At 47.3% G+C, this 57,671-nt stretch carries 49 protein-coding genes (1 of these 49 cut by a window edge); 33 read left to right on the top strand and 16 right to left on the bottom strand.

Annotated features, from left to right (window positions below):
• The 5 genes from pepF to EYB58_RS00585 all read left to right on the top strand — a co-directional run.
• Positions 1-757: the 3' end of an oligoendopeptidase F gene (gene pepF, locus EYB58_RS00565; protein WP_111959469.1), read on the top strand. The gene continues 1,055 nt to the left of window position 1, outside the view; only the last 757 of its 1,812 coding nucleotides appear in the window; the start codon falls outside the window, past its left edge; the stop codon is at positions 755-757.
• Complete coding sequence (gene tsaA, locus EYB58_RS00570; protein ID WP_111959471.1) at positions 742-1,509, top strand: tRNA (N6-threonylcarbamoyladenosine(37)-N6)-methyltransferase TrmO; 768 nt, start codon at positions 742-744, stop codon at positions 1,507-1,509. Before pepF ends, tsaA begins: the two co-directional genes overlap by 16 nt.
• A gap of 58 nt (positions 1,510-1,567) precedes the next feature.
• Positions 1,568-2,398, top strand: a complete 831-nt coding sequence (locus EYB58_RS00575) for a DUF4405 domain-containing protein (protein ID WP_111959473.1) — start codon at positions 1,568-1,570, stop codon at positions 2,396-2,398.
• A 273-nt stretch (positions 2,399-2,671) separates the two neighbouring features.
• A complete protein-coding gene (locus EYB58_RS00580) occupies positions 2,672-4,552 on the top strand; it encodes a TonB-dependent receptor plug domain-containing protein (RefSeq protein WP_111959475.1) in 1,881 nt (626 codons plus the stop codon).
• 61 nt (positions 4,553-4,613) lie between these two features.
• Complete coding sequence (locus EYB58_RS00585; RefSeq protein ID WP_163354538.1) at positions 4,614-5,777, top strand: ABC transporter substrate-binding protein; 1,164 nt, start codon at positions 4,614-4,616, stop codon at positions 5,775-5,777.
• A gap of 38 nt (positions 5,778-5,815) precedes the next feature.
• Here the strand turns inward: EYB58_RS00585 and EYB58_RS00590 are convergent, their stop codons facing one another.
• Positions 5,816-6,658, bottom strand: a complete 843-nt coding sequence (locus tag EYB58_RS00590) for an FRG domain-containing protein (protein WP_111959479.1) — start codon at positions 6,656-6,658, stop codon at positions 5,816-5,818.
• Positions 6,659-6,730: 72 nt separating this feature from the next.
• Positions 6,731-7,207 (bottom strand): 2-thiouracil desulfurase family protein, encoded by a 477-nt coding sequence (locus EYB58_RS00595; protein WP_111959481.1) that lies wholly within the window; start codon positions 7,205-7,207, stop codon positions 6,731-6,733.
• Positions 7,208-7,478: 271 nt separating this feature from the next.
• On the opposite strand from EYB58_RS00595, the gene EYB58_RS00600 reads away from it, so the two are divergent.
• The gene (locus EYB58_RS00600; protein ID WP_111959483.1) at positions 7,479-9,293 is read left to right on the top strand and encodes an acyl-CoA dehydrogenase; all 1,815 of its coding nucleotides are present in this window, start codon (positions 7,479-7,481) and stop codon (positions 9,291-9,293) included.
• An 84-nt stretch (positions 9,294-9,377) separates the two neighbouring features.
• On the opposite strand, the gene EYB58_RS00605 is transcribed toward EYB58_RS00600, so the two are convergent.
• A complete protein-coding gene (locus tag EYB58_RS00605) occupies positions 9,378-10,706 on the bottom strand; it encodes an alpha/beta hydrolase (protein WP_111959485.1) in 1,329 nt (442 codons plus the stop codon).
• A gap of 462 nt (positions 10,707-11,168) precedes the next feature.
• On the opposite strand from EYB58_RS00605, the gene EYB58_RS00610 reads away from it, so the two are divergent.
• The 3 genes from EYB58_RS00610 to EYB58_RS00620 all read left to right on the top strand — a co-directional run bounded on the left by EYB58_RS00610 (position 11,169) and on the right by EYB58_RS00620 (position 14,648).
• Positions 11,169-11,669, top strand: a complete 501-nt coding sequence (locus tag EYB58_RS00610) for a rubrerythrin family protein (RefSeq protein ID WP_111959489.1) — start codon at positions 11,169-11,171, stop codon at positions 11,667-11,669.
• Between the two features lie 177 nt (positions 11,670-11,846).
• Positions 11,847-14,126, top strand: coding sequence for a phosphoenolpyruvate--protein phosphotransferase (gene ptsP, locus EYB58_RS00615; RefSeq protein WP_111959497.1), 2,280 nt, complete (start codon positions 11,847-11,849; stop codon positions 14,124-14,126).
• Between the two features lie 324 nt (positions 14,127-14,450).
• Positions 14,451-14,648 carry a ferredoxin gene (locus tag EYB58_RS00620; protein ID WP_111959491.1) on the top strand — a complete coding sequence of 66 codons (198 nt, stop codon included), beginning with the start codon at positions 14,451-14,453 and terminating at the stop codon, positions 14,646-14,648.
• Between the two features lie 364 nt (positions 14,649-15,012).
• On the opposite strand, the gene EYB58_RS00625 is transcribed toward EYB58_RS00620, so the two are convergent.
• Positions 15,013-15,693 carry a transglutaminase-like domain-containing protein gene (locus EYB58_RS00625; RefSeq protein ID WP_170299744.1) on the bottom strand — a complete coding sequence of 227 codons (681 nt, stop codon included), beginning with the start codon at positions 15,691-15,693 and terminating at the stop codon, positions 15,013-15,015.
• Between the two features lie 369 nt (positions 15,694-16,062).
• Between EYB58_RS00625 and EYB58_RS00630 the strand changes: the two genes are divergently transcribed.
• The 7 genes from EYB58_RS00630 (at position 16,063) to uvsE (ending at position 21,652) form a co-directional block, all read left to right on the top strand.
• Entirely contained in the window at positions 16,063-16,410 is a 348-nt protein-coding gene (locus EYB58_RS00630) for a hypothetical protein (protein WP_111954096.1), read from the top strand.
• A gap of 232 nt (positions 16,411-16,642) precedes the next feature.
• Entirely contained in the window at positions 16,643-17,341 is a 699-nt protein-coding gene (locus tag EYB58_RS00635) for a DVU0298 family protein (protein ID WP_111954098.1), read from the top strand.
• A 48-nt stretch (positions 17,342-17,389) separates the two neighbouring features.
• On the top strand, positions 17,390-17,620 hold the full coding sequence (locus EYB58_RS00640; protein WP_111954100.1) for a hypothetical protein: 231 nt from the start codon (positions 17,390-17,392) through the stop codon (positions 17,618-17,620).
• On the top strand, positions 17,620-17,817 hold the full coding sequence (locus tag EYB58_RS00645) for a ferredoxin (protein ID WP_111954102.1): 198 nt from the start codon (positions 17,620-17,622) through the stop codon (positions 17,815-17,817). Before EYB58_RS00640 ends, EYB58_RS00645 begins: the two co-directional genes overlap by 1 nt.
• A 440-nt stretch (positions 17,818-18,257) precedes the next feature.
• A complete protein-coding gene (locus EYB58_RS00650; protein ID WP_111954104.1) occupies positions 18,258-19,640 on the top strand; it encodes a sigma-54 interaction domain-containing protein in 1,383 nt (460 codons plus the stop codon).
• A 426-nt stretch (positions 19,641-20,066) separates the two neighbouring features.
• A complete protein-coding gene (locus EYB58_RS00660) occupies positions 20,067-20,594 on the top strand; it encodes a ferritin (RefSeq protein ID WP_111954106.1) in 528 nt (175 codons plus the stop codon).
• A gap of 131 nt (positions 20,595-20,725) precedes the next feature.
• A complete protein-coding gene (gene uvsE / locus EYB58_RS00665; RefSeq protein ID WP_111954108.1) occupies positions 20,726-21,652 on the top strand; it encodes a UV DNA damage repair endonuclease UvsE in 927 nt (308 codons plus the stop codon).
• A 148-nt stretch (positions 21,653-21,800) separates the two neighbouring features.
• Here the strand turns inward: uvsE and EYB58_RS00670 are convergent, their stop codons facing one another.
• Positions 21,801-21,986, bottom strand: a complete 186-nt coding sequence (locus tag EYB58_RS00670) for a hypothetical protein (protein WP_111954110.1) — start codon at positions 21,984-21,986, stop codon at positions 21,801-21,803.
• Between the two features lie 391 nt (positions 21,987-22,377).
• On the opposite strand from EYB58_RS00670, the gene EYB58_RS23720 reads away from it, so the two are divergent.
• Positions 22,378-24,225: a methyl-accepting chemotaxis protein gene (locus EYB58_RS23720; RefSeq protein WP_111954112.1), complete on the top strand. Its 1,848-nt coding sequence runs from the start codon at positions 22,378-22,380 to the stop codon at positions 24,223-24,225.
• Positions 24,226-24,268: 43 nt separating this feature from the next.
• Here EYB58_RS23720 and EYB58_RS00680 read toward each other — a convergent pair whose 3' ends face one another.
• From EYB58_RS00680 to EYB58_RS00690, 3 genes are read right to left on the bottom strand one after another with little or no spacing between them, the layout of a single operon-like run.
• A complete protein-coding gene (locus EYB58_RS00680; protein WP_111954114.1) occupies positions 24,269-27,532 on the bottom strand; it encodes an efflux RND transporter permease subunit in 3,264 nt (1,087 codons plus the stop codon).
• A 9-nt stretch (positions 27,533-27,541) separates the two neighbouring features.
• On the bottom strand, positions 27,542-28,558 hold the full coding sequence (locus EYB58_RS00685) for an efflux RND transporter periplasmic adaptor subunit (protein WP_111954116.1): 1,017 nt from the start codon (positions 28,556-28,558) through the stop codon (positions 27,542-27,544).
• Between the two features lie 30 nt (positions 28,559-28,588).
• Positions 28,589-29,863, bottom strand: coding sequence for a TolC family protein (locus EYB58_RS00690; protein WP_242637507.1), 1,275 nt, complete (start codon positions 29,861-29,863; stop codon positions 28,589-28,591).
• A 487-nt stretch (positions 29,864-30,350) separates the two neighbouring features.
• Here EYB58_RS00690 and EYB58_RS00695 point away from each other — a divergent pair, with 487 nt between their 5' ends.
• The 3 genes from EYB58_RS00695 to EYB58_RS00705 all read left to right on the top strand — a co-directional run bounded on the left by EYB58_RS00695 (position 30,351) and on the right by EYB58_RS00705 (position 32,946).
• The gene (locus EYB58_RS00695) at positions 30,351-31,334 is read left to right on the top strand and encodes a DUF2333 family protein (protein ID WP_111954118.1); all 984 of its coding nucleotides are present in this window, start codon (positions 30,351-30,353) and stop codon (positions 31,332-31,334) included.
• A gap of 104 nt (positions 31,335-31,438) precedes the next feature.
• Complete coding sequence (locus tag EYB58_RS00700) at positions 31,439-31,597, top strand: YqaE/Pmp3 family membrane protein (RefSeq protein ID WP_111954120.1); 159 nt, start codon at positions 31,439-31,441, stop codon at positions 31,595-31,597.
• 137 nt (positions 31,598-31,734) lie between these two features.
• Positions 31,735-32,946, top strand: coding sequence for a hypothetical protein (locus EYB58_RS00705; protein ID WP_111954122.1), 1,212 nt, complete (start codon positions 31,735-31,737; stop codon positions 32,944-32,946).
• Positions 32,947-33,082: 136 nt separating this feature from the next.
• Here the strand turns inward: EYB58_RS00705 and clpB are convergent, their stop codons facing one another.
• Positions 33,083-35,692, bottom strand: a complete 2,610-nt coding sequence (gene clpB, locus EYB58_RS00710) for an ATP-dependent chaperone ClpB (protein WP_111954124.1) — start codon at positions 35,690-35,692, stop codon at positions 33,083-33,085.
• Positions 35,693-35,849: 157 nt separating this feature from the next.
• Here clpB and EYB58_RS00715 point away from each other — a divergent pair, with 157 nt between their 5' ends.
• Entirely contained in the window at positions 35,850-37,865 is a 2,016-nt protein-coding gene (locus EYB58_RS00715) for a molybdopterin-containing oxidoreductase family protein (protein WP_111954126.1), read from the top strand.
• A gap of 46 nt (positions 37,866-37,911) precedes the next feature.
• Positions 37,912-38,832 carry an HD-GYP domain-containing protein gene (locus EYB58_RS00720; protein ID WP_111954128.1) on the top strand — a complete coding sequence of 307 codons (921 nt, stop codon included), beginning with the start codon at positions 37,912-37,914 and terminating at the stop codon, positions 38,830-38,832.
• Here EYB58_RS00720 and EYB58_RS00725 read toward each other — a convergent pair.
• Entirely contained in the window at positions 38,804-39,916 is a 1,113-nt protein-coding gene (locus EYB58_RS00725; RefSeq protein WP_111954130.1) for a tRNA-queuosine alpha-mannosyltransferase domain-containing protein, read from the bottom strand. The two genes, EYB58_RS00720 and EYB58_RS00725, sit on opposite strands and share 29 nt — an antisense overlap.
• A 126-nt stretch (positions 39,917-40,042) precedes the next feature.
• Between EYB58_RS00725 and EYB58_RS00730 the strand changes: the two genes are divergently transcribed.
• The 4 genes from EYB58_RS00730 to EYB58_RS00745 all read left to right on the top strand — a co-directional run bounded on the left by EYB58_RS00730 (position 40,043) and on the right by EYB58_RS00745 (position 42,518).
• A complete protein-coding gene (locus EYB58_RS00730) occupies positions 40,043-40,300 on the top strand; it encodes an acetate--CoA ligase family protein (protein WP_111954132.1) in 258 nt (85 codons plus the stop codon).
• An 83-nt stretch (positions 40,301-40,383) separates the two neighbouring features.
• Positions 40,384-41,238 carry a histidinol-phosphatase gene (locus EYB58_RS00735; protein ID WP_111954134.1) on the top strand — a complete coding sequence of 285 codons (855 nt, stop codon included), beginning with the start codon at positions 40,384-40,386 and terminating at the stop codon, positions 41,236-41,238.
• 45 nt (positions 41,239-41,283) lie between these two features.
• Positions 41,284-41,730, top strand: a complete 447-nt coding sequence (dtd, locus tag EYB58_RS00740) for a D-aminoacyl-tRNA deacylase (RefSeq protein ID WP_111954136.1) — start codon at positions 41,284-41,286, stop codon at positions 41,728-41,730.
• A gap of 29 nt (positions 41,731-41,759) precedes the next feature.
• Positions 41,760-42,518 carry an RNA methyltransferase gene (locus tag EYB58_RS00745; protein WP_111954321.1) on the top strand — a complete coding sequence of 253 codons (759 nt, stop codon included), beginning with the start codon at positions 41,760-41,762 and terminating at the stop codon, positions 42,516-42,518.
• 151 nt (positions 42,519-42,669) lie between these two features.
• On the opposite strand, the gene EYB58_RS00750 is transcribed toward EYB58_RS00745, so the two are convergent.
• Positions 42,670-42,819, bottom strand: a complete 150-nt coding sequence (locus EYB58_RS00750) for a hypothetical protein (RefSeq protein WP_111954138.1) — start codon at positions 42,817-42,819, stop codon at positions 42,670-42,672.
• On the bottom strand, positions 42,816-43,325 hold the full coding sequence (locus tag EYB58_RS00755; RefSeq protein ID WP_111954140.1) for an OmpA family protein: 510 nt from the start codon (positions 43,323-43,325) through the stop codon (positions 42,816-42,818). The genes EYB58_RS00750 and EYB58_RS00755 overlap by 4 nt, the downstream gene beginning before the upstream one ends.
• Before the next feature lie 368 nt (positions 43,326-43,693).
• On the opposite strand from EYB58_RS00755, the gene EYB58_RS00760 reads away from it, so the two are divergent.
• From EYB58_RS00760 to EYB58_RS00780, 5 genes are all read left to right on the top strand, one after another.
• Positions 43,694-44,170: a DUF3124 domain-containing protein gene (locus EYB58_RS00760; protein WP_111954142.1), complete on the top strand. Its 477-nt coding sequence runs from the start codon at positions 43,694-43,696 to the stop codon at positions 44,168-44,170.
• A 447-nt stretch (positions 44,171-44,617) separates the two neighbouring features.
• Positions 44,618-46,615 (top strand): SpoIIE family protein phosphatase, encoded by a 1,998-nt coding sequence (locus tag EYB58_RS00765; protein ID WP_111954144.1) that lies wholly within the window; start codon positions 44,618-44,620, stop codon positions 46,613-46,615.
• A 15-nt stretch (positions 46,616-46,630) separates the two neighbouring features.
• Entirely contained in the window at positions 46,631-47,722 is a 1,092-nt protein-coding gene (locus EYB58_RS00770; protein WP_111954146.1) for an alanine racemase, read from the top strand.
• Positions 47,719-50,229 (top strand): MFS transporter, encoded by a 2,511-nt coding sequence (locus EYB58_RS00775; RefSeq protein ID WP_111954148.1) that lies wholly within the window; start codon positions 47,719-47,721, stop codon positions 50,227-50,229. The genes EYB58_RS00770 and EYB58_RS00775 overlap by 4 nt, the downstream gene beginning before the upstream one ends.
• 12 nt (positions 50,230-50,241) lie before the next feature.
• Complete coding sequence (locus tag EYB58_RS00780; protein WP_111954150.1) at positions 50,242-51,810, top strand: hypothetical protein; 1,569 nt, start codon at positions 50,242-50,244, stop codon at positions 51,808-51,810.
• Between the two features lies 1 nt (position 51,811).
• On the opposite strand, the gene EYB58_RS00785 is transcribed toward EYB58_RS00780, so the two are convergent.
• On the bottom strand, positions 51,812-52,975 hold the full coding sequence (locus EYB58_RS00785; RefSeq protein ID WP_111954152.1) for an ABC transporter substrate-binding protein: 1,164 nt from the start codon (positions 52,973-52,975) through the stop codon (positions 51,812-51,814).
• Between the two features lie 496 nt (positions 52,976-53,471).
• Positions 53,472-53,702 carry a KH domain-containing protein gene (locus EYB58_RS00790; RefSeq protein ID WP_111954156.1) on the bottom strand — a complete coding sequence of 77 codons (231 nt, stop codon included), beginning with the start codon at positions 53,700-53,702 and terminating at the stop codon, positions 53,472-53,474.
• Between the two features lie 372 nt (positions 53,703-54,074).
• Between EYB58_RS00790 and EYB58_RS00795 the strand changes: the two genes are divergently transcribed.
• Positions 54,075-54,500 carry an iron-sulfur cluster assembly scaffold protein gene (locus EYB58_RS00795; protein WP_111954323.1) on the top strand — a complete coding sequence of 142 codons (426 nt, stop codon included), beginning with the start codon at positions 54,075-54,077 and terminating at the stop codon, positions 54,498-54,500.
• Positions 54,403-55,179, top strand: coding sequence for a hypothetical protein (locus EYB58_RS00800; protein WP_242637508.1), 777 nt, complete (start codon positions 54,403-54,405; stop codon positions 55,177-55,179). Before EYB58_RS00795 ends, EYB58_RS00800 begins: the two co-directional genes overlap by 98 nt.
• Before the next feature lie 89 nt (positions 55,180-55,268).
• On the opposite strand, the gene EYB58_RS00805 is transcribed toward EYB58_RS00800, so the two are convergent.
• Both EYB58_RS00805 and EYB58_RS00810 read right to left on the bottom strand, forming a co-directional pair.
• Positions 55,269-57,104, bottom strand: a complete 1,836-nt coding sequence (locus tag EYB58_RS00805) for a M48 family metallopeptidase (protein ID WP_111954158.1) — start codon at positions 57,102-57,104, stop codon at positions 55,269-55,271.
• 5 nt (positions 57,105-57,109) lie between these two features.
• Entirely contained in the window at positions 57,110-57,664 is a 555-nt protein-coding gene (locus tag EYB58_RS00810) for an NUDIX hydrolase (protein ID WP_111954160.1), read from the bottom strand.
• Positions 57,665-57,671 lie beyond the last annotated feature (7 nt).

Raw genomic sequence — 57,671 nt, forward strand, 5'->3', positions numbered from 1 at the left:
ATACGAAAACAAAGGCAAGCGAAGCGGGGCCTACTCTTCGGGATGTTACGATTCCAACCCCTATATCTTGCTCAACTATGATCCCAATTCCATTAACAGCCTCTTCACGCTGATTCACGAGGCCGGGCATTCCATGCACACCTTTCTTGCCAACAAAGCCCAGCCCTACCCCACCCACGGCTACACGATTTTTGTGGCAGAGGTGGCCTCAACCCTTAATGAGGCACTTTTGGCCCGGCATCTTCTGGAAAAATACAGGGATGACCCCAGAATGAAAGCCTACATACTGAACCGGGAAATCGACAATATCCGGGGCACATTTTTCCGCCAGACCATGTTTGCCGAATTTGAACATATCATCCATGGGTTGGCTGGTGGAAACCAGGCCCTGACCATTGACACCTTCACATCCGTATACAAAAATCTTTTATCCGTATATTTCGGCGATAAAATGGTCATTGACGAAGCCCTTACCCTGGAATGCCTGCGCATCCCCCATTTTTATTCTTCCTTTTATGTTTATAAATATGCCACGGGCCTAGCGGCAGCGCTTGCCATTGCCCAGCGGATAACAGACAAGGGCAAGCCTGCTGTGAATGATTACCTTGCCTTTCTCAAGCTTGGGGGCTCCATGTTTCCCATTGATGAACTCAGGGTGGCGGGTGTGGACATGGCAACCATTTCCCCTGTGCAAGCGGCGGCATCCCATTTTGAATCACGAATCAGCGAACTGGAAACCCTGTGGCAGTCCATTTAGCACCCACCATAGAACCCATTGGAGTGATCCATAGCTGTTTCAAGGAAAAATTCGGCATCCCCCGGCAGCCCAACCTTGCGGACAAGGCACCGGGAATGCTGAAATTTTTTCCTGAATTTGCAAGGCCCGAGGCTGTCAGAGGTCTTGAACAATTTTCCCATATCTGGATAATTTTCGTTTTTCACAGGGCCGTGAAAAAGGATGGGAAATGGTCTGCCATGGTGCGCCCTCCCCGCCTTGGGGGAAATAAAAAGGTGGGCGTATTTGCCTCGCGTTCCCCTTTCCGGCCCAACCCCATTGGTATGTCCTGTGTCCGGCTTGAAGATATTGAAGCTACGGCCAAAGGACCGGTCCTTCATCTGACCGGCGTGGATCTTCTGGATCAGACACCTGTTCTGGATATCAAACCCTATCTGCCCTATTCAGATCGACTGGACACTGCCCGGGACGGTTTTGCACCGGCACCGGACAATAAGACGTGCCAAGTCAATTTTTCCAGCACAGCCGCGACCCAGATCCGGGAAAGGGAAAAAACCATCCCCAATCTGCTGCCCATCATTACCCAGGTGCTGGAAAATGATCCCCGGCCCGCTTATAGCAATGCCCAGTTTTCCAGTAGAAAAGGAGACACCGGGGCTGATGGGCTGGATAAAGAGCGTGTATATGGAATTCGGCTGTTTGACTTTGATCTCAAATGGCAGGCAGCAGGAAATAAAATCCGGGTGCTTTGCCTGGACCCGGCCTCAGATTAAGGACTCTCCCTAAGGGACTCAAAAAAAATAATCGAAACACGAACAGGAGAAAAACTTTATGAAACTACGAAAAATCACCTCGTTGACCATGTTTTTATCTTTTCTGCTGCTGATCGTGACCAGCATTGTCCTCTATGTTGTTCCCCATGGACGGATTGCCTACTGGTCTGACTGGCGCTTTATGGGATTAACCAAAACCCTTTGGGGCGATGTTCATATCAACCTTGGCGTTTTGTTTCTCGTCTCAGGCCTTTTGCACCTGTACTACAACTGGAAACTCATAGTTACATATATGAAAAACAAGGCAAAAGAGCTTAAAATTTTTACCCCGGATTTTAATATGGCCCTTGCCCTCACGCTGATTTTCACTTTTGGGACCCTGCTTCATATTCCGCCCATGAGCACCATTCTTGATTTCAGTGCATCTTTCAAGGATGCCGGTACCCGAAAATACGGAGAACCCCCTTACGGGCACGCGGAGCTCTCCTCTTTGAAGATGTTTGCCAAACGCACGGATCTTGATCTTGACGTTATCAAACAGCAGCTTCAAAAGTCAGATATGGCATTTGATGACGAATCCTGGACCCTGCTTGACATTGCCCGGGCAAACAACTGCACCCCCAAAGATGTATATGTGGCCATGTTGCCACCCAAGACAACAGTCGATACCAAAACTTTTCCTGACCAACCCTTTCCCGGCATTGGAAGAATGCGTTTAAAGGATTTATGTACCCAGTACGACCTGGATACGGAAAAAATCATCAACGGTCTTGGTGCCAGACAGATTAACGCCGAGCCGAATCAAACCATCAAGGAAATAGCCCAAGCCAAAGGCATGGAACCCCAGACACTGTTTGAAGTCATTCACGAGGTGGTCACATCATTATAAAATAATACGATCATTCCTGAATATAGAAGGGGCAGAACCGGAAACTCGGTTCTGCCCCTTTTGTTTTTTTAAGGGATCTTCTCAAACCAGCTATCTAACTAAATTAACAGTGAATTTTGAAACAGAAGGCAGTACTGGAAACGAATGGAGAAAAAGTTTGAGAATAAGAACTTATTGGCTTTTTTAAATACTTATTAATTCAACTAACTTTTTACATTGACAATAAAATTATCAGACAATATAAACTCCCTAAACAAACGAAAAGGAGAAAAAGTGAAAACCACAATGCAGATTATGGGATTGTTTATTCTACTGTTTCCATTACCGCTCTGGGCTGAAGTAAATATCAGTCCAACGGTGGTAACCGCCACCATATCGGAAAAAACCCTGGAAGAAGCCCCGGGATCCGTTCAGGTTATAACGGCCCTGGAAATCGAAGAGATGGGGGCAACTTCCGTGAACGAAGTTCTGGAACAGGCCATGGGTCTGATGGTGTCCACGGATTCCGGACGGGCCAAGGTTGCAAATATCAGAGGCACTGGAAATAAAAGAAGCCTGGTGCTCATTGACGGCCGGCGCCTGGCAGCTGGATACAAAGATTTTACCAGCACAGATCAGATACCGGTGACTATGATCCAGAGGATCGAGATTGTACGGGGACCCAGCTGCGCCATATACGGCAGTGATGCCATAGGAGGCGTAGTTAACATCATCACCAAGAAGGCACCGGATAAGACATCAGGCGAAGTGCTCACCCGGTACAAAAGCCATCTGGACAAGGATTCCGACGGCGGTATGGGATCTGCCTGGGTTGGCTCCAAGCTGGGAAAAACGTCTTTTATACTGTCGGGTTCCACCCAGAGCATCGGCGGCTGGAATGACGACGGCCACAGCCCTGATGATGGTGACGATAAGGATCTGAATTCTACAGCAGGACGGATCGCCTATGCACTGACCGATGCATCAGATCTAAGCGCTGGATTTGAATATTTTGATCTGGAACGCCAAGGGGAACGGTATTACCAGGGCCAGAGCCGTGAACGAAATGCCGAAGACCAGCGGCTCAATTATTTTATTCAGTACGATAATCAAATCGCCCAGGACGGGAATATATTGGTCCGGGCCTACCGCTCCGAGCATGAAAATAAAATGCAATTTTCGCCCATAGCGCCCGTAACCAGCGAAGAGGATTCCGAACGCTGGCTGAATCAGGTAGAGGCAAGGTACACCGGCCCGATTATGGGCAGCCATCTTCTATCAATTGGCGCCGAATTCCGGCAGGAAGGACGGGAAGACAGCACAGGTGCGGATAACGACCTTGATAATACCAGTATTTTCATCCAGGATGAGTTTGAAATTTTCTCTTCGTTATATATTACAGCCGGCCTGCGCTATGACGATCATTCCGAATTCGGCGGCCAGTTTTCTCCCAAGGCATCTCTGGTCTACGGCATTCTTTACGACCTCAGGCTCAAAGCCTCCATTGGAAAAGGATTTAGAGCACCCTCCATATCAGAACTGTTTGTGACCTCCTACCACAACAAAGCGAAATATGTGTACAATCCCAACCCGGATCTGGAACCCGAAGAGTCTGTGTCCTATGAAATCGGTCTTGAGGGTGACAAAGGCCCTTTTTCGGGAGGGATCACTGCGTTTAGGAATGATATCGACAATCTGATTGATGCCAAGTTCATAACCACCACGGGTTCAGGAAATAATAAAATAACCTATTACCAATATCAGAATATTGCCGAAGCCCACACCCAGGGAATTGAAGCCCGGGCAGATATAAGACTTCCCTGGCACTTGAGCACCGGCGCCTGCGTCACCTGGCTGGACACGGAAAATAAAGAGACCGGAGAAGAGCTTGATGGCAGCCCGGATATAAAAGGCATTTTCAGGCTGGCCTATTATCATCCTGGCTACAAATTTCGTGCCGCCACCCGCATCAACTATATCGGCGATCAGCATGTATCGGATGACGAAGACAAAAGCGGATATGTCACTGTGAATCTTTATTTCTCAAAGGATTTTCCAAACCAGATCCGGATTTTCGCCGGCATTGATAATCTTTTGAATGAAAAAAAAGCATATGACGGCGTGACCTATGTAGAACCGGCCAATGCCTATGCAGGACTCAGCATCCGGTTTTAGGTCAAGCATTACTTAGACTATAACAGATAATTCTTATCACTGCTGTAAGGAGAAAATGATCATGCCCCAAAAAATGGCGAAACTGTTTATTATCACCTCTTTGTTTTTTCTTTTGTTCTGCTTTATTGAAGGAGTGAGGCTTCCTTTTGTAGTTGCCAGCGGTATTTTAATTTTGATCTCTATTTTACTGTTCAGCCTGAACATACTGCGAACCATGCTGACCAAAGGTGAAAGCAGAACCCCGGCCAGGGCGCTAAACAAGCCGGTCCATAAAAAACTTGCCACGGCCACAGCCATTCTGGCCGCAGGCATATTCCTGTTCAATACTGCACCCTGCATGGCATCTGCCACACAGATACCCGAAAAAGCCGATATCATCATCATCGGGGACCGGCTTGTGGATATTGCCTACAATCTTGGAGTACTGCCTGCAGCAATGTCAGTGCGCTGTTCTTTATGGCCGCTGTGCGACACCTTGAAAACATCCTGCCAGGTCCTGGGCTGTCCCAACTGTCTGCAAAAGAAAAAAGCCAAACCATTGATCAGTTTTGCCAAAGCCCACCAGATAAAAAAAGTGATCATTGAAAAAGGCAATCCCTTCTGTGCCCTGGTTCCGGAACTGCACCCGGAAAAAATAGCGGGTATGCTTGAAAACCAGGGATTATCCGTAACGGTTGTTGAATATTCCCATGACCTGGCCAAAACCGTCAACCAGATGGCCGCCATTTTAGGTAAAGCGGATAAAGCGCAAATGCTTCTGGACAACTATGAAAAGAACCTGGCAAAAGTCATGAAAAATATAGAAAAAAAGAACTTTGCAAAACGGGTGGTGATTCTTAACGGCGTGTTCCAGGCATCCTCAGGCAAATCCTTTCTACGGGTGGAAAGCCCGGGCGGGTATGCTGATCAATTTCTTTTGTCTGCACTGAAAAGTATAAATGTAGGCCATGAAATGGTCAAATCGGGAAAGAAACCGGCCAAGGGGCATTATTCCATCCGCAAGCTCAACCGTTTAATTGTAACCGCACCCGATGCCATCATCATCACGGGTGACGGGTTTGCCGTCCAAAAGGCCATAGCCCAGGCACTTGTTCAGAGCCCGGGACTGGCAAACATTCCGGCAATAAAAAACCAGGCGATCTACAATCTGCCCGGTTTTATCCAGTCCAGTCTTATTGAATATCCTTCCATTCTTTCCCAATGGGCATTTGTGCTTGAACGTTGAGCGCGTCATAACATCTGCATGGTATTCAAAGACAAGGATCATATTTTAGGACTGTAATGGCGTTTCAACCAGGATCCCAACCCGTCAAGGCCGGGAAACAGCACTCGCTCCGTGATATTGCACAGATCCAGTTTATCCCGGCATTCCCACTTAAGGCTCCCCGGAATAATGATGCGCTGGAAAAGATCAGCGTGAAGGTTCAGCCAGTCATCAATGACGCGGCGGGGATTGGGCATGACTGAAAACAGTGCATACTGGTTCACAATTCGCTCGTCAATGGATGGCGGCTCAAAAAAAAGCAGGAACTCTTCGGACCGCCCCAGGGCATCAAACTGGGTTAACGTCTCAACATACTGATGAAACGTTTTTTCCCCGACGCGGCAGTCCGGACTTTCCTGGCCGATACTGGTGAGCAGCTCCACGGTAAAAGCCTGGGCGCCTTCTGCGGCCAGTTGTCCTTTAAGCTCTGACGGCAAGCGGTCATGGACCTGTTTATAATTTATCCGCCAGATCACCCCGTCCAGGTCAAACCGCTCAAGGTTGGCCAGGGCAAAATGAAGGGCAATATAGGGTGAATAGGTCCAGTCCATGAGGCGGGTAGGCAGTCCGTGGTGCTGGGCCACAGCCAGAAGATGCCAGAAGGAATCGGGGTCTTCCCGTCCCTGGGCCCGGGAATATTTACGAAAATTACGCAGCAGATGTTTTTCAAGGGACCAGAACGGCCCACCCAGGCGCATCAAAGAGGTTTCAAGGCGGTAGGATGCATCGGACAGGCCCCGGTAAACAAAGGGTGGCCGATACCTTTGGATGGCATCATTCCAGGCACCTTTGAACAATTCCTCCTGGAGCATGCCCCAGGAATCGACTATGATGTCCGGCATAAACTCTTCTCCCTCCCCCGGGCGGCCCCGGTTCCTTTATTTTTTTGTGGGCCTATGCCCAAAATATAAATTTCATATTTGTTTAAACGGCAATTCGTCTATCTGGTCCTCACCAAACACCAGAATGCCGTTCTGCCTTAAAAGCGCGGTTGTTACGCCCATACCGTCCACAAGAGACCGGCTGAAACTGCCGTCATAAATCCGACAACTTCCACAGGAAGGACTTTTCTGTTTTAAAAAGGCTGTTTTAATACCACATGCAACCGCTTTGTCCAAAGCTACCTGTGCTCCTTTGATAAAAAATTCCGTAACATCGGCCTGCCGAGTCCTCACCCGGGCGGTTCCCGCCCACACCCCTGGACCGCCGCCAGGTGTGATCTCTGCTGGCGGCCGGGGCACAGGAAGTCCTCCACCCATTTCCGGACAGACCGGAACCAGCAACCCTTTGGCCTGCCACAGGTTTATGAGTGAGCAGTCAAAGGGACAGGACCTGCCGTCATAGCGCACTGGCTGTCCCAGAAGACAGGCTGAAATCAGTATTTTTTTCATGGTGGAACTATATATCAACATTGCCTTGGTTTGTAAAAATTTCTTGACTAAGAAACAAAATTAATGCAATGAATGGCAATTCATTTTGGAGAGCCATCATTCCCCAAAATAAAACAAAAACCCACGTTTATTTATAAATTATTGTAATTAAAATGTGATCAAAATAAAATTGATATCCGGGAAATAACACAAACTCAGAATATAAATAAAAAATTACAATGAAGGTTTGTTCATTAAAAATCCCAGACGAATCCCATAGTGAGGAGGACACATGGCACAGGTAATTTCCGACCAGCGGGACATTGAATTTGTCGTTCACGAGCTCCTTCAGGCGCAGACCCTTGCGGAACTGAACGACAATTACGCCGACTTCAACAAAAAAACCATTGATATGGTGATTAAAGAAGCAAAAAATCTGGCAATCAAAGAGCTCCTGTCCATAAATAAGGAAGGAGACGAAATCGGTTGCACACTTGAAAACGGCAAGGTCACCACGCCGCCGTCTTTCAAGCGCGTATTTGATCTGTTCAATAAAGGGGAATGGCTGGCCCCCACAGAAGATCCCCAATGGGGCGGACAGGGCATGCCTTTCACCGTTGCCGCGGCAACCGCTGAATACTTCAACGGTGCCAACTACCCGTTCATGATGTACGTCACCCTCACCCAGGGTGCAGGCCACCTTGTTGAGCAGTTTGGTACCCAAGCGCAGAAAAACACCTATCTTAAAAACATGTACACCGGCAAATGGACCGGCACTATGCTGCTGACCGAACCGGGCGCCGGTTCCGATGTGGGTGCACTGACCACCAAAGCCGTCCCTAACGGCGACGGTACTTACAACATTGTGGGTGAAAAAATTTTTATCTCCGGCGGCGAACATGATCTGACAGAAAATATCATCCATCCTGTGTTGGCCCGCATTGAAGGCGCCCCTGCCGGCACCAAAGGCATCTCCTTATTCCTGGTCCCCAAGTTCAGGGTTAACAAAGACGGGTCTTTGGGCGAATTCAACGATGTCATCTGCACCGGTATTGAACACAAAATGGGCATCCACGGTAACTCCACCTGCTCCTTGTCCCTGGGCGCCAAAGGCGACTGCATAGGTACCCTCCTAGGCGAAGAAAACAAAGGCATGAAAGCCATGTTCATGTTGATGAATGCAGCCCGGTTGCTTGTAGGTGTCCAGGGGTTTGCCTGTGCCGGCGCAGCTTATATGTATGCATTGGATTATGCCAAAAACCGTATCCAGGGCCGGGATTTGACAGAAATCATGAACCCTGATGCCCAGACCGTCCCCATCTTTCGCCACCCTGATGTGCGGCGCCAGCTCATGGTGATGAAGTCCAATGTAGAAGCCATGCGTACATTGATCTATTATGTCCATTACTGCATTGATATGTCCAAATATGCGGCAACCGACGAAGAAAAGGCTAAATACCAAGGTTTTGTTGAAGTACTCACCCCCATTGCCAAGGGGTATGTTACAGACCGGGCCTTTGAGATATGCTCCCAGGGTATGCAGGTCTACGGCGGTTACGGATACATCGAAGAGTATCCCATGGCCCAGTTGCTGCGTGACGTCAGAATCACCCTGATCTACGAAGGAACCAACGGTATCCAGGCCATGGATCTTCTAGGCCGCAAACTTGGCATGAACAAAGGCAAACCCGTCATGGACCTGTTCGGTGAAATGCAGGCAACAATTGCCCAGGCCAAGGATATCCCAGCCCTTGAAAAATCAGCGGCCAAGGTTGAAGAGGTGGTAAACAAATTAGGTGAAGTGGCCATTCACATGGGCACCACCGCCATGAGCCCCAAAATGCTTGCCGCGTTTGCCAATGCCCATCCGTTCCTGGATGCCACCGGAGACACCATTTTTGCATGGATGCTGCTGTGGCGCGGCGTGACCGCTGTCCAAAAACTTGCAAAGGCCAAAAAGAAAGATATCCCCTTCTACCAAGGCGTTATCAAAAGCCTTGAGTTTTATACCCAGACCGTACTGCCCATCACCCTGGGCCGGTTTGCGGCACTGCTCGGCACAAGCACCGTAGCTGTGGAGATTGAAGACAACATGTTTCCCAGCTAAGACCGTTTTAACAAACCGCAGATCACGTTAAAGAGGCTGCCTTATACTTAAGCCGGGCAGCCTTTTATCTTTCTGCATATCCATTTATTGATCATCCAGAGATCTTTGAAGGTCGCAGGCTTCATCGACAAAGCAAATTATGGCCCTTTCCAGTCTCGGGTAATCCGGGTTAAAAGTTCCTCTTCTCCAGTAATCGTAATCCAGCTCTTTTTTGGCCGCTTTCGAGGCAATGTCTTTTTCGCCAAAAATAGTTTTGGCTGAGCCTTTTTGGCATTTATTGAAAGCTGCCATGTCCGGCGGGGTATCATAAGCTTTGCATTGGTGATACTTGCCATTAACCCCGTAATGGGGATCTGCGGGACTCATGGATAGGGCCGTATGGGCATAATTGGCGAACCGGTATACGGTTCCCTGGAATTCCCGGTCAACCGGCCCCAGTTTAACTTCTTTAATGGCCTCACAGGGTGGATCAATATTCCGCTCGGCATGGCGGGATGCATACCAAATCAGACCGCGGCGCTGGGCGGTCACCCGGTCACAGAAAAACTGCCGGGCTGCATTGGCGTCAATGGTTTCATCGTCGGCACTGACCGCCATGAGTACGGGAACGTCAATAAGGATTTTACTTTTCATGATGTTCTTGGTAAGCAAATAAAATTCGGCGCCGGCATTAACGGAAAATGATTCATATCGCGCCGCGTCTCTTTCTTCAAATGTGTCGAGCCAGTCTTTTACCCAGTACAGGTAGGGACTGAGAAAGGCAGCCCCGGACTTGGCCTTTACGGCTGTAGAGATCAGGATAAGTCCTTTGATTTTAGGACGTTGGGGGTTGTTCTGCAGATGGCGAATTGCAAGGGCCGTACCGGTGGAAAATCCCACCAGGTAGAGATCGGAAATTCTCTCCATCTTTTCAAAGCTGCGGACCCCATAGTCGGTGATAGCCATCCAGTCTGTATGCTTCATGTTCAGGGAATCTCCGGCCACCGTACCGTGGCCGGGCAGCAGCACAGCCCGGATGGTTCCGTTGGGATAGGCCTGGTGCAGGGAGTCGGCTATGCTGCGCATCAGGTAAGGCGAATCCGTGAGCCCGTGAATAAGCAGAAAGCCCTTACCTTTGCCGGGCCCGGTGCTGCCCTTTTCCGGAAGGTGTTCAAAGGGCCCCCGCATTTCTGCTGCCTGGGCAGCCGAATATTCGCCAAGATAGGGCTTGGCACCATTGGCGAACCGGAGGTTTCTCAGGATCTGTTCAATATTTTCCCTGCTGTCCTGAACATATTGACTGAAGGGCAAATCCGGATATGAAGGAACGCCGCTCGGACTGCCGCTTTCTTTCAGGAAAGACGGTTTCGGAGCGCAGGACGCAAGAAAAAACAAAAAAAGAATAAAAAACCCGTTTATCTTAAATTTGAACATATTGAGTCTCCTTTGACTGAAAAAATTTCCATGGACCGTAATCACAACCGAGCTGCCTACTCCTCGAAAAGGGGTTTAATGGGTTCATCTATACATCTCTCTGGTGCCGGCTGAGCAGGACACGAAAAACCCATCACCCTAAGCTTACATGATCCTGACAATGCCTATCATTTTATGGTAACATTCATGATCAGACAACCCCGGATAGTTTTTACGACCCGTATTAGAAGAACAAGTCAGCAGAAGTTCGCCTGACCGGGATCTCCGGAAAACCGGATTATAGCCGGGCAGAACTGAACAGCGGTTGTCCCAGAAATAATTGAACATCCCCATGGGCCGAATAATTATTCACGATGTTAATGACCGATACAATGATTGATAAAAATTCAAGAAAATAGTAAAAAGGCAAGGTACGATATATAAATTCAGCTTTTTATCAATTTCTTAAATAAGGAGGAAAGAATGGCAACAACCAATGAAAATCTGAAAGAGTCATTTGCAGGCGAAAGCCAGGCCAACCAGAAATACAGGGCTTTTGCCAAAAAAGCCGAAAAAGAAGGGTTTAAAAATATTTCAAAACTGTTTAAAACCACTGCCGAAGCAGAACGGATTCATGCCGAGGGGCATTTGGCCGCCTTGGGTATGATTGCGTCAACCGCCGATAATCTCCAGGCCGCCATTGACGGCGAAACCGAAGAGTTCTCTAACATGTATCCGCCCATGCTGGAACAGGCGGAGGCGGACGGCCATAAGGCCAAAATCATGTTTAAATTTGCCCTGGGTGCTGAAGAAGTGCATGCCAACCTCTACGCAAAAGCCCTGGAAGCCGTTAAAAACGGTGTAGATCTGGATGTCAGCGAATTTTACCTGTGTTCGGTCTGCGGTTACATTGAACTGGGCGCAGCCCCTGAAAAATGTCCGATCTGCTCCGCCAAACAATCCAAATTTGTCCAAATTGACTAATCGAATACTCGCCGGACCCGGTCATTATGAACGACCTTGGGTCCGGCCCGTCAACACTCTAAGCCATGAGACCCCAAAATAGGGCAATGTTCTTGTTCCAACGTAAAGCTTTAAACTGAACCACTGTCCGTTCAGGGAATTATGTATTTTTTGGAAATATGCTCATATAAAAATAATATGAATAGAAAAGAACCCGACCATCTTAACCTGCTGTTCGACATGGGGCAACTTGCTTCCATCATCACCAGCGGATCGGACATTGAAGCGTTTTTAACCGGTGCCAGCGAACTTGTAGCCAAGCACCTCCAGGCCCATGTCTGCTCCATCTACCTTTTTGATTCCCGCTCTAAAAACCTGGTCCTGAAAGCCACCCGGGGTCTGAAGCCTGAAGCCGTTGACCGGGTCAGGATGCTGCCCGGAGAGGGCTTAGTAGGGCAATGCTTCTCCCAGGACCAAATCCTGCGGGTGGGAAACGCAAGAACAAGCCCGGGTTTCAAATATTTTGACAATGCCGGAGAAGAACCTTTTAATTCTTTTCTTTGTGTCCCCATCCGACGTGGGGTGGTGAAAATCGGTGTTCTGGTAGTCCAGCGACGGGAGATGGACCATTTTACCCTGCTTGATGAGCGGGCATTGAGAACAGCCGCCACCCAGCTGGCCGGTGCCATTGAAAATGCAAGACTGCTCATGGCCCTGGCGTCTGAGTCGGCGGATATAAACGAAGATGCAGACATCATTTCAAAAGAACTCCCTGTTTTTATTAAAGGCAAACCAGATGGATACGGCTTAGCCTTTGGCACGATCCGGCCTTCGAGGAAAAAACGCAAGGCCATCCTGTTTGAAGCGGACGCCTCCAATATCACCTATTCCCTGGCTGATTTTCAAACCGCCGTGGAAAAAACTATTGATGAATTAAAGGAGCTGCAGGATAAATTTGCCGCAAGTCTTCCGGAAAGCGAATCTTTAATATTCACGGCCCATTTCATGATGCTCAAGGACAAAAATTTCACGGGAAAAATGAAAGCTCTGATAGAACAGGGCATCTCTCCTGTGGCAGCCATCCAGCAGATCGTCCTGAAATACATAAAAATCTTTTCGGACAATCCCAATGCCTATATGCAGGAAAAAGCTGTGGATGTTGAGGATTTAGGCATACGCCTTTTGTCCCATCTAAAGGCCGTACACACGCCCAAAACCCCTGACAGGGGAACGATCTTTGTCACCCAGGACATTTACCCCTCGGACATGATGAAACTCACCGCCGACGGCATCAGGGGAATTGTGCTGGTGGGCGGTGGCGTTACCTCCCATGTCACCATCCTTGCCCGATCCCTGTCCATTCCGCTGATTATTGCCGATGATCCAGTCTTTATAGACCTGCCCGACACCACCCAACTGCTGCTGGATGCAGGCCAAGGCAACATTTACATCAATCCGGACGAAAACACCCGTTCCATTTTCAAGGGCAAACAGGAGGCTGAAAAGCGGGCAAAGACCCGGGAGATGCAGCCGGCCACCTACACCATTGACAACAGACGCATCCGGCTGCTTGCCAATATCAACCTGCTCAGTGAAATTCAGCTGGCCCGGGAGCTAAAAGTTGAAGGCATTGGCCTTTACCGTACGGAATTCCCGTTTTTGATCCGGTCCAATTTCCCTTCGGAAGACGAACAATACCTTATTTATAAAGGATTATTTGACAAAACTGAACCGGGAACCGTCACCACGGTGCGCACCCTGGATGCCGGTGGAGATAAGGTCATAAAACACACTGATTTTATCCAGGAGGCCAACCCGGCATTAGGCTTACGCTCCATTCGCTTTTCATTAAAGCACCGCCATATTTTCCGGGCTCAAATCAGAGCCATTTTAAGGGCGGCCCATGGCAGGGAAAAAGTTCGCCTGATGTTCCCATTAATCTCTTCCATTGACGAATTTTTAACGGCAAAACAGGTAATGGCGCAATGTATCCATCAAATGGAACAGGAGGGGGTACCCCACAAAAACGATCCTGAGGTAGGCATGATGGTCGAACTGCCTTCTGTGCTTGCCACCATAGATGAATTTGCGCAACTGGCAGATTTTTTTTCCATTGGCACCAATGACTTTATCCAGTATATGTTGGGTGCAGACCGGGGCAACGAACTGGTGGCCGAGCACTACATCTCTTATCATCCTGCCGTAAACTGCGGCATTGCAAAAATTGCAGCGGCGGCGATCCGCCACGATATTGATGTATCCGTGTGCGGAGAGATGGCCCATGATCCCGACCACATCCCCTTTCTGATCGGCGTAGGTATCACCACCCTTAGCGTGGACCCCAAATTTCTGCCCAGGGTCCAGGCCACGGTCATGAGGACAAATTTTTCCCGGGCAAGCGCGTATGCACGTCTTCTGCTGAAGCAAACCCGGGTCAAGGATGCTGCCGAGGTGTTGAAAACCGGGCCCGGCAAATGAGGATTTGTTTTTTCCTTATTATAGATAAATATTGAGTACTTGTTTTCATTTTTCAGGTGCTTGGTGATAACTAATTACGATTTAATCATTACAAGTAGTTTCCCCTTTTAAATCAAGAGTGGATAATTTTATACAATGGCAGTATAATATTTTCGTCAAAAAAGGAGATAGAAATGAATGATCCATCGGTTGCACCCAAAGGAACATCTTTCAATCTTAAAAAATTTGTCGACGATGCAAGTGGTTCAGTTGTAAGCAAAAATCTGCTTAAAAGAGATATTAGTTTATGAAATATTTCAGCTGCTTTTATGAAAGGAAAATATCATGAGCAAAAAAGTATATATTGAAACGGAAGACTGTATTGGCTGTGAAAATTGTGTGGAGCTTTGTCCAGAAGTTTTCGGGTTTGACGCCCAGGAGAACGTGGCATTTGTTATTATGGAGGAAGGAGGTTCCGAAGAATGTATTGACGAAGCGATAGAAGACTGCCCGGTTCAATGTATCCTTTGGAAGGATGAATAATGCACGATGTTCTTATTGTACTTTTTCATTCGCATACTGCATCGTTTGGTGTTTATGGGATGTAGGCACCCTGCAGGTCGGGCGCATGCAATTGTTTGAAAAAACAAAATACAGGTTTCAAATTCCCCCGGGGTTGACCTTAAACCGATAATTGGGACCCTAAATTGCCTGTTTAGAAAATTGTTGAGGGGGGGGGGGGGGGGGGGGGGGGGAGTAAGGCAGGGTGATGATTTTTTGTTATTGAGGCCTGCTATGTTAAATCAAGCAGATCAAACCGAGGTGTTTGAGGCGAGGACTACTCGTCTGACAAGCTCAGTTTTTCAGGTGAATGAGCACAGTAGACAATCCTTATAAACCTTATTTTTCATTTATCAGGATGCAGTGCCTTTGCCTCGGCATTGAAATCGCCTGAAATCCCACCCGATTCAAAATATCCGGGATAGGCGATCCGGTAGGCCTCCATAAGCCTGACCCAGGGCAGATCCGCAAAATGCCCATGGTCTTCAACATATTCCATATGCCGCTGCCCTTTGGCGTCAAAGGGGTGAAACACACTGTCTTCCCGGCCATCAAATTCCAGGGGCAGGACATCAAAAGCCTGGCACATGCTCAAGTTGAATGTCGGTGTTGCCTTGACCCATTTTTCTTCCAAAAAGATATCAGTATATCCGTGCCATTTAAAAAGATCCGTACCCATTTTTGCCTTGAGCTTGGGCGTGGTTAAATGATTCTTTACATCGGCAAATCCCAGCCGGGCCGGTATGGACTGAGCCCTGAGACAGGCGGCCAAAAGCACAGCCTTTGACACGCAAAAGCCCTTGCTTTCGGTCAGAATTCGGCTTGCCTTAAAGCCCTCTTGGTGATTAGGAATCTCATAGGGGTCATACCGGATCTGATCCCTGACAGCGTAAAAAATGCTTACAGCCTTTTTCACCGGGTTATCTGATGGTCCTGCATGCCGGGATGAAAATGCAATGATTTTTTCATGATCCGAATCAATAAAAAACGTCGGTGCACCATACAAGAAGAGCTGGTCAATATCCATATCTTTTATCCTGAAAATTAAATTGTGAATATAAATCCCAATTCCGGGGTTGCGCCACATGTCTGCTATACTGGTTACCTGTCCTTAAATCAATAGCGATACCTGTATCGAGACACATTTGTGTGTCAAACTTTGAGACAAATGAATCCTGGCTGTGTTTTCAACCCCGCCGAACATTTTTTCTCAAACCATTTGAAACACGCATTGGTAAGTCGTTTGATACGATTCAATGCTGTTTCTCCCGACGCCCTGAAAAAACAGGCAGGCCTGTACTTCTGGAATGAATCTTGTTTAAAAAATTAAAATCGTAATACGTTTCAATGGCTGACATAATTGAATCACACTAAAATTAAAAATGGAGTAAAATCATTGACACAACAAATTGATATCGCCGGCAATTTTGAAAAATTTGATTCCATTGTCATCAACGAAGTACAGCTTCTCCTGGCTGAGAAACGAACATCCCTTGCTGTTATGAGAACCGGGATTGCAGTGCTGGCCCTGCCCTTGTCCGTGATCGGACTTTTGATTGCCACCTCCAAATATTACAATATTTTCAACGTGCTGCACCTGGTTATCCCCTTTGGTATTCTCAACCTTGGATTGATCGTTCTGGGCTGCTATCTAATCACCCGGGCTATTATAAAAATGCACAGCTATGACAAACACATCCATGAACTCAAGGTCAAATTCAGTGCTTTAGGGCAGTTCATATAACGGCCATGGCCGACCTGGTCTTTCACCGAGTTCAGACCACAACAAATTATGTAAGAAACTAATAGGTTAGTTCAATTCTTTTATATAAAAAGAGCTCACAATGATAGGGTAAAGGTCAACAGCCAGGCATAAACCGGCCTGGCATAATTTGTGCTATTTTAACGTAAGTTAAGAACCGCATAGGATAATTTCAAAGGCGGTCAACCGCAATAACATTAAAAAGAGAACAGCCATGAAACCATACGGCAGAAAGACAAAAAAAAAGGTGGGCGAAATTCTTGCCTTAGGCAGTCGCAGCCAGGCCCTGGTTAGGCTTGCTCAGATTCCGGATGCCCAACTCACCGGACATCTGTTCTCTTATTTTTACAACAAGGAGGAACTGATCAAGTTCCGCAGCGGGACCGCCATGGGGGAGCTTGCTGCAAGGATTGCGGATCATTCCATGGAAAAAGCCAGAATAATTTTGAGACGGATCATGTGGAACTTGAACGACGAATCCGGCGGCATCGGCTGGGGATCACCTGAGGCTATGGGAGAAATTTTAAGTAAAAGCCCGGCCCTGGCCCGGGAATTTAAAAGCATCCTTTTTTCCTATCTGGATCACAAAGGCAACCACATTGAACATGAAATGCTACAGCGCGGCGTTTTGTGGGGAATTGGTACATATCTTGGTACAGCACCCAAAGATCTGACCGATATCACCAGAGAACAGCTCCAAGAGCATCTTTCTTCTAAAGATCCGGTAAAGCGTGGATATGCCATCAGGGCATTGTCTAATGCTCATGTTTTCGAATCCATGGGTCTGCCCAATGTTATCCAGACAGACAAAACAAACATTGATATTTACACTGGGTGGAATTTTACGGCTACCCGTATATCGGATATGCTTCATGCCTGCACCCCGGAACAGATCCTGGCCGGAAATGAATAATTACCAATTTTATTTACCCTGGTGTAAAACGATTAAAGAGAATTTGCCATGCTGAAAAAAAAATGTGACATAAACATCGTACGCACCATTGAGCTGGCTCATAAAATGATAGAACTGGCACAGATCGGATATGAACACCATGAAGATCCGGGATGCGGTGTGCTTTATGGGATTTTGCTGGATACAGGATACAAACTTCTTGATCTTGCAGAAAAAGAGAAACAGGCTCATATGTTAAAAGGCTGGTGGGTTGAATCCATTGACAAAGGAATGATTTGATGAGCATACAAAAGACACCGGTAATTGATCTTGGCTGCTGCAACCAATGCGGGGTCTGTATTGACGTGGCCCCCCATGTCTTTAAAATTAATGACGCAGGTTATGTGGATATACTATCCCTTGACAGCTATGAGGATGATGAAGATATCCTTGAAGCTGTGAAAAATTGTCCCAAAGACTGTATTTCCTGGGAGTAATTCCCCAAAAAAAATTTTCATTTCAATCATAAGGACCGCAGATTAAATAACTTGAACGAAATAGCTTGCCTTTTGGCCCATCTACTTCGTTGCATCAAAGATCCAATAGGCCTGTATTCAACCTTTAATGCGCCTTGTAGATGAACCAAAGTTCGGCGTTATTTCTGCCCAACTTATTTAATCTGCGGTCCTAAGGGCTTTGGGAAAAAATAAAAGCTACACATTTTGCGACAAAGTTTTATTCGTATTTAAGGCACGCAAATGGAGGATTTATTTTTTCCCAAAGCCCTTGTTGTTTGAACATTCATTGAGTATCCACCATTTTTCTTTTTACAGATGCAAAAAAACATTGCGCCTGATACACAAATGTGCCATTTAAAAGACCGTTTCAAGAACAGCCTGGTCTCGATTACTAAAAGCGCGTTGCCTGGAAATCAAAAATGGAAAAATTTACACATTCTCTGCTGGATCTGCACAATCTCAATCTTGTGGTGGACAATCTTAAAGTCGGCGTCATGGCACATACAACAAAGCGTATCATCACTGTTTTTAACAAAGAAGCAGAAAAAATTACCGGATATAGTAAAAAAGAAGTCCTGGGCAAAGACTGCCACAAAGTCTTCCAGGCGCCGTTCTGCGGTTCCAAATGTTCCTTTTGCGAAGATTCCCCGAAACTTTCCGGCGGAACCAAGGAATACCCGGTTACCATGGTCACCAAAACAGGGGAGACCCGCCATCTGGAAATGACCGTTTACTGCATCCAGGACCATGAAGGGGAAATCCGGGGGGTTGTAGCCTCATTCCGGGATATGACCGATTCCATACGTCTGTCCCTGAAAGCAGAAGATCTTTCCAATTTTGCAGGCATCATCGGCAAGGACAAAGCCATGCAGGACATTTTCCGGGAAATCCGAGATGTGGCCCTGTATAACTACCCGGTTCACGTATCCGGTGAAACAGGTACCGGCAAAGAACGCGTGGCCTATGCGATTCATGACATTTCGTCCTACGGCAACGGCAGTTTTGTTCCGGTCAACTGCGGGGCCATTCCCGAAGGCATTGTGGAAAGTGAGCTGTTCGGCCATGTTAAGGGCGCGTTCTCAGGGGCGGTCAAAGAGCGTAAAGGCCGATTTGAACTGGCCCATAAAGGCACCCTTTTCCTGGACGAGGTGGCGGATCTGCCGTTGAAAACCCAAGTAAAACTGTTACGGTTCCTCCAGGAGGGATCATTTGAAAAAGTAGGTGGAGAAAAAAAGATCAGCGTGGATGTCAGAATCATCTCAGCCACCAACAAGGATCTGGCAGAAGAGGTCCGGAAAGAGCGGTTCAGGGAAGACCTTTACTACCGGCTCAACGTCATTCCCATCCACCTGCCTCCCCTGCGGGAAAGAAAAAATGATATCCCGCTTTTAGCAGAGCATTTCCTGCGGGAGGCGGAAAAAGAAAACAAAAAGACCGTACCAAAACTTGCCCCTGATACCATCAGGGCAATGATGGACCACCACTGGCCCGGCAATGTCAGGGAATTAAAAAATGTGATCCAATTTTCCGTGGTTCGGTCCCGGGGCAGCATTATCCTGCCCACGGATCTTCCCTTTGCATCCAACAGGCAACCCATGCGGCATGCAGTATCAAATGAACCTGCAGCGCCTGCGGTACCGGTTACCCGGGGCAAGCTCAATCAGGAGAATGTCCAAGCCGCCTTGGTTAAAACCGGAGGAAATAAATCCAAAGCCGCCCGTGTGTTAGGTGTTGGCAGGGCAACCCTGTACCGATTTTTAAGTGACCACCCGGAAATCAAAGCCTTTTCAGACACCTTTTAAACCGGTAAAAATCTTCTATCGCCCAATGCGCACGGGTCTTGGAATGAAAGAGGATACTGATCTAACCGCTTAATTTATTTTATGATTTGTTATGGCTCAACCTCGGTGAAAGATCGGTCAGCCATGGCCGTTATTTGGACTCCTATCTAAAAATAGAATTGACTTCTTCAATACAATCCTCATTTTATACAAACGACCACGGACTGGCCTGACCGATCAACAACCAGGCTCAGCCCACACGAATGTTAAAAAATATATGGAGGTTACACAGACTTTTTTAGATAAGTGTACGCCATCATGCAAGACAGAAGAACCTTCATATGTATTTCTCGCCCACCCAAATAGGAGGTGTAAATGGTAAAACAACTTGAAACTTACAAATGCGAACTTTATGGTAATCTCGTTAAAGTTATGGAGGTATAAAAAATGATAGCAACTGAAGTTGAAAATGCCCTGAACAAACAGCTTAATGCTGAAATTTATTCATCATATCTGTATGTATCCATGGCTGCCCAGTGCAAGGCTGACGATCTGGACGGTTGTGCTGCCTGGCTGGAAGCCCAGGCCCAGGAAGAAATGACCCATGCCGCCAAATTTTATAACTTTATTATCCAAAGAGGGGGACGGGTTAAACTGACCGGCATTGACGGCCCCCAGATCGAATGGGAAACCCCCCTTGCTGTTTTTGAAGATACCCTGGCCCACGAACAGAAGGTCTCTGCCATGATCAATGATCTCATGGATATTGCCATTGCCCAAAAAGACCATGCCACCCAGATTTTTTTGCAATGGTTTGTGACTGAACAGGTGGAAGAAGAGGAAAGTGTGGGGATGGTGTTGGGAAAAGTTAAGCGGGTTAAAGATTCAGCCCAGGGAATGTATCTTCTGGACCAGGAATTGGGTTTGCGCAAACCCGAGCCACTGCCGGGAACCACAGCGTCTGCATCTGAGTAGCCGTCTGTCTGGTTTGTTAAGGACCGCAGATTAAATACCATTACATATCAAGGGTGTTTTCCGGGGTAACAGTTAATTTTGGCAAACACCCTTGATGATAACGGGAATCAAAGCGATTCCAAGGAACCAGAATGATCAGATTCGGTCTTTGCTGTATATTCAAAGAACATCCTGTCAAATTTCGGAGAACTACGGCAAAGTACCTTGGAAAATTTTCCAGAGCAGAACAATTGCAGCGCTTGGCCCATCTGTGCGAAGTGAATGCAAAAAGTCTGCTAAGCGCCCTTGAATTCTGCCGGGAGAATCAAATCGGATCATTTAGAATCAACAGTCAGATTCTTCCTTTAAAGACACACCCCCAGATGGGTTATGATATTTACGAGCTTCCCGGCGCAGATAAAATTATCGAAGCGTATAAAGCTTGCGGCGACTTCAGTAAAGCAAACAACATCCGAACAACCTTTCATCCCGACCAGTTTGTCATCCTCTGTTCACCCAATCCAGACGTGGTAAAAAAATCCGTGGCAGAACTTGAATATCAGGCCCAGGTGGCCGAATGGGCCAATGCAGATGTGATCAATATCCATGCCGGAGGCGTTTATAATGATAAACCATCCGCTCTCCGGCGTTTGGTAAAAACCATTGAGACCCTGCCGGATCCGGTCAGAAAAAGATTAACCCTTGAAAATGATGATAGAAGCTACACCCCCCAAGATCTCTTGCCGGTGTGTGAACAGCTCGGAACCCCCATGGTATATGACGTCCACCACCACAGATGCGTTGGTGACGAACTATCGATTGAAAACGCCACAGAACAAAGCATAAAAACATGGACTCGGGAACCTTTGTTTCATCTATCCTCACCCAAGGATGGATGGGGATCGCCAAATCCGAGGAAACACCATGATTTTATTGATATCAGGGACCTGCCCCAGGAATGGACGGCTTTAGATATCACTATGGAGATTGAAGCCAAGGCCAAGGAAGTGGCCATAAAAAAATTGATTAATGATGTGAGGCGTATCAAAAAAAAACAAAAGATATTGAGCAGCTTTTAACGACGCGGACCGCCTGATGCACAGGAAGGGTCTTATTTTTTCCTGCGGCTCAGACAAGTGAGGAAACGGCCATAAAATACGCTTATGGCGCGTTTCCCCGTGAGACGTGGTGGGATTTAATTTACTAAAAGACCGACGTACTGTTCAATTATTCATCAATTTCCTCAAAGCCTAATTCCATGCTGGCCAGGCACTCTGAGCATTCCATTGTGGCATTTTCAAGATCAGGAAATTTCTCTTTGATCTCTTCTTCGGTCATTGTTGATAAATGGCTACATCCACACTGCGGGCATATGCCGCTGATTCTGTGTTTCTTTGTTTCCTTTTCAGTCATGATTTTCTCCTTGTGATTCGGGGTATTAATCAAACGTCATCTTAATAACCATATAATACTTCAATACAACTTCTGTGCCATAAATTTAATTTTTCATTGAAAGTTCAAACCATATGCAAGGCCATCAACAAATGAGTACTTTTAATTTAGGGTTATGGATATTCTAAAATTTAGACTTTATAACTGTTTCGTCAATTGTGGCAAGAATTCATATTGTGCTATGATAACCTAAAATTTTACTCTATTATACAAGAGCCCGTTCGAACAACAACATATTACTATTATAATATAATTTAAATTTTACTTATATCGATATTCTTCTTGTATTGCCCGTTATAAAAGATTTTTTAAAATAATAAATAATTTTAATCTACAAAAAAGGAGGATAAACATGCTAAAAAAACGCAAACTCGGTACTCGGATATTATTCCCGGTTATCAGTATTATCGCTACTTTTTCAATCATCCTGTTTATTTTAGGTAACTCTGTGGTTGAAAAAATGATCTACACCAACCTTGACGCCACCATAGAGTCAAAAGTTTCGGATATTAATACCAGCATTGACAGAATATCCGGTAAGATGCTTTCCATGGCATCACTTTTTAGCAGAGCGGATGCTGTCCAGCATGCATATGGCATTGCCTATTCAGGCGATATATCAAATGCGAAAAATCCGGAAATGGAAAAGGCGAGAAAATCGCTGAGATCGTTTTTCGCATCATTGGAACAAGGATATAAAGAAGCATTAAAATCCGGTAGTTTCAGAATCCATTTTCACCTGCCTCCAGCACGAAGCCTTTTACGGCTTTGGAACCCTGACCAAAAAGTAAGTGACGATCTTAGGTCTTTTAGGGATACAATCCTTACAATCAGTAAAGGCAACCATGAGGTTATAAAAGGAATTGAAATCGGAAGAGGTGGTTTTGCCATCAGAGGACTTGCGCCGATTTTTTCCGATGAGAACAAGTATTTAGGATCTGTGGAGGTCCTTTCGACATTTGATCCGGTTGTTAAATACAGTATATCCAATAAAAATGAGCTTATTGCGGTTTATATGAACAAAGAATTTTTACCGATTGCCACTAAACTGCAAAACCCGGAAATAAATCCGATCATAGGCAATGATTTTGTTTTTGTCAGTTCAACCAGCAAAGAGATTACGGATAAAGTGATCTCATCCGATATGCTTACTTCAGGCAAAGCTTTTGTCCACAAGGAACGAACAGGTAACTACATGGTGGCGGCAGTACCCTTGAAAAGCTTCAACGGTCAGCAAATTGGGGTACTTGTCTATTTAAAGGATGCATCTGCATTATTTAAGAGTCTTTCCAGTCTTAAATGGGGAACAGCAATTCTTTGTCTTATTCTTCTTCTGGGCATCGCCACACCAGTATGGTTCATTGTAAGGAGTATCACCATCCCCCTGGGTTGTGTCATAAAAAGTCTGGATAATAGTTCGAATCAGGTCTCCGAGGCTTCCGGTCAGGTATCTGAGGCCAGCACCACTCTTGCAGAAGGTGCAACCGAACAGGCAGCATCCATAGAAGAGACGTCAGCGTCCTTGGAAGAAATTTCTTCTATGACTAGAAGAAATGCTGAGAATTCAAAGGAAGCCCATCATTTAATGGCACAGACCAGCCATGTTGTTGAGAAGGCGGATCAGGCAATGGACGAGCTGACTCAATCCATGAGAGAGATCAATAATGCAAGCGAAGAGATTTCTAAAATCATCAAAACAATTGATGAGATTGCTTTTCAGACGAATCTTTTGGCATTAAATGCTGCGGTAGAGGCTGCTCGGGCTGGAGAGGCCGGTGCCGGGTTTGCCGTAGTTGCCGACGAGGTCAGAAATCTTGCCATGAGGGCCGCAGAAGCTGCAAAAGATACGGCCCAAATGATCAAGGAAACCATAGAAAGGGTTAAAACCGGCAGTGAGATTGCCACACGGACCAATGAGACATTCAAGGAAGTAAGCCAGAGTACGGTGAAAGTGCAAAATCTTGTAGGAAAGATTGCAGGGGCCTCTGAAGAACAAGCCCAGGGTGTAGAGCAGGTCAATATTGCTGTTGCACAAATGGATAAGGTTGTTCAGCAGAACGCAGCCAGCGCTGAAGAGTCTGCCAGCGCTTCACAAGAACTCAGTGCACAGTCAAAGCAAATGAAAGCGTTCGTAAAAGAATTGAGAACCATTGCCAATGGTTCTGCCGATAACTTAAAAATACAAACCGTTAAAAAATAACGCCCTGTCAATTATCGGGATTTGAGAGGTAATCCATAAAAGATCAAAGCAAATCCGTGTTGCCTGCGGGTTTCTTCTGGACCATATAATACAGAACCGGCACCGCCATCCTGGAAATCAGCAGGGAGGCAATCTCTCCAAACATCAGTGAAATGGCAAGACCCTGGAAGATCGGGTCTGCCAGAATCACCGAAGCGCCCACCACAACCGCTAGGGCTGTCAGCAGCATGGGCCGAAACCGGATGGCCCCGGCTTCCACCACGGCCTCTGCCAGCGGTAGGCCATGGCTTCGCCGCAGCTCAATAAAATCCACCAGAATAATTGAGTTTCTCACGACAATCCCTGCACCCGCCATAAATCCGATCATTGAGGTGGCGGTAAAAAAGGCCCCCAGAGCCCAGTGCGCGGGAAGAATCCCGATCAAAGAGAATGGAATGGCGGCCATCACCACCATGGGTGTTACATAGCTTTTAAACCAGCCCACCATAAGCATATAAATGAGTACCATGACCACGCAGAATGCCAAACCCAGATCCCGGAACACCTCCAGGGTAATATGCCACTCCCCGTCCCATTTGATGGAAGGCTCGGCCTGGTTGAACGGCTGCTTTAAATTATAGATGGTGACATGGTCCAGACTGCCGCCAAAATCCTTGCCTGACAGCTGTTCAACGGCTTTATTCATCCCAAGGATAGGATACACTGGGCTTTCGGCATCGCCTGCCACATCGCCTGTCACATAAATCACCGGTTTGAGATTCTTTCTGTAGATGGGCTGGTCCACGGGTGCCCGGCTCAGGGTCACAAGTTCCCGCAAGGGCGTCAGAACCGACGCCGGATTGTGCGGATTGCGCAACCCGATGTTCAGGATAGAGTCAATCCGGGCGCGTTCGGCTTTGGGTAACTGAAATACAATATCTATTTCCTCCTTGTCCCGGGGCTGGTGCAGAAGGTCCACAGACAACCCGGAAAGCCCCATATTCACTGCCTGGGTGATGTCGCCTTCACTGATGCCGTGCAGCGCCGCTTTTTCCTTGTCCACCGTAATAATGGTCTTTTCGCGATCATTCTCACGGTACCAGTCAATATCCACCACACCATCCGTCTGGGCAAAAATCTCTTTGATCTTTTTAGCCAAAGCCAGGCGTGAGGCATGGTTGGGGCCGTAAACCTCGACAACCAGGGTCTGGAGCACCGGCGGACCCGGAGGCACTTCGGCAACCGCAATGGTGGCCCCGTACTTTTTAGCAATGGCCGTCAGTGCCGGACGTACGTTTTTGGCTATTTCATGGCTTTGCCGGTCCCGATCATGCTTGGATGCCAGATTGACCTGAATATCGGCCACACTGGGACCCGAACGCATGAAATAGTGACGGACCAGACCGTTAAAATTGTACGGAGAAGCCGTACCCGCGTAAATCTGATAATCGGTGACGTCCGGTTCATGTTTGATCACCTGGGCCATCTCCATGGCCACCCGGGTGGTCTGCTCCAGGGTACCGCCCTCGGGCATGTTCAGAATCACCTGGAATTCCGACTTATTGTCAAAAGGTAGCATCTTCACTTTAACCAGACTTAAGCCAACCATGGCACAGGACCCCAACAGCATGGCAATGATGATACAGAAAAACAGGATGCGCCAGCCGCCGTGGGAGAGCAGCGGATCCATGATATGGTGATAAAACCGGGTGAACGGATCATCCGGGGCATGGTCGGGATCATGGCTTTTCTCCACGGTCCCTGTGTTCCCGGATAGGCTGCTCTGTTTGCGCTTTAAAATATGGGTGGCGGCCCAGGGGGTGATGGTAAACGCGATAAGCAGGGAGAAGACCATGGCGGCAGACGCCCCTACCGGGATGGGACGCATGTACGGCCCCATGAGTCCACCCACAAAAGCCATGGGTAAAATCGCGGCAATCACGGCCCATGTGGCCAGAATGGTTGGATTGCCCACCTCGCTGACCGCAATGACGGCGATGTCTTTAAAAGAACGGGACCGATTCTCAGGCAGCCGCATGTGTCTGACAATATTTTCCACGACCACAATGGCGTCATCCACCAGAATACCGATGGAAAAAATTAAGGCAAACAGCGTGATTCGATTCAGGGTATAGCCATATAAATAAAAAAGCAGCAGGGTCAAAGCCAAGGTGGAGGGAATGGCCAGCATGACGACCATGGATTCCCGCCATCCCAGGAAAACCAAGATGAGAAGGGCCACCCCGAACACGGCAATGCCCATGTGCAAAAGCAGTTCATTGGATTTTTCAGCCGCAGTCGCCCCATAGTCCCGGGTCACGGTAACCGTCATATCCCCGGGGATCAGGCTGCCTTTAAGCTCATCCACCTTGGTCAGCACCTTTTCCACCACATCAACAGCATTGGCGCCGGGCCGTTTGGCCACGGAAAGGGTCACGGCCGCTTCGGGATCGTGGCGGTCCTTGCTGCCGAACAATACATAAGATTTTGGCTCTTCGGGACCGTCAACAATTTTTGCCACCTGGTGCAGGTAGACAGGATTGCCACTGTGAACGCCAATGACGAGATTGCCGATATCTTCGACTGTTTCCAGAAAGGTGCCGGTCTGGATGAGCATTTCCCGGTTATTGGCCTGGGTGACCCCTGAAAATGCCTGGCGGTTGGCCTGGGTGAGGTGATTGATCAAATCAAAGGGTGTCATATTCCGGGCCGCCAGCTGCAACGGGTCAAACAGCACACGCACCTGGCGACGGGTACCCCCAATCAGGTTGGTTTCAGAGATCTCAAAGATAGATTTCACCTCATCATCCACCTGGGCGGCCAACCTTCGCAACATAAAATGGTCATAGGTTTTGGAATGAAATGTCAACGCCAGAATCGGCACATCATCAATGGTGTGCGGTTTGATCATGGGCCTGGAAACGCCATGGGGAATTCGGTCAAAATTGGTTTGCAGCTTCTGGTTCAGCCGGACAATGGAAGATTCCAGATCCTCACCGACATAGAAACGGACCACCAGCATACTTTGGCCGGGCATGGAGGTGGAATAGATATACTCCACGCCGGGCAGTTCATAGAGCAGCTTTTCCATGGGGATGCTCAAACGCTGTTCCACCTCTTTGGCACCGGCCCCGGGCATGGCGACCATGACATCGATCATGGGGACTTTAATCTGGGGTTCCTCTTCCCGGGGCAGCATGGTAATGGCCATCAACCCGAGCAGAAGTGAGGCAAAGATACCGATCAGTGTCAGTTTGGATTCAATAAAGGTCGCGGCTAACCGGCCGGCAAATCCCTGGTGTGCGGAAGACTGTTGTTGTTCATTCATGGAATTTCTCTATTTTATTTTTATGGGCTGTCCGTCCACGAGATGTTCATTGTTTTTAAAAATAACCATTTCACCGGGATTCAGACCTGCAACAATCTCCGTCAGGCCGTCCTGACGCATGCCGGTTCGTACCAGGCGAAGATGGGCCTTGTTGTCTGCAGCCACAAAGACGCGTTCCATCTGCCCTTTGGGTAAAACGGCGCCGTCGGGTATAAACAGGGATGCATTGGCCTGTCCGGGCAGCTTGACCCGGACAAACTGACCGGTGCGCATTCTCTCATTGTATGAAAGATCTATGGTGACTGGTGCTGTCCGGGAGACAGGATCAACCGAAGGCGCCACTTCTGCCACCTTGCCGTTGATAATCAGTCCGGCCGTAGGAATTGTGACCGTAAGCGATTGACCCGGCCGGATCTGCAGCACCAGGCTTTCGGGTACGGCACAAACCGCCTGCAGCTTCTGATCATTTTCCATGCGTATCAGCACCGTGCCGGGTGTGGCCAAATCTCCGGCATGCACATTTTTTACTGTGATCACGCCGGAAAAAGGCGCGGTGATGGTGGCATAACTGAGCATGGTCCGGGCGCCCTGCACCGCCGCTTGTGCCCCGGCATACTGATCCTGCATGGATTTAACGGTTTCAGCCGTGGTGGCATGTTTCTTTAAAAGTTTGCGTTCACGGGAAAGGTTGCGCCCGGCCTGATTGAACCGGGCCTGGGCTTGATTGAGCTGGGCTTCGATCTCCCGGGCACTGATTTTAACCAGCAGGTCGCCTTTGGTTACACGGGAGCCCAAGACCACCGGCACGTCGGCCACAACACCCGTCACTTTAGCGGCAATGGCGGCACGTTCAACAGCCTGCAGGGTTCCCACGACTTCAATAAGGGTGGGCACGGTCTGCTCAATTACGGCGGAAGTTTGTACTGCTGCAACAGGCAGCGCAGGGGACGCCTCCTGTGCCTGGCCACCAACACCGGGCACCAAAATCATCATCAAAACAAACATAAGGTGTGTACGATTTTTCATTGTAATAACCATTGTTTAAAAATGTTATTGTCAGTCAGAGTATTGCAGTAATCCGCAGGCCCGCCTTAAATTGGCAACCGCGATGCGGTGTTCCGCATTGGCCATTGCGTGGCGCACCTGGGCTTCCGTCAGTCTATTTTCCGTATCAATCAATTCGGAAGAAAGCACAAGGCCAACTTTAAATCGTTCCCGGAAAAGGCGGGCCGACTCCTGGGCCGATGTCACCATTTTTTCGGTCACCCGGCACCTTTTGTCCGTCTGATCAAGATTCAAGACAGCCTGCCGGATCTCCAGCGCATAAGCCAGTTCTATTTTCCGAAGCTCATCCTTTGTCTGGGCCAGTGCGATGTTAGCCTGTTGAACCCTGGCGTCCGTCTGTTTGCCGTCAAACAGCGTCATATTGACGCGGATGCCGGCCATCCATGAGTCGCCGGAGCCGCTGCTCATCTCAAATCCCTTGTCCACCTGATAGGAACCAAAGGCATCTGCCGTGGGGTAATACCCACTTTTGGCCTGGCGAAGTCCGGCCTGCTTTGCCTGGATCAGAAAGTGCATGGCTTTAATTTCCGACCGGTCTTTAAAATCAGGCCGACTGGGCACAGGCTGTAACGGAGTCTGGGCAAGGTTAATATCCACCTGGCTTCCGCTCAGCCCCAGCACATTCAAAAGGCTTTGCTTTGAAAGGGCAAGCCCATGCTGTGCCTGAATCAGATCCTCATCGGCAAGGGACTGCTGCACCGCCAGGTTCAACAGCTCCTGTTTGAGTAGATCTCCTTCTTCAAACCGGGCCCTGGCCACATGTATTGACGCGTCAATGGCCTGAACTGCAGCTTGTCTTGCATTGACATTTTCCCTGGCCTGGACAATGTTAAAAAAGGATTTCACCACGGCAAAGCCAAGGCTGTTTTTAACGGCTTCTTCCTGGAGCATGGCGGCTTTTTTCCGGGCAGTGGCTGCATTCACACTGGCCTGGCTTCGCCCACCGTTGTAAATCCGGTATGTCAGTTGAAGCATAAGCTGAAGATCGTCTGTTTCACCGGGATCGTTAAAATCAATGCTGTTGGAAAACACCCCCTGATTAAGGATATTTCCAAATGAGTACATGGGATTGTTGGTACGCGAATATCCTGCCTGCACACCCAATTGCGGATAGAAGGCTGCGTTGGCTTCTTTTATGGCAGCTGCGGACCAGGCAATTCGTTTTATCGCCATCTGTGCGTCGGGATTATTCTTCAGAGCAAATTGGACCGCTTCGGGACCTGTCCACACATCCGGTACCGTATCTTGGGCTAAAGCGAAAGGCATATGAGACAAGAGACAATATAAACAAATTATCATAATCATGCGTGCAGCAGATGTCGTCAACCATTTGCGACCTTTTTTATATTTACAAATCCAAGTCATATAATTTACGCCTAAATTATCTCTGATGATGTTAAATACATTGTCATATACCTTAAACTGAAAAAGAATGGTCACTAAGCCCCGGTTTGATCACCTTTTTTCAATGCGTTTTAAGCATTACTTAGTAATAATACTATACCATAGTAATTTATCATCACAAGTTTTATCCACTTTTTTACTGTTCCCCGGCGTTGCAAACGGCATGAAAATTTTAGGTTCAAATTTTGTTAAAGACCGCAGATTAAATACAGGCATTGACTGTCCAAAATAAGCATTATCCCCTATATAAGTCTAAGCCTTATTCCTATAAAATTATACAAATTGACGCCACCAAATGGTGGGGTCAATATTTAGGGTCAAACAACTATTCAAACAATAACCGGAGGAAATGATGGCTAATGAAAAATCCGATTCAGGCTTTGAATCAAGCACACCTAAAAACAAAATCCTGATAGTTACCATTACTTTAATAATAAGTTTTATTGTCTTTGTATTTTCCGTAATGATCAGAAACTCTATTAAACCTGATGTTATAAATTTATCCAACATTATCGAGAGTAAAGATGGCGAATATTTTGTTCAAGCCAACGAGGCACTTGTGGAAACGATGCTTGACAGATGGCTGCCGAACGATATTTTCTGGCCGACTGTATTCCTTGATAATATGCCCAATTTCCAGTTAGGAGTGCTGGAAGTCGTCAGATACAATACGAGGGTACTTAGAGATAATCTGACCCGCATGAGGACCACAGACAAACTGGATTCCCATGCGGAAAAGGCCTTTACATCATTTTCAAACGATCCTTATAAATGGTTGTTTCCTTCGGCTGAAAGCAAATGGAACGAAGGCTACAATAGTCTTGGCCTGTATCATGAAAATCTTATCTCAGGGGCATCCACATTCTACCCGCGGGCCGATAACCTCGCGCAGTTACTGGATCAATATATATCTTTGATGGGCGGCGTTAATACAAAACTTATCAGCGCGGCAAAAAAGGCACAAAAGCCAACTGCAGCGGGCGGGAAATCTCCCATTGATGTGATTGGTGTGGAAGAAAAAACGTCAGAGGTGGTCGTTCCCTGGCATGAGATTGATGACAATTTTTACTATGCCCAGGGTGTGGCCTACGCATTGCACTTGTCATTCAAGGCCATAAAACGAGATTTTTATTCTGTGCTTCAGGATAAAAACAGCCTTAGCCTGATTGATACAATCATAGAAGTTCTCGACAGATGCAACTTTGAACCGCTGCTGATTTTCAATGGCGCCCCGGATTGTATCTTTGCCAACCATTCTCTGAACCTTTCAGGGGTGTTCAATGACGCAAGGCAGAAGATCAATTCACTTACAGTTGCCTTGAGGCAGGGATAATCCCAACGGTGCATATTTTTTTAAAATTTAGGCCCTACTTTTTTCAACGCCAACCTATACTATAATTAAACTGTTAAATTTACCACCAAGCAAAGGAGTCGTTTATGGACCTGCTTCGTATCATTTTATCCGTTTTATTACCGCCATTAGGCGTTTTTCTTCAAGTCGGAATAGGGGCGCAATTCTGGCTCAATATCTTATTGACAATTTTGGGATATATTCCAGGCGTTGTTCACGCGGTCTGGGTTATCGCAAAATACTGATCACAAAGAACATGATCTACACAAATTCAGACAAGGATCTAAGAGCCTTTTAAAAATTAGGAGATTGAAGCGAACTCTTATGAGGATGAGAACCAATTTTCTCAAATTCATAGAATAAACAGATTGGATCTACATCCATGTTAAATGGCACCATTGTTATTATTGCTTTGGCTTTAGGCAGTTACTTTGCCTTTTCCAAACGATTGTCCCACTCTTCAAATTGGAAAGCCACGGTCACGCCTCTGGCGTCAATCATGGGAAGTGGTTTTTTGATCAGTGCACCTCTTCTGGCCGGGATCGTCGGCAACCTGGCTGTGATATACATGGCACTGCTTCTTGTACTGGCATATCTTGTGGGTGAGGCCATCCGGTTCAATATCCGCCATTTTGAACCCATTGAAAACGAGGGGCATGGTTTAGCACAAGGTGTGGGTTCTTTCTCCAGGATAGTTCTGACCTGTGCATATTTCATTTCAATCACCTATTACCTGCAATTGCTATCAGCATTTCTTCTCAACAGCGTCAATATTAAAAATGAGATCGCGGCCAACTGCATCACCACAGCGCTGCTGGTGAGCATCGGGGGAATCGGAATGTGGCGGGGATTGGACGAATTGGAAAAGGTTGAAAAATATGCCATTGCCTTAAATCTTGGCATAATCGGAGCGCTTTTAGCCGGACTTGGCATTTATAATTTTCAACTGACCGCCAGCGGACTTTGGGAACTACCCCGGATTTCATCTTCCGTCAATTTTCGTGATTTAAGAGTGCTGCTAGGGCTTTTGATTGTTGTCCAGGGATTTGAAACCTCCCGCTATCTTGGACAGGAACATACTGCAGACCAAAGAATCCGCACCATGCGGACTGCTCAGTTGATCGCCACGGGCATTTATCTGACCTTCATTGTTCTGGCAACCATACTGTTTCACAAAGATCTTGGATCGGATGTAACAGCAATCATCAGCATGTCAACATCTGTGGCCTCTGCGCTGCCATTACTACTTTCCGTTGCCGCCATTGGAAGCCAATTCAGTGCGTCTGTGGCGGACACCTCGGGGGCGGGGGGATTAATCCAGGATATCATCCATGCCAAGCTTTCCATACGAGCCACTTACCTGTTGGTCACTATCGTCACAGTGGCACTGACCTGGGTAACCAATGTCAATGAAATTATTGCCTATGCCTCAAGGGCATTTGCCCTTTATTATACGCTCCAATGCAGTGTTGCATGGATTGTTGCCCGGCAGAACCGTACGCATCTCACCAGACCCCAACAACGCCTTTGGCTTTTTGGGGCACTTGCCCTGATTTGCCTTTTGGTGTTTCTCCTTGGTATCCCATCGGGGTAACAGGTGAATAACGGCCATGGCCGACCTGGTCTTTCACCGGTTAGTTCAGTTCTTTCATAAAAAAAATAAAACCCCGGGCCTGCAAAAATTTTAAATGCAGGTCCGGGGGTTTGTTTCCTTTTTTTGTCAGGCTGAATTATCCCTCAGCCTTCACATTTTTTGGTCCATGACCGGGAACAAGCCGGTCTTTTTCTCTGTCAAGACGGAAATACACGGTCTCTCCTTCCAGATACTCCCCTTTGAGCAGTGCCATGGATAGCGGATTTTCAATTTCCTGCTGGATCACACGTTTAAGCGGACGGGCACCAAACCCGGGATCATATCCCTTCTGTGCCACAAAACTCATGGCATCATCATCCAGAAAAACAGCCAGGTTCCTTGTAGCCAGCCGCCGGTTCAGGGCAGCAATCTGGATGGCAGCAATATCCATAATATGTTCGCGTTCCAGGGCATGAAAGGTGATGATCTCATCAATCCGGTTTAAAAACTCAGGTCTGAACGCGGCTTTAAGGGCCTGCTGTACCGCCTGTTCCACCCCATCGGAAGCACCGCCCGTCCCTGCTTCAAGCAGTATTCTGGACCCGATATTGGATGTCATGATAATAATGGTGTTCCTGAAATCCACAGTCCGGCCATGGCCATCGGTCATCCGGCCATCGTCCAGGACCTGGAGCAGGATATTGAACACGTCCGGGTGAGCCTTTTCAATCTCGTCAAACAGAATCACACTATAAGGCCTGCGCCGCACCGCCTCGGTGAGGTACCCGCCCTCGTCATATCCCACATATCCGGGAGGAGCACCAATGAGACGGGCCACGCTGTGCTTTTCCATATACTCGGACATATCCAGCCGCACCATGGCGTCCTTGGAATCAAACATGAACTCGGCCAGGGACTTGGCAAGCTCAGTTTTACCCACACCCGTGGGCCCCATGAATATAAAAGTACCAATGGGCCGGTCTTCGGGCTGCAGGCCGGATCTTGCCCGTCGCACGGCATTGGAGACTGCATCAATGGCCTTTTCCTGGCCAATCACCCGTTTTGCAATATAGGATTCCATGGTGATCAATTTTTCCTGCTCACCCTGGAGCATCTTGGATACGGGGATGCCGGTCCAGGTGGAAACCACCTCGGCCACATCAGCCTCTTCCACATCTTCTTTAAGCATCTTGCAGGTCTGTTGCAGGGTTTCAAGGCTCTGCTTCTTCTCTTCAATTTTTTTGTTCAAATCCGCAATGGTGCCATAACGGATCTGGGCGACTTTCTCAAAGTCACCAGCACGTTCGGCAAGCTGGGCCTCAGTCTGGAAGCGGTCAATGTCCTCCCGCATAGCCGAAATCTCCCGGATAATGGATTTTTCATTATCCCAATGCACCTTCAAAGGCCGAATCTCCTCTTCCATGGCTGCAATATTTTTCTCCAGGTGTTCAAGACGATCCTTGGAGGCCTTGTCCTTTTCCTTAATCAGAGCCTGGCGTTCAATGGCCGCCTGGGTCAGCCGACGCTGAATCTCGTCAATGGCCAGGGGCATGGAGTCGATTTCGATACGAAGCTTGGATGCGCACTCATCAATCAGGTCAATGGCCTTGTCCGGCAAAAACCGATCAGCAATGTACCTGTGGGAAAGAGTGGCAGCCGCCACCAAAGCTGAGTCCTTAATCCGGATACCGTGGTGTACCTCATATTTCTCTTTCAACCCCCTGAGGATGGAGATGGTGTCTTCCACGGTGGGTTCCTTGGCAAAAACCGGCTGAAAACGCCTCTCCAGGGCAGCATCCTTTTCAATATATTTTCTGTACTCGTCCAGGGTGGTGGCCCCCACACAGCGCAGACTGCCCCGGGCCAGGGCGGGTTTAAGCATATTGGAAGCATCCACAGACCCTTCGGCAGCACCGGCTCCCACTACGGTATGCAACTCGTCAATGAAAAGAACGATTTCGCCCTCAGCAGCCTCAACCTCTTTTAATACCGCTTTGAGGCGATCCTCAAATTCTCCCCGGTATTTTGCCCCGGCCAGCAAAGCCCCCATATCCAGGGCAATGACCCGCCGATTTTTCAAAGTTTCGGACACGTCTCCTTCCACAATCCGCTGGGCCAGGCCTTCCACAATGGCGGTTTTGCCGACCCCCGGCTCGCCAATGAGCACAGGATTATTTTTCCGGCGACGGGACAATACCTGAACAATTCGCCGAATCTCCTCATCCCGGCCAATGACCGGGTCCAATTTTCCCTGGCGGGCCAAATCCGTCAGGTCTTTTCCGAATTTTTCCAAAGACTGGTATTTGTCTTCGGGGTTCTGATCGGTCACCCGCTGGTTACCCCGGATGTCCTTGAGCACGGACAGGACAACATCCCTTGTCACACCTAAACCGGCAAGGATTTCGCCAGCCTTGTCTTTACCCTGGGTCAGACTGATCAGGATATGTTCAAGGCTGACATACTGATCCTTCATCTTTGCGGATTCTTTAAAGGCAAGATCCAGCATCTTACGCCCGGGTTCGGACAGATAGGGCTTCCCTCCGGATACCTTGACCATGTTGTCCAAGGCAGAAGAGACAAGCTGCACGGCAGCACCGGGATCAGCGCCTATTTTATTAAATATGGAGACAGCAATACCCTGGCCATCAGCCAGCATAGCCCCTAAAAAGTGAATGGGCTCAATAGCCTGCTGCCCTTTTTCGACCGCAATCGTGTGGGCCTGCTGGAATAATTCCTGGGATTTTACCGTCAATTTATCAAAATTCATAATACATCTCCATTTCCTATTTATATTACTTTTTATTCATAATGTTACAAGAGTAATGCGTATTTTATCGCCGTCAATACCTGTCTCAAATAAACTTTATCCTTGCGGGTAAAAAATGGTATGGTTAAACAAAAAACTAAAAAGAGAGTCATAAGCTATGTGGAAACCAGCTGTGTGCACCAAAGACTGCCCGGATACCTGTGGACTCCTTGCCAAGGTGGAGGACGGCAGAATAACAAAAATAAAAGCGGACCCTGATCATCCATTTACACAAGGATTCATCTGCCGTAAAGCAAAATTTTTCCCTGAACATGTGCACAATGAAAAAAGAATCCTGACACCCTTAAAAAGAAAAGGCCCGAAAGGATCCGGTCGTTTTGAACCTGTCGGCTGGGATGCGGCATTAGATGCAATTGCAGGGCAAATCCAAAAAGTGGTGAAAGCCCATGGTCCCGAAGCCATATTGCCCTATTTTTATGCCGGCCACATGGGTATCGTTCACCGAAATGCCGGCCAGGCATTTTTTCACAAGCTCGGGGCTTCCAGGCTTCTTTTAACCATTTGCGGACCGGCAGCCACCGAAGGCTTTAAGACCACCCTGGGGTCCGGGCCAAGCACGGACATTGAGTCTTCAGTGGATTCGGATTTCATCATCATATGGGGTAGTAATACCCTGACCACCAATATCCACGCATGGTCCTTTTTCCTCAAAGCCAGGAAAAAGGGGGCCCGCATTGTGGTGATTGATCCATATCGGACCATAACCGCACAAAAGGCGGATTTTCATCTCATGGTGAAACCCGGAACAGATGCAGCACTGGCCCTTGGCATAATGAATATCCTGATCCAGGAAAACCTTGTCAAAAAAACCTTTATTAAAGAGCAAACCATCGGGTATGAACAATTAGTCCTGCGGGCCGCTGAATATCCTTTGGAAAAAACAGCAGAGATCTGCGGTGTTTCGACCCGGGACATTGAAAATTTAGCACGTTCTTACGGAAAAGCCAAAGCCCCTTTCATACGGACCGGCTGGGGACCGGCTCGCCAGCTTCGAGGCGCCATGGCCATGAGGACCATTGCCTGCCTGCCCGCCCTGGTGGGGGCCTTTGATACGACCGGAGGCGGCATTACCCGAAGCCTTGGCGGCGGGCCTTCGGATATTACCCGGCTCACCCGCCCGGATCTGTGCCCCGAAGACACCCGCATTATAAACATGGTGGAACTGGGAAATGCCCTGACACGCCTTAATGATCCCCCGGTTAAACTGTTCTATAATTTCATGAGCAACCCGGCGGCTGTTGCGCCCCAGTCCGACCTGGTCCACACGGGTCTTGCCCGGGAAGATCTCTTTGTTGTGGTCCATGAACTGTTCATGACCGACACGGCAAAAATGGCAGATATTATTCTGCCTTCGGCCAGCTTTCTGGAAATGACGGATATTTACAAATCCTATGGTCACAATTACCTTCGTCTGGCAAAATCAGTCATTCCGCCGGTGGGACAAAGCCGCACCAACCTGGCCATCTTTCAGGCCCTTGCAAAGCGGATGGGATTCAAGGAAGAGGTATTCAGAATCAGCGAAGATGAATTCATTAAAGGATTTCTTGAAGACAGCCACCCCAGTCTGAAAGGAGTGGATACAAAGGCCCTCATGCAGGGCAAGGCGGTTCGTCTCAATATCGCGTTCAATCCCTATGCCAAGGGCTTTAACACCCCGTCCGGAAAAGTGGAATTTTTCTCCCAGGCCTGGCAGGACAAAGGCCTGGATCCCCTGCCCTGCGGCCAGGTCTGGCGAGACCCCCAAGGCGATGATACATATCCGCTGGAACTGATAACCCCACCCCATCCCCTTTTTCTCAACTCAGCCTTTAATGAAATCGCGAAAATCAGAACACTTGTGGGCAGGCCAACACTGTTAATCCATCCCGACGATGCTGCAGCGCGCCATATCGTCCAGGATGCCCCGGTACGGGTATTCAACGCACGGGGGGAATGCCGGCTGGATGCAAAAATTACCACAGACACCCGGCCCGGCCTGGTTGTGGCCGAAGGCATACACTGGCCGCAATTCATGGACCAGGGCAAAGGCATCAACCAACTCACCAGCCAGCGCCTGACAGACCAGGGAGAAACCTGCGCATTTCACTGCAGCCGGGTGGAGGTGATACCATGACTCCCATGAAGACCATTAACCACAACCACAAGGTGATTTAAATAAAATGAACGAAGATTTCATTCCTGTTAAACGGTCTCAAATCTCATTATTCAAAAATTTTCCGCTGTTCTATTTTTCAAAGGAAAATGAACCGCTGCTCTATAAAAAAGAAGGCGAACTGCTCAAGGCCCCCCGGATCAAGGAAGAGCAATTTCCGGATCTTTTTATCCGCACCTCTGACAGGGAGGGCGCATCCAGCGCCCTTTACAAAACAATGAACGCACATTTGACGGAGACCATTTTCTCCCAGGGTATTGTTCCCACAAGGCAGGCGTTAAGTACCCTTGTCCAGGAAGCTCTGGAAGGCCCGTTAAATATTTCAGGCAAAATGCTGCCGGAGACCATAGAAATCCTGTTCCAGGGGTACAACCAAAATAAAACTTTGGTGGAAGCCCTGGCAAAACTGTCCAGTTCCTCAGACCAATTAGTGGAGCACACCGTAAATATTTTGTCCTTGAGCATGCAGTTCTGCACATTCCATCACTATACTGAGGCAAAGGCCAAAACGCTCGGGGTCAGTGCCATCCTCCATGACATCGGCTGTACAGAACTTCCACCGGAAATCCTGAACACCAATGCCAAATTATCAGACGCCCAGTTCAAGGAATTTCAAAGCCATACGGTAAAGGGGTACCGCACCATTAAAGACAGTGCCTGTTTTAAACCGGAAATTGCCCTGGTGGCCCTGGAGCATCATGAAAGATTAGATGGTTCAGGCTATCCCAAAGGTAACACCGAGATATCCGAGGATGCCCAGCTCATCGGTCTGATTAACAGTTATGAACCTTTGACCTACCGGGGTACCAGCCACCATGGGGAACCCCAAAAACCGTATAACTCTCTGCAAATTTTAAAGAACGAAGTCATGGCAGGTCAATACAACAGGCAAATGTTTGTCAATTTCTGCTCCTGCCTGACCCAATAACCAGATCTAAAGCCTTATCCCATTTTTCCGCCATATGCTTCCAGGAAAACGTTGCTGCATGGGCAGATAGTGCCACGGCTTTGTCCTGATAGGCTTTGGGCTTCGTCAGAATATATTCCAACCTGGTTTCCAGGTCATCAACATCACGGTAAATAATATCTGGTTTTAAATGCTCGGGGATCAGTTCGGGGTATGACAAACGATTCGGCAACAAAGGCAAGCATCCATGGGCCACGGCCTCCATCACTGAAATACCAAAATTCTCCTGAATGGCAGTACTGATAACGACATTGCCTTTGGCTATCCATTTTCTGTAATCCGCAGCATTTTCCTGGTACCCGCAAACAAGAAGTTCGGCATCAAACCTTTCTTCAATACCCTTAAAATCTTCCGGGACGGTACCATACTGTTCACCCATCACTGCCAGGTAAAACAGAATCCCCCGGCGCTTAAGCCGTTCCAGTACAGAAAAAAAGGCCTTTGGATTTTTATCATACTCCCACCGGTGATTCCATATCACCAGAGGTCTGTCAAAACGGTTTCTCTGGAGCTGCGAAGACACAGCAATCCTGGGATCCAAATCAATACCCGGATACAGTACACAAGATTTACCCCGAATTTTATCCAGAGCCCATCCCGGGCGAAGATCCGGCATTTTACGAATCAGGCGCTTTGCAGCGCTAAAAAAATCATCCCTGTGGAATTGCGAATTAAAGAATACGCCATCCGCAGCCAGGGCAGAGATGATATTGGTAAACCCCAGATGAAAATCCCTCTTTTCACCGGGTTCCAGGGGATAGGTGAGCTGATTTTCGTGGAAATACAGGGCCACGGGCGGGCATTGTGGCCCTGCCAGGGCTTTGAAATCTGTGACATCCACCATATCCGTGGCAAAGATAAGATCATAATCGTTCAAATTTTTAACCTGCCGGACAAATGCCAGGGCACTGCCGCGCATCCGCCACTTCCAGAATCTGGGGGCAAGGGATAAAATATCCACCTGGTGGCGGGAACAGGCAGCAAAACCATCTGCCACCGCCTTGTGGGACCCGCCGTAAAAAGGCTCAAGGAATAATATTTTCAAAAAACCCACCTGAAACTAATGATGAACAAAAATGTATTGTGCATCAAATATATATCAAATTGACACCAAGTATATACCATCCACTTGTAGCATCTTTTTCTGCCTGTTTCCAGAGTGCAGAATGCCATGCATCTGGCTCCGTTCAGAGAGAACATAGCGGCACAGATAATCCGTGAGATCAAAGGCTTCGCGCTGATAAAAGAAGTGCGTGGACAAGGTCCGGCAGATATCGAAACCCTGATCCACACATTGACCAGGCGATCGGCCTTTGCCGCGCCCAATGCCCATCGCCTGGAAAGTCTCGATTTGAATCCATTCCTGATGTGCCCCCGGAGAGAGTACGCGGTGGCTGTGGACGCCTTTATCGTTCCACGTCAGATGTGACCTGCGTCCGGTAAAGCGCTTCTTCCACAATTAGATATTCCTGATCTTGATTTTACTCCCGGCTTGGTGGTAAAGTCCGCCTCATGATTGATTCTAAGCTCATATCCCTTCATGGCGGCCATTCAGGCCAATTCTGCTGCCATGCCCAGGACAGCCTTGAAGACTTGATAAAAGCCTATATCAGCAAAGGCTTCAAAGCCGTAGGTATCAGCGAGCACATGCCTCCCCCCGGGGACCGGTTTCTCTACCCCGATGAGCTTAAGCAAGGCCTTTCGGTTAAGGACCTTGATAACCGATTTTCAAGGTATTTTCTTGAACTGGAACGGCTTAGGCAAAAATATAAATCAGATATCCGAATATTTAAGGGATTTGAGACCGAAACCGTCACCGGAAGCCCGGCACGGGTGCGCTCGTTGATCCGGGAATTTAATCCCGACTATATTGTGGGCTCGATCCATCATCTCAAGGACAGATGCTTTGACTATTCCAGGCAGGACTATGAGGCCATTGCAGCGGATTTCAACGGTCTTGATGCCATGTATATGGCCTATTTTGACACCCAGTATGAAATGATTTTGGATCTGCATCCCTTTGTTGTGGGCCATTTTGATCTTATACGCATTTATGATCCCGACTTTGAAGCACGGCTTGATAAACCCGAAATAAGCAAACGCATCCGGCGCAATCTTTCTGTGATAAAAGATTTGGGACTGGTTCTGGATTATAACCTGCGGCCCCTTGCCAAAGGAAAAAAAAGACCTTACCTGACCCCGGTAATTCTGGCCAGGGCAAAGAACTTGGGCATCCCCGTGGTTCCCGGCGACGACGCACACAGCAAAGAACAGGCAGGCATGTTTGTGGACAGGGCAATCCAATCCTTAAAAGATATGGGCTTTCCCACAAACTGGCCCAGACCCTGGTGCATGACGCCCGCCTGAATTTCTTATCCCCAAATTGAAAACAGACCAATCTTAAGGAAACCGATGAAAGCCATTGTTCAACGGGTTAAAAAAGCCCACGTTACGGTAAACAACACGATGATATCCAGCATTGGAACAGGACTTGTGGTGCTTTTGGGTATGGCCCATGAGGACAAAGAAAAAGATGCGGAATACCTGGTGGACAAAATCATCAACTTAAGAATATTTGAAGATGACCAGGAGAAAATGAATCGGTCTCTTCTTGATGTCAAAGGCGAGCTTTTAGTGGTCTCCCAGTTCACGATTATGGCAGACTGCCGCAAGGGACGCCGCCCCTCATTCACGGATGCAGCACCGCCTGAGCCTGCACGCCGGCTCTACCGTTTTTTTGCCGATCGGGCGGCGTCACTGGGCGTTGCGGTGAAAAAAGGCAAATTCCAGGCCAATATGGATGTATCATTGATCAACCAGGGGCCCGTCACCCTGATTCTGGAATCCCCCAAAAACTAAAAACACCAATGCTCAAGGATAAAAATACCATGGACCATCTCACTATTATCCTGGTCCGCCCCCAGGGTCCCATCAATATTGGCGCGGTATGCCGGGTCATGATGAACTTCGGATGCAGCCGGCTGCGTCTTGTCAGCCCCTGCAGTGAATATAAATCCCTTGACGCAAAAAAGATGGCCCTATCCGCTTTTCATCTCCTTGAACAGGCCCCCATCTTTGAAACTTTGGAACAGGCGCTTTTTGACGTTCATTCCGCCTACGGCACCACCCGCAGGTTCGGTAAATACAGAAAAGGGTTTTTAACACCTGCCACGGCAGGTGCCCGGATCGAAGCCCAGAAACAGGAACATCACAGCGCCCTGGTTCTGGGGCCCGAGGATACCGGTCTTGAGACAAAGGACCTGGCGCTGTGCCGGTATTTTATCACCATTCCCACCCATGACGACTACCCGTCCATGAATCTGAGCCACTCCCTGGCAGTGCTGCTTTACGAAGCATCCCTTAAATCCGGGTCTGTAAAAAAATTCCATTCACCGGGGGTTAAAGACCCTGCCCGGGGAGAAGATATTGAATCCATGTTTGCCCACATGAAAAAAACGCTTTTAAAGATTGATTATCTTGATCCCCAAAACCCGGATCATCTGCTGCGGACTTATCGCAGGATTTTTTCCAACGCCGGGTTGGCATCCAGGGATGTCAGAATCATCCGGGGACTTTTAAGCCGCATTGACTGGACCGAATCCCAGCGCCGATTAAACCAGGCAACTCAGCCGGATGACAAGGATTAAATAACTTACAGAACGTTGTTTTTTAAGAAACTGGGAAAAAAGCCCGGGCTCTTGACAAAGGAGGGAAAAACGCTTTTCCTGCCAGGGGATGTTTGGTCCACCCCCTCCCCTGTACAAAAGGTCAAAGGTCCGGGCCGCTTTAGGCGAGAAATCAGGCTGCCGGCTGAATTTTAAACTCAACGCGCCGGTTGATCCGGGCGGCGGTCTGATCGGTTGTGGTGCGGACAGGAGATTTCTCCCCATAACTGACCTCGGTCAATCGCTGGGGGGCAATCCCAAGATTTTCAAGAAAGGTATTCACCGCATTGGCCCTTTTTTTCCAAGAGCCATGTTATAATCTTGGGGGCCACTTTGATCGCAATAGCCTATAATCGCAACACGTACATCCGGATTATCCGCCAGCCATGCGGCCTGTTCCCGGGCCTGGGCCTGGGCCTGTTCATCCAGCTGGCTGCTGTTAAATGCAAAAAAAATCTGCCTGGACAGAAACTGCTGCTTTTGTTCATCTAAAGAGGATTGTTCCGAATCCACCGGCATGGGACTTTGATCAACTGATTGTCCATCGCTTTCAGATGCCTGTTCTTCAAGGGCGGGTGTGTCGACATCCTGGGTTCCAGGGGCAATGGCCTCAGGTGCCATAGGCTCTTGTGCGTCGGGTGAAGAGACTTGCTGTTCAATGGTATCGGCATCGGTTGCCATGGCTGTAGTGGATACGCAGAGAGAGAAAACCAGAAATCCTGCTGATGTAAGAGCCAAAGCGATTAAAAACATAGCCGGACGTGTTGTTTTTTCGCTGTTGCATTTCATTTTTCATTTCCTTTCTAATAAAGTCGGGTTAGGGCGAAAGTTCAAATTCTTCCGCGTCCTTGGTATTCCTGTAGACAGCAACCCCCATGCCACAAAGAGAACGCATTGAAATTAAAGACGATTCATAGTTCAACGCCTATAGGTCCGAAGCCCGGGTTACAAGGATTTCATCTCGGATTACGTTTCTTGCACGGCAGAAATAAACAAACCGGCAGGGGAGGGACACCGGGTATTTTGTGCATGGAAATAAAAGCAAAGGGAAAAAAATTATCAGCCAGGCTTGCTAAAATGCACACACTCAGGTTAATCTTGCCCAGAATCAGGGAAAAACGTTCCTGTTTCAAACGGTTCTCTGAAAGGTAATAAAAATGATGACAAAAAAATATTTACTATGTTACCCGGTGTTGTTGATTGGATTGTTATTGTGGGCAGAAGGTACGGCGTATAGCCAGGAGAGCCCAACGCTTTCAAAGGGGCAAAAAATTTATGTCCCGGCATATTCACATATTTATACAGGCAACAGACAAATTCCTTCGTTTTTAACCGTGACTTTAAGCATCCGCAATACAGACATATTCCACGCCATCGAGATTGTATCCGTCGATTACCACGACACCAAGGGGGCACTTATAAAAAGGTACCTGCCCTCACCTGTTTTTCTCAAGGCCCTTGAATCCGTACGCTATGTCGTGGACTACGATGATAAGGCCGGGGGATCTGGGGCCAATTTTATTGTTGAATGGCGCTCTGAAAGTTTAGTTAATCCCCCTATTATGGAAACCATCATGATCGGCTCGAGGTCTTCTTTCACATCCCGGGGGCAGGCCATTAGGACCGCAGATTAAAAAAAACTTGACAGTTCAAACACATCTTTGACAAAGCCCTGTAGACCTGAAATAAAAAAATCCTGCCCCTTTGCGTTAAAATTTTTTGATGATATGAGGACCCCATCCGAAGACCTGCACGACTCATCTATTCCATGCCTTAAAGCTCCACAAGATCACAATCTTTGACCGGTTGCCGTGTATGTCGCAATCTCTAATGAGACGTAAATCAAATATATAAGCTTATTGGCTTGAATTCATTCATTATAAAAGATAGATTAAAACAATACGCGACAATTAACGATCTTCCCAAATGGTATAAAAATAAAAATATCACCGTTGCTTTACGATTTTATTAAACTTTATGGACCTGCGGGCCGACGGTGGTATAGGCTGAATGTAAAATCAGAGACTGTTTGCGATAGAAACCGTTACAATCCCGATATATGAGGAGTGAACAAAACGACGATGTTCTCAACAATTAAGGGGAAAATTTTATTTGCTGTTATTCCGGTCATGGTGATCTCTACCTTGGTCAATATTTTTTTCACCCACCGGGATGTGGGTAACGCCATGCTGAAAACCCAGCAAAATTCCGCTTTGAATATTCTGCGCTCCCTGGATTTAATTATTGAAGGGGATTACCACAATCTCTTGAAGGAAAAGCGATCCCTGACCATTTTAAAACGCAGCCAGTTAAAGGACACGGCCAGGCTTATCGCATCGGTGTTTGAAAGCTTTGTCGCTAAGGACAAATCACCGGAAACAAGTGGGCTTGAACACGCACTGTCCTGGCTTGAAACAGCCCCTTTTGATAATGTCAACTATTACATCATTGATGCACAATCCAATGTAACGGCGTCTTCCAATGCGCAGGTAACCACCCTAAAATCATTAAACGATGTCAAGCACAGAAACATAGCTAAGGTCATGCAGTTTGACAACCTGACCCAAAGGGGAGATTTTGCAGCTTTCAACCCTGAACAGAACGATGAAAACGCGTCCGTACTTGCCTATTTCAAACCATTTACCCCTTGGTCACTTACCATCGGTGTATCCGTGGATATCAGCCGGCTCCAGGCGTTGGCGGAAAAACAAAAAGCGCAAATCATCTCATCTTTGACAGATTATACCCAGGGCCTGAAAATTGCGGACAGTGGCTTTGTGTATATTTTTGATACATCAGGTACCTCACTGGTTCCGGATCTGGGAAGTAGGTCCCAGGCCATGAGTACCCTGATCAATCAACTGACCGGCAATCTGATAAATGACGATATCCGTCAAAACGCATCTGCTGAGTTTTCACACTTTCGTTATCTGCCTGACATGCCTGATAAAAATGCAAGGGAGATGATCGCCTATTGTTATTATTTTAAGCCGTTTAAATGGTATATCAGCGTCATCATTCCTCTGCAGGAAATCAAACTGCCGGCCCAGCGTCTGGTCATCCAGCAGAGCCTGATTATCGTGATGATGTTCATGGCCGGCATAGTCGCCATTATTCTGGTCATCAGCCGAATTGCTACGCCTTTGCAGCGGCTGTCATCCTATGCCAGAAAGATTCCGAAACTGGATTTTACCAAACCCATGGGCAAGTCAACACCGGTGGATGACCTGCCTAAAAAATACAAAGATGAAGTGGGAGACCTGGCCGCCTCATTTATCCTTATGCGCCACGAACTAAGCCGAAACATCCAGGATCTGATAAACAGTACCGCGGCCAGGCAGCGCTTTGAAAGTGAACTGGAGATTGCCAGGGAAATCCAGTTGGGCATGGTGCCTAAAACCTTTCCAAAGCTGCTTGAATTTGATCATCTGGATCTATATGCCACGTTGCAGCCGGCCAAGGAAGTCGGTGGAGATCTGTACGATTTCTTCCAGCTCGATGACGACCATGTTGTTTTTACTTTAGGTGATGTATCCGACAAAGGTGTTCCCGCAGCCCTGTTCATGGTGGTCACCCGGACCCTTATCCGGGTGTTCAGTGGAAAAGATGTATCCCCCGCCCGGATAATGACCAGTATCAACAATGTCCTAAGCTCCGACAACCCCCGCTCCATGTTCGTTACCCTTATCATCGGCATCTTGAATATTCGAACAGGGCAGGTGATCTATGCCAATGGCGGCCACAACCCGCCCATTATTATAACCCAAGACGGGGCCCGTTTTATAGAAAACAAAAAAGAACCAATAGTCGGTGCCATGCCGGGCATAATTTATTCGGACAGCGCCCTACCCCTTAGTAATGGACAAGGACTCATGTTATATACGGATGGGGTCAACGAAGCCATGAACAAGGACGGTGAGCAGTTTTCAAATCAGCGAATGATTGATGAAGTGTCAAAGGACCGGGACCTGCCGTCGGAAACGATAGTACACAATCTTTTAGATCGCATCAGGAAACATGCAGGTTCCGCGCCCCAGTCCGATGATATTGCCATGCTGATGATCAGATTCCAAAAATAAAAATGTAATATCGTTATGAGCCAATTAATCCTGAACCTGGATAAACTGCGTCACAATATCCGTTTTTTATCCCGGCACTGCAGAAAACATCACTTGGACATCACCGGCATTATCAAAGACCCGTGTGCAGACCCAAAGATGATCCGTCAGATGATGGAGTTAGGTTTTAAAAACATTGGAATATCCAGGGTGCCTGACGGCCCAATCATAAGATCTGTCTTCCCCAAACGGCCCATATATATTTCCCTGCCCTCAATCCATGAGTTACCTGCCATTGTTCAGTGTTTCAGCATAAGTTTCAACTCTGAAATGACCGTTATTGAACAACTCAACCAAACAGCCATTTCCATGAACTGCCCCCACAGCATTCTTTTGATGGTGGATACCGGAGATTTGAGGGAAGGTGTAATGCCGGACCAGGTGGTGGAGACTGTGCGTAAAATTCACCAGCTCACCCCCCGGGCCATTGAATTTGCGGGCATCGGCACTAATTTAGGGTGTTGTGCCGGAACAGTACCGGATGAATACAACCTTGGTCTCATGGCCCGGCTGGCGGACCAGATTGAATCCGAACTCGACATTGAGGTTAACACCGTGTCCGTGGGCGGCTCCGTACTGCTCGAATGGATGCAGCACAAACCACTTCCCGGTCGAATCAACAATATCCGCCTGGGAGAGTCTGTGTTTTTAGGCACCATTCCCACAATAAATCAGGTACATCCGAATCTGGATACCCGGGTGGTCACATTCAGAAGCGATATACTTGAAATAAAAGACAAACGGATAACACCGCCCCAGCTTTGTGGGAAGGATGCCTTGGGCGGCCGACCCCAGTTTACCCGCCTGGGCATACGCAAACGTGCCATTCTCAATTTCGGCATCTGCGACACCTACCCGTTGGGGTTGACACCTTTAATCCCGGGCATGGAAATTGTTTCTGTAAACTCTAATTATACCCTGGCAGACATCACGGATTGCCGTCATCGCTTTAAAGTGGGAGATTTTGTTGATTTCACAATGAACTACCAGGCATTTCTCCAAAGCTTCATATCTCCATTTACTCGAATCCGTTACCAGAAAGAACCAGACAACACAGCTGTTTTATGAGTCAATTGAAAAAAAACAGATCACGGATTCGCCTATTTTCAGGTGCCGTTATCATGCTGGTGCTGACGCTTGGCTTTAACATGATTTTAACATCGGCGACCCTTGAAAAACTATATATAGAAACCGTTCTCTCCAAAAATAACGTGGTGGCACAGGACCTTCAGCGTAACCTGGAGACAGCGCTTCGGTTCGGTAAAAGCGTTGATAAATTCATTGGCATGGACAAACTGATCCTGGAAGCCTGGCAGCACCTGGCCCCAAAACAGAAAAAAACAAGTGCAGACGGCACTGGTGAGGATGACATTGTTGTTTCCATCACCGATCCGGATGGACATATTGTTTACAGCAGCAGTGCACCGGTTGTGGGGACAAACTTACCTGAAGCGGCCCGGCTTCCGATGGTCAAGGGCACCCAAACCCCTGTGGAAAGCCACGCGGTGAAACATGAAGGCATTTATTATCTTTCCCTGCCGGTGGAACAGGGATTTTCAAAAAAATGGGTCGCCACAATAACGGTGGCCTTCAACCAGAAGCAGATAAAAACCCTGTTGCGTACCATCGTGATGAAAAATAGAAATCTGATTGCGTTGGTTCTTTTCAGTGCCATGGGGCTTATAGTCATCTTTCTACGATCTTTGAACCTTGATCCCAGCATATCTAAAAAATCCCTGGGGCGAATCAAATTTAAAATTTCTGCGGCGTTTTTTATTATCATCTGCTTGGCCCAGATTTCCTTGAACCTGTTCAATCTTTTTGAATTCAAAGCCCATTTTCTGGATGTTTCTACCCAGAAAAGTGTTGTCATATCAGAGTTCTTAAAACAGGATATTGAATATTTACTGGCAAAGGGTCTGAATATCCGGCGACTGAACAAAATGGACCAGAAGCTGGCCGATGTCATTGCCGTCTCCCCTGAACTTGAAGCCATTAGCATATCTGATACTAAGGGACAACCACTTTACATTGCCACCCAGCACGGTATGCGTAATTTGACAATGTCTGAAAATAATAAAAGTTCAGGCAGCGGAACGCTTTTTTTGAAAAGCGATCCGGACGGCACCGTCACCCAGGACCTGTTGAACACAAGGGAATCAAAAACCGATGCATTGGCCGGCAAACTAACCATCCATATTTCAAAAGATTTTCTGTTCAACAAACTTAAAGCAATTGCCCTGGATTCCATCACGGTGCTGGTGATCTCTATTTTCTTTTTTGTTGAGTTGCTGATCCTTGAGCGCCAGCTTATTGATCGTCAAATCATGGGAGACACCCCTGCGCATAGACGGCAGGTGCATTACACATCCATTCGACCGGTGGCGTTCATCTTTTTTTTCGGGGTAGACACTTGTATTTCGTTTCTTCCACTCCACATGGCCATATTGTATAACCCATCTCATCCATTACTGGGACTTTCCCAAAATATCATCATGGGCCTTCCCATTTCCATGCAAATGCTTTTCACTTCCATGTCGTTACTGATATCAGGTGCATGGTGCGACAAACGAGGTTGGGCAGAACCCTTTCTGATCGGGCTGTTTTTATCCGGCACAGGGTTTATCTGTGCCTGGCTGACCTCATCTTCCTTGTACTTTCTTATTGCGTTAGGCCTTGTGGGCATGGGTTACGGGCTGTCCCTGATGGCGGCCCAAGGATTTGTCATTGCACATACCACAACAAAAAACAGTGCCCAGGGCATGGCCCAGCTGTGGGCCGGGGTATATGCAGGCAGTATCTGCGGTGGTGCCACAGGAGCAATGCTGGCGGACCGTATGGGTTATGCCCCAGTGTTTCTGGTAGGCGGCAGTATTCTGCTGCTGCTCATTGTATATACCTTTTTCATGATGAAAGATGCCATGAAACGCCCAAGGCCACCTGCGCACGTGCCCCGACCCTCACCAACAGGACAAACACTGCCGTCATCCCGGAAACCGTCTGTATATAGTTTTCTGTTCAACCGTAAAGTTTTCACACTGATCGTATTTTACGGGCTTCCCTGGTATATTGTGCTTATCGGTTTCATGAACTATTACAGCCCCATCTACCTGAAAGGCATTGGCGTTTCCCAGTCCAGTATCGGCCGAATTTTCATGATTTACGGCATCTGCCTGATGTATGTGGCGCCCTATATTTCAAAAATTGCTGGTCAGGCCCACGACAAGAAACGATACCTTGTCATGGGCAGTTTCATCGGCAGCCTGAGCATTGCCAATTTTTATTTTTTTAAAGACCTTTCCGGAGTTATCTCCGTTACGGTTTCCATCTTTCTTTTAGGTCTTTCCGCCTGCATGATTCCGGTCAGAAGCGCCTATGTATTAGATATTTACATCACCAAGCAATTGGGTGGCGGCAAGGCTATCGGCATTTCAAATGCTATTTTGCGCCTGGGGCAGGTCGTCGGCCCCATCCTGTTCGGGTGGCTTTTTATCACCATGGGATCAGATTCAGGCATGGCCGCCACAGCAGCAGCCTACCTGCTTTTCACCCTGATCTTTATTTTTGTGGGTTAGGCGGATAAATTCATGACAACACAGTCACATCACGATGCATCGGAATATCTGGAGATGGTCTGCCAAAAACTTCCCGTGGTAAAAAATATTCTTAACACCTTTGGGCATATGCCCCTTGGGGTGTATACCGAACGATTCAACACACCACCGTGTCAAGGCGTACAGTCCAGGGAAGACATCAGGCAGGCTGCTTTTGATCAGATTTATCCTGTTCTGGGAGAAAATATAGCCGCCCGTGCTGCCAATGATTTGATGGCATCAGGCACTGTGATGACCACTACACACCTTGGCATTGATTATTTTGCCAATTCCGTCCAGGGGAACCTGATCTACGGTGCAGGGATTCTCACCGGTCGGCGTAAAGGGACCACCATCCCGATTTTTTGTTTCGGCAATGTGCCCCTTAACAGCTCCACCTTTGCCCGGGGGCTTCTCGTATATGGAACCGGATCGGGTGTGAGAAGGCAATTGCCCTTAAGACTGCCTGTATTTCCGGATAATAAAAAACGGACCATGGCCAGCCTGGCAAAACCCTTTACCATGGCCATGCAGCAAAGAGCCATAAAAAAAACAATTGCATGGAAAAAGGAAAACCTGATTTCCAGCACTACGGCCGGAACCATTTTAAGCCTTTTGGAAGATGAGTACGCCGGTGATGCGATTTTAAACCAAAACAGCTATTCGGCCCAGGCCATGGGTATCAACCAACAGCTTGGAAAACGCATGCTTAAAACCAGTGAACATCCGCCGGATATTGTATATCTGGAAATCGAAAAGGTTACCGCCTTTCTGCTCGGCAACGACCTTAACCATGAAAACAGCCTTGCATACCGAATATTTTTCAATACAACGCTGCGTGACGCTATTATTAAACATCTGGACGGCTGCCCAGGTTGCTGGCATGCCGATAAGCTCAATGCCAGAGATATGACTCCTGGAAAACCGCATGGAACTGCGACAGGTACTATTTTTTTCTGGGGAATTGATGATTATAGGCACAGGGTTCCCCTTTTATTAAAATTCATAAAAGGCGATCTTTATCTATGCGGCAGGGATGACCGGGGCGATTCTTTTACCATGAATTTTACCCCGGATGAGCTTATGCAGGCGCTTGAAAAACAAAAACTATTGCCGTCCCTGCTCACCTGTTTTCTGCTCATCTGTTTTGCCAGGGGATTTAACTGTGTGGGCGGCGTATTCCAAGGCGCATATCTCACCTGGATGAAAACCGCTATTGCCGACTGCCTTCAAGCACAGTCAGATACCGCAAATGCTGGAATTATAAGGCAGATCACCACGAACCTTTACCAAGACGCGATGCTGGCATTCATGAGCCCAGGGCAGGACAATGAACTGTTGCCGGCAGGTCCCATTGAAATCATCCAGGCCGGGGGAGTGAACAGAAACGACCTGATCAAAGCGTTTGGCCTGACCGTTACCCAGGCCCATATGGCAGGCCTTTTTGGCGCACTCAAAGATGCAAATACCCCAATCACCTGTCAACCGGACTGGCAGCAGATGGTGGCACAGGCATGTTCCAGGGAGCTATCCGGAAAAATCCCCTTATGTGAGAACCCATAACCTATTTCTTAGGAATCTCAATGTCTTCAACTATTTCATCTGCTGCACTTAAAACATCAACAGGCGGATCATAACCGATCAATTCAGCAGTTTTTAAATTAATGGCAATTTTCGGGGGGTCTTCAAACAACTGCGCGATATCCCTTGGTTTAGCTCCGTTGAATATTTTGGCCATGGTCTTGGCATAAAACCGCCCGACATATTGAAAATTTGCCCTGGATATACTCATTAAGAATCCATATTTTACCTGCTCGGAATGGGACTGGGTAAAGGTAGGAATCCGGTATTTATTGGCTATATTTACAAGCTCGGGAATACTGTCTGCATTTACACCGTTCTGAGTGGTAACATAAATGGCATCAGCGCTCTTCCCTAAAGTTGCAAAGCATTTTTTTACACTTTCCTCGTCTTTTTTGACATCTGCACCTTCATCTGTGGTGAAACAGGGAACAATTTTAAATCCACGCTCATCTGCCACTTTTTTGACACTGTCCAGTGCTGCGTAACTGCGACCCTGCTCAGTATCCTGGTAGGCAATACCAAGTTTATTGAATCCGATAATGTCATGAAAAAGCTTAATCTGACGTTCATGGCGGTAGGGATCAACCCGGGCATGAACATGATCAAAACCCGAATCGGCAACGCTTTTAATAATACCGGCAGTCAGTGGGTCCGTGGTTGAGATAACAAGTGTAGGCACTGTGTGGTCATTTGTGGCAAGCTTGAGACCGGCCTTGGTTCCAGCCGCAATGATCAAATCAATATCTTTTTTATTATTCAGACGTGAAATAATTTGCGGCACCATCTTTTCAATAAGCGGAGTGTCCCAGTTACCGGTGTAATGCGCATCCTTGACAAATTCAATGTACCTGCTGTTGGTGCTATTTACCAACCACTGCCACAATTTGGCGGTTTGCTCACCGGACTGATCCGGAATTTTGGCCGTTTCCATCCATCCCATGTCCATCAATCCCCTGACAATCCCCAGAAAATTGAGTTGGTAATTAACGTATTCGCCACCCTCAAAATACCCGATCCGCCATTTTTTGCCATCATTCGTACCTGGCTTTATGCTGAAATGACCCTTGTCAGCAGCCATGACCGAAACAGAGGAAATCAGGAAAAAAAACAGAATTAAACAAAAAAAATGTTTTAATATTTGCATTGGCGTTATCCCTTTCAATAAAACAACGGACGTTAAAAATGGACATTATCCATATTACAGAATGAGACATTATTAGTTTAATCTCTCATAATTTAATCGTCCTGTAACGGGTTCCTTTTTTAAAAGCCTCTGGAAAGAGACTCGCTGCAACAGATGACTTATGAGTTATAAACCCCAACGTAGCAAAAGGCATGAGAATTATAGCTTCAAGACGCTCAAGGTTGCGGGATATGGTAGGCGACCTCAAAACCTTGACAACAAATAAAGAAAAATTCTCATGGCTTCTCAGAAGGATAAAAAATTTAAGCAAATTAAAACAAAATCAGGATCTGACCTATGTGAGATCCTGATGATAATGCGGTATATGAATTTTCATTTTGATTCCAATCGCTTCATTAATTTTAAAAAAATTTTATACAACGTTGGGGGTAAAAACCGCGCCTGCCAACAGGTCATGCAAGCCTTTGTATGCACATAAAGTGCGTCAATTCTCGCCCTATTCAACAATCTCCAGAATGACTCTTTTCTGTTCCTTTGCAGAAGCACAGGAAAGGATAGTGCGCATGGCCTGGGCTGTCCGACCTTTTCTGCCGATCACTTTTCCTAGATCTTCTTTGGCCACCCGCAGTTCCAGAACAACGGTTTGCTGAGCTTTGATCTCTTGTACTTCAACCTTTTCAGGATCATCAACCAGCGCTTTCGCCATCAGTGTAATCAACTCTTTCATTACGGATCTCCTTTAACCAAAATGATAATGAATAAGATATTTAAGCTACAACATTTAACGGTTTATGGTTGACCTGTCGAAATCGTCGGTATAGAATATCATAACTGGATATAATCACAACCCCCTATTTACAGTGCTTTGAAGATTTCAATGTAAAACCCGGAATTGAACCGGAAAAATATTTATTCTTCATGCCATATCGCAGGAATAATCGTGAGAACCATAAGACGAAAATAGTCATTCCCCTTGACATAAAAACGGAATTCATTATTTTAGAGAGGTTATTATATTTATGTACCGGGAAAATATTTTATTCCTTTGCCCGATAAAATATTTGTTTTTGGTAAGGGCATACAATTAAGGATGTATGAAGTGGTCACAGAAATTACAATACAGGATTCAGAACGTAAAATGCTGTCCGAAGCCGGATATGGGGAACCGGCTATTGAATATTATCTTGGAAAAAAACATATGGGTTCCATTGAAGATGCGAACCAAATTTCCTTTAAAGTTGGTTCCTGCGGTGATACAATGAAAATCTATTTAAAAGTTGATGAACACGAAATTGTTCAGGATGCCAAATATGAGATCGCAGGATGTGCAGGTGCCATCTCTGCGGCAATGGCGACTGTTGATCTTGTCAAGGGAAAAACTATTGAGCAGGCTTTAGAAATAAATGACGGAGATGTTTTCAGGGTCCTTGAAAGTATACCGGAAAAAAAGCATCATTGTATCCAACTGGCAGTCAAAACAATGCATCAGGGCCTTGAGGAATTTCAAACGACACACGTTTCTTAAGTGGTTTTCCAGTATTGTTCTTGTCTGCATTTCGCTTCTATCAGCCGGATGTGTCTCATCGAATTTCAGCGTTGAGACCCTGGCCAAATCCGATATCAATATGGTATCGGATATTTATATTGAGCAGACACGTACGCTTCTAAAAACACTCACCCGAAAATTGTACAAAATGAATCCCGGGGAACTGGCTAAAACCCCGGGAGCAACTATCTCATCCAGGATTTCAGACATATTCAAATGCCCTGCCCCGCCTCCCGAGCCTGATCTTATAAACAGACGGTCAACCCACGCCATGTTGGCAGGCCTTGAACCCGATTATAAAGGAGACCGGGTATATGCGGTCATGTACGGATTGTTCACCATGCTGCACATGGCCTATAACAATAAATGCCGCCTGTTCATGCTTGATTTTCTCTCCTCCCAAAATTTTTACAATTCAGCCAGAAATATAGAAATTCTGGTGTGGCGCCTGAAAACCAGACATACATCCACCGGTAGAGTATGCCTGATCACCAACACCCTGGAGGGGGACATACCCAACTTAAGCTTTGAGCGGATTTTTGGTAAACTAATTGTTTTATCAGATACCATGGCCCTGATAATAGCTGAACGGGGGGACCGGTTCGTCAAACAGGCAGTCCATATAGCCAGCATGAGTTTTCTTCCCGTGGGACTTTAGAACCTGTTTAAAAATTAGGGGATCGAAGCGAAATATCATGTGATTGCAGCCAATCAGTCTATTTTTAAACAGGCTCGTAACCTTGATATTCAAAAAAAAGAGTTCTGCATCGCTTTTTCAAATCGTATCACCTGCTCTCTGTAATATTGGCTTCTTTGGGTTGAAATCTCAAGCGCCTGCTTTGCCGCCGCCAATGCCTGGCTTTTCTGATTATTCAAATACAGGGCTTCGGCATAGGTATCCAATATATATGCTTCCTTTTGGATATCCACGGCCCGACGGGCCAGGGCCAGAGACCTGGGGGCGTTTTGAAAGGCTTTATCCGGGCATGTGGCCAGAAGCCAGGCCAGGTTATTCAAGGCATGGACATTAACCGGATCAATTTTTAAAACATTTTCATAGGCCACCGTGGCCTTTTCATACTGCCGGGCATCATAATAAAAATCACCCACCTGCACATATAAATCAGAATTATCAGGATTAAGCTCAAGCTGACGGCTTAAAATTTTTCCGGCGACAAATCGGGTAAAAGAGGTGTTAAGTCCTCCGTAACTAACACTGTACCCAATGAAAAAAATACCCCCAACAGCAAGGAGATACCCGGCAATCATTTTTTTTACTTTCCCATGGTGGCTTTGGATCAGATCCGGGTTCATCCGGCACTTTTCCAAAAAACCAATACGCTTTCCAATGCTGAAATGGTGCCAGTTGGGTTTATCAATGGACTGGCGGCTTAGGGATGCAATCTTGTAAAAGGTGGAAATCAATGCCGATGGCGAAGTTGAGTATTTAAAAATATGCAGATCTGCCTGGCGTTCAAAAGACCGCATGAACAGACCAAAAACAAACCGAAAATACAGAATAAACAGCCCTATGAGTATCAGACAGGTGATGGCGGCATGGGTCGTATCCTGACTGAGCCCTAAAAAAGTCCCCCCGTCATGCAAGGGATTGATCAAATAAATCATGAGCATTAAAGGTTCAAAAAAAACAAAATTACAGGCAATAAATCCGGCAAAGAAAAACAAATAAAAAAGCATGTGCCGGTGATATACATGACCTATTTCATGCAGGATGACCCCTTGAATTTCATCATCATCCAGACAGGCAAGCAATGCCGGCGTCACCAGGATATACCGGAACCGACCGACAATCCCCATAACACCGGCAGTGATCATACCGCCGCCAAACAGGTTCCAAATCAGGATATCTCTGTATTTGAGATCAGCCATCCGGCATGTTTTTTCAATACGCTGCCTGTCAAATCCTGGTGCCAGTGGACGACATCCCCATAAACGCTGTATCAGGACCGGTCCAAACACAGAGATGGCAATGACAAAAAAAAGAATGTAAATCACTTCCCCGACTGTGGAGTTTAAAAAGCGATTAAGTCCTTCAAAGGGTAAAAGTCCCAGGCAGTCAGCCAAAAAAGACAGAAGACACCAGGGCAGCATGGCAGGCAGGCAAAAGGCAACATTGGAAAGGATAAAACTTTTTTTGGTCAAAGAACCGGTAAAAAAACGTTTCTGGATCTGATAGGCAAAGTTCCATATCAAAATCAGATAAAAAAGAAACAATCCAAGAAACAACATCGCACCGAGGGTGGGCACCCATTGGAATAAAGCAATACCCGATAGTAAATGATTTACACGGAAGCCATAAATATTTACGGCAAAAAGCACCAGAGCCACAATGGAAAGTCGTGAAACAGCTGTATTCACCCGCTGGTCAATATCCTGTGTCGCCAAGGACTGCCCAAGGGCTGACAGGCGATTGAAACAAAGCCGGCAGACCAGGGCAAAAACAGCCGTTGAGGCCAGGCAGAAACCAATGGCCCCGAGGTCAACCCCCGAAGGTTTGTCAAACAACTCCGACGTAGTGTAAATAACCAGGGCTGCCAGAAAATATATAAAATTTGAAAACACGGGTCCTATACCACCTGGCCTGTTGAAGCGAACCGGTCCAGAACAATCCATGTTTTTACATCAAACAGAATATTGTCTTGGCGCATACAGTTGACGGCCTGGTCTTGGGAGAGCATTTTTACCTCAATCAATTCGGAAGCCTCGTTATGCTCGATATTTGCCGATCCGTCACATGCCACATACAAAAGGCTGATGCTTTCGTCTGTTAATCCTGCTGAAGAGAATATCGCGGGGCTTTGCTTTATCACATTCACAACAGTTAAGCCGGTTTCTTCATATAGTTCGCGCCGGCCGGCCTGGACAATACTTTCGCCGGAATCCACAAGGCCTGCGGGAAAACCATACTGAAACCCGCCTAAGGGCACCCGGAATTCTTTGATAAGGACCAATTTATTCTCCCGTTCATGGAACGGGACAATCACTACGGCATCGGGCTCGGCCGAATTTTGCCTGGACGCATACAGCCAAGACTTATTCATGCCGCCCCTGTCTTTGTAATCGGCGCGAATTAAATTCAGATGAGGATAATCCGTTATCTGTTCTTTTTTATATATGTCCACAAAAATC

It is taken from the genome of Desulfobacter hydrogenophilus, assembly GCF_004319545.1.
In the GTDB taxonomy this organism is placed as follows: Bacteria; Desulfobacterota; Desulfobacteria; order Desulfobacterales; family Desulfobacteraceae; genus Desulfobacter; species Desulfobacter hydrogenophilus.

Excerpts from the sequence above, each read along its gene's own strand:
- EYB58_RS00575 (WP_111959473.1), top strand. The coding sequence starts at position 1,568 with ATGAAACTACGAAAAATCACCTCGTTGACCATGTTTTTATCTTTTCTG.
- EYB58_RS00585 (WP_163354538.1), top strand. The coding sequence starts at position 4,614 with ATGCCCCAAAAAATGGCGAAACTGTTTATTATCACCTCTTTGTTTTTT.
- EYB58_RS00590 (WP_111959479.1), bottom strand. The coding sequence starts at position 6,658 with ATGCCGGACATCATAGTCGATTCCTGGGGCATGCTCCAGGAGGAATTG.
- EYB58_RS00595 (WP_111959481.1), bottom strand. The coding sequence starts at position 7,207 with ATGAAAAAAATACTGATTTCAGCCTGTCTTCTGGGACAGCCAGTGCGC.
- EYB58_RS00600 (WP_111959483.1), top strand. The coding sequence starts at position 7,479 with ATGGCACAGGTAATTTCCGACCAGCGGGACATTGAATTTGTCGTTCAC.
- EYB58_RS00605 (WP_111959485.1), bottom strand. The coding sequence starts at position 10,706 with ATGTTCAAATTTAAGATAAACGGGTTTTTTATTCTTTTTTTGTTTTTT.
- EYB58_RS00610 (WP_111959489.1), top strand. The coding sequence starts at position 11,169 with ATGGCAACAACCAATGAAAATCTGAAAGAGTCATTTGCAGGCGAAAGC.
- ptsP (WP_111959497.1), top strand. The coding sequence starts at position 11,847 with ATGAATAGAAAAGAACCCGACCATCTTAACCTGCTGTTCGACATGGGG.
- EYB58_RS00620 (WP_111959491.1), top strand. The coding sequence starts at position 14,451 with ATGAGCAAAAAAGTATATATTGAAACGGAAGACTGTATTGGCTGTGAA.
- EYB58_RS00625 (WP_170299744.1), bottom strand. The coding sequence starts at position 15,693 with ATGGATATTGACCAGCTCTTCTTGTATGGTGCACCGACGTTTTTTATT.
- EYB58_RS00635 (WP_111954098.1), top strand. The coding sequence starts at position 16,643 with ATGAAACCATACGGCAGAAAGACAAAAAAAAAGGTGGGCGAAATTCTT.
- EYB58_RS00640 (WP_111954100.1), top strand. The coding sequence starts at position 17,390 with ATGCTGAAAAAAAAATGTGACATAAACATCGTACGCACCATTGAGCTG.
- EYB58_RS00645 (WP_111954102.1), top strand. The coding sequence starts at position 17,620 with ATGAGCATACAAAAGACACCGGTAATTGATCTTGGCTGCTGCAACCAA.
- EYB58_RS00650 (WP_111954104.1), top strand. The coding sequence starts at position 18,258 with ATGGAAAAATTTACACATTCTCTGCTGGATCTGCACAATCTCAATCTT.
- EYB58_RS00660 (WP_111954106.1), top strand. The coding sequence starts at position 20,067 with ATGATAGCAACTGAAGTTGAAAATGCCCTGAACAAACAGCTTAATGCT.
- uvsE (WP_111954108.1), top strand. The coding sequence starts at position 20,726 with ATGATCAGATTCGGTCTTTGCTGTATATTCAAAGAACATCCTGTCAAA.
- EYB58_RS00670 (WP_111954110.1), bottom strand. The coding sequence starts at position 21,986 with ATGACTGAAAAGGAAACAAAGAAACACAGAATCAGCGGCATATGCCCG.
- EYB58_RS23720 (WP_111954112.1), top strand. The coding sequence starts at position 22,378 with ATGCTAAAAAAACGCAAACTCGGTACTCGGATATTATTCCCGGTTATC.
- EYB58_RS00680 (WP_111954114.1), bottom strand. The coding sequence starts at position 27,532 with ATGAATGAACAACAACAGTCTTCCGCACACCAGGGATTTGCCGGCCGG.
- EYB58_RS00685 (WP_111954116.1), bottom strand. The coding sequence starts at position 28,558 with ATGAAAAATCGTACACACCTTATGTTTGTTTTGATGATGATTTTGGTG.
- EYB58_RS00690 (WP_242637507.1), bottom strand. The coding sequence starts at position 29,863 with ATGCCTTTCGCTTTAGCCCAAGATACGGTACCGGATGTGTGGACAGGT.
- EYB58_RS00695 (WP_111954118.1), top strand. The coding sequence starts at position 30,351 with ATGATGGCTAATGAAAAATCCGATTCAGGCTTTGAATCAAGCACACCT.
- EYB58_RS00700 (WP_111954120.1), top strand. The coding sequence starts at position 31,439 with ATGGACCTGCTTCGTATCATTTTATCCGTTTTATTACCGCCATTAGGC.
- EYB58_RS00705 (WP_111954122.1), top strand. The coding sequence starts at position 31,735 with ATGTTAAATGGCACCATTGTTATTATTGCTTTGGCTTTAGGCAGTTAC.
- clpB (WP_111954124.1), bottom strand. The coding sequence starts at position 35,692 with ATGAATTTTGATAAATTGACGGTAAAATCCCAGGAATTATTCCAGCAG.
- EYB58_RS00715 (WP_111954126.1), top strand. The coding sequence starts at position 35,850 with ATGTGGAAACCAGCTGTGTGCACCAAAGACTGCCCGGATACCTGTGGA.
- EYB58_RS00720 (WP_111954128.1), top strand. The coding sequence starts at position 37,912 with ATGAACGAAGATTTCATTCCTGTTAAACGGTCTCAAATCTCATTATTC.
- EYB58_RS00730 (WP_111954132.1), top strand. The coding sequence starts at position 40,043 with ATGCATCTGGCTCCGTTCAGAGAGAACATAGCGGCACAGATAATCCGT.
- EYB58_RS00735 (WP_111954134.1), top strand. The coding sequence starts at position 40,384 with ATGATTGATTCTAAGCTCATATCCCTTCATGGCGGCCATTCAGGCCAA.
- dtd (WP_111954136.1), top strand. The coding sequence starts at position 41,284 with ATGAAAGCCATTGTTCAACGGGTTAAAAAAGCCCACGTTACGGTAAAC.
- EYB58_RS00745 (WP_111954321.1), top strand. The coding sequence starts at position 41,760 with ATGGACCATCTCACTATTATCCTGGTCCGCCCCCAGGGTCCCATCAAT.
- EYB58_RS00755 (WP_111954140.1), bottom strand. The coding sequence starts at position 43,325 with ATGAAATGCAACAGCGAAAAAACAACACGTCCGGCTATGTTTTTAATC.
- EYB58_RS00760 (WP_111954142.1), top strand. The coding sequence starts at position 43,694 with ATGATGACAAAAAAATATTTACTATGTTACCCGGTGTTGTTGATTGGA.
- EYB58_RS00765 (WP_111954144.1), top strand. The coding sequence starts at position 44,618 with ATGTTCTCAACAATTAAGGGGAAAATTTTATTTGCTGTTATTCCGGTC.
- EYB58_RS00770 (WP_111954146.1), top strand. The coding sequence starts at position 46,631 with ATGAGCCAATTAATCCTGAACCTGGATAAACTGCGTCACAATATCCGT.
- EYB58_RS00775 (WP_111954148.1), top strand. The coding sequence starts at position 47,719 with ATGAGTCAATTGAAAAAAAACAGATCACGGATTCGCCTATTTTCAGGT.
- EYB58_RS00780 (WP_111954150.1), top strand. The coding sequence starts at position 50,242 with ATGACAACACAGTCACATCACGATGCATCGGAATATCTGGAGATGGTC.
- EYB58_RS00785 (WP_111954152.1), bottom strand. The coding sequence starts at position 52,975 with ATGCAAATATTAAAACATTTTTTTTGTTTAATTCTGTTTTTTTTCCTG.
- EYB58_RS00790 (WP_111954156.1), bottom strand. The coding sequence starts at position 53,702 with ATGAAAGAGTTGATTACACTGATGGCGAAAGCGCTGGTTGATGATCCT.